The sequence below is a fragment of the endosymbiont of Pachyrhynchus infernalis genome, from assembly GCF_004296515.1.
Classification (GTDB): Bacteria; Pseudomonadota; Gammaproteobacteria; order Enterobacterales; family Enterobacteriaceae; genus Nardonella.
The window spans coordinates 1-57,671 of sequence record NZ_AP018160.1; the positions used below are offsets into that span (position 1 = coordinate 1).

Annotated in this window: 44 protein-coding genes, 5 tRNA genes, 3 rRNA genes, 1 other RNA gene and 1 pseudogene (1 of these 54 running past the window's edge); 30 read left to right on the top strand and 24 right to left on the bottom strand. The window is 17.9% G+C overall.

The genetic code is table 11. The features are described 5' to 3' along the window. Window positions 1-49 precede the first annotated feature (49 nt). Together dnaN and gyrB are read left to right on the top strand one after the other, a co-directional pair. The gene (dnaN, locus tag NARPIN1_RS00005) at window positions 50-1,168 is read left to right on the top strand and encodes a DNA polymerase III subunit beta (protein ID WP_130579014.1); all 1,119 of its coding nucleotides are present in this window, start codon (window positions 50-52) and stop codon (window positions 1,166-1,168) included. A gap of 4 nt (window positions 1,169-1,172) precedes the next feature. Continuing rightward, a complete protein-coding gene (gene gyrB, locus NARPIN1_RS00010; RefSeq protein WP_232021811.1) occupies window positions 1,173-3,572 on the top strand; it encodes a DNA topoisomerase (ATP-hydrolyzing) subunit B in 2,400 nt (799 codons plus the stop codon). Here gyrB and NARPIN1_RS01265 read toward each other — a convergent pair. The 7 genes from NARPIN1_RS01265 to serS all read right to left on the bottom strand — a co-directional run bounded on the left by NARPIN1_RS01265 (window position 3,570) and on the right by serS (window position 11,970). After that, window positions 3,570-3,654: transfer RNA gene (locus NARPIN1_RS01265), tRNA-Ser, on the bottom strand. The two genes, gyrB and NARPIN1_RS01265, sit on opposite strands and share 3 nt — an antisense overlap. Window positions 3,655-3,661: 7 nt before the next feature. Further along, window positions 3,662-5,128 carry a lysine--tRNA ligase gene (gene lysS, locus NARPIN1_RS00015; RefSeq protein ID WP_130579019.1) on the bottom strand — a complete coding sequence of 489 codons (1,467 nt, stop codon included), beginning with the start codon at window positions 5,126-5,128 and terminating at the stop codon, window positions 3,662-3,664. Between the two features lie 17 nt (window positions 5,129-5,145). Then, on the bottom strand, window positions 5,146-5,910 hold the full coding sequence (locus tag NARPIN1_RS00020) for a PCRF domain-containing protein (protein WP_130579021.1): 765 nt from the start codon (window positions 5,908-5,910) through the stop codon (window positions 5,146-5,148). 27 nt (window positions 5,911-5,937) lie between these two features. After that, entirely contained in the window at window positions 5,938-7,680 is a 1,743-nt protein-coding gene (gene recJ / locus NARPIN1_RS00025; protein ID WP_130579023.1) for a single-stranded-DNA-specific exonuclease RecJ, read from the bottom strand. Window positions 7,681-7,702: 22 nt separating this feature from the next. Then, window positions 7,703-9,250, bottom strand: a complete 1,548-nt coding sequence (locus NARPIN1_RS00030; protein ID WP_130579025.1) for a 30S ribosomal protein S1 — start codon at window positions 9,248-9,250, stop codon at window positions 7,703-7,705. Window positions 9,251-9,288: 38 nt separating this feature from the next. After that, on the bottom strand, window positions 9,289-10,578 hold the full coding sequence (aroA, locus tag NARPIN1_RS00035; protein ID WP_130579027.1) for a 3-phosphoshikimate 1-carboxyvinyltransferase: 1,290 nt from the start codon (window positions 10,576-10,578) through the stop codon (window positions 9,289-9,291). A gap of 123 nt (window positions 10,579-10,701) precedes the next feature. Next, window positions 10,702-11,970, bottom strand: a complete 1,269-nt coding sequence (gene serS / locus NARPIN1_RS00040) for a serine--tRNA ligase (RefSeq protein ID WP_130579029.1) — start codon at window positions 11,968-11,970, stop codon at window positions 10,702-10,704. Window positions 11,971-12,109: 139 nt separating this feature from the next. Here serS and infA point away from each other — a divergent pair, with 139 nt between their 5' ends. The 10 genes from infA (at window position 12,110) to NARPIN1_RS00090 (ending at window position 25,005) form a co-directional block, all read left to right on the top strand. Then, complete coding sequence (infA, locus tag NARPIN1_RS00045) at window positions 12,110-12,328, top strand: translation initiation factor IF-1 (RefSeq protein ID WP_130579031.1); 219 nt, start codon at window positions 12,110-12,112, stop codon at window positions 12,326-12,328. 10 nt (window positions 12,329-12,338) lie between these two features. After that, window positions 12,339-13,268: a 16S rRNA (cytosine(1402)-N(4))-methyltransferase RsmH gene (gene rsmH / locus NARPIN1_RS00050; protein WP_232021812.1), complete on the top strand. Its 930-nt coding sequence runs from the start codon at window positions 12,339-12,341 to the stop codon at window positions 13,266-13,268. A 3-nt stretch (window positions 13,269-13,271) separates the two neighbouring features. Further along, entirely contained in the window at window positions 13,272-14,747 is a 1,476-nt protein-coding gene (locus NARPIN1_RS00055; RefSeq protein WP_130579033.1) for a UDP-N-acetylmuramoyl-L-alanyl-D-glutamate--2,6-diaminopimelate ligase, read from the top strand. Next, entirely contained in the window at window positions 14,748-16,121 is a 1,374-nt protein-coding gene (gene murF, locus NARPIN1_RS00060) for a UDP-N-acetylmuramoyl-tripeptide--D-alanyl-D-alanine ligase (protein WP_130579036.1), read from the top strand. Window positions 16,122-16,216: 95 nt separating this feature from the next. After that, on the top strand, window positions 16,217-17,167 hold the full coding sequence (mraY, locus tag NARPIN1_RS00065) for a phospho-N-acetylmuramoyl-pentapeptide-transferase (protein WP_232021815.1): 951 nt from the start codon (window positions 16,217-16,219) through the stop codon (window positions 17,165-17,167). A gap of 3 nt (window positions 17,168-17,170) precedes the next feature. Continuing rightward, complete coding sequence (gene murD, locus NARPIN1_RS00070) at window positions 17,171-18,496, top strand: UDP-N-acetylmuramoyl-L-alanine--D-glutamate ligase (RefSeq protein WP_130579040.1); 1,326 nt, start codon at window positions 17,171-17,173, stop codon at window positions 18,494-18,496. After that, window positions 18,486-19,550, top strand: coding sequence for an undecaprenyldiphospho-muramoylpentapeptide beta-N-acetylglucosaminyltransferase (murG, locus tag NARPIN1_RS00075; protein ID WP_130579042.1), 1,065 nt, complete (start codon window positions 18,486-18,488; stop codon window positions 19,548-19,550). The genes murD and murG overlap by 11 nt, the downstream gene beginning before the upstream one ends. A 5-nt stretch (window positions 19,551-19,555) precedes the next feature. After that, window positions 19,556-20,983 carry a UDP-N-acetylmuramate--L-alanine ligase gene (gene murC, locus NARPIN1_RS00080; RefSeq protein WP_130579044.1) on the top strand — a complete coding sequence of 476 codons (1,428 nt, stop codon included), beginning with the start codon at window positions 19,556-19,558 and terminating at the stop codon, window positions 20,981-20,983. A 17-nt stretch (window positions 20,984-21,000) separates the two neighbouring features. Next, complete coding sequence (gene secA, locus NARPIN1_RS00085) at window positions 21,001-23,514, top strand: preprotein translocase subunit SecA (protein WP_130579047.1); 2,514 nt, start codon at window positions 21,001-21,003, stop codon at window positions 23,512-23,514. Between the two features lie 3 nt (window positions 23,515-23,517). After that, complete coding sequence (locus NARPIN1_RS00090; RefSeq protein WP_130579049.1) at window positions 23,518-25,005, top strand: hypothetical protein; 1,488 nt, start codon at window positions 23,518-23,520, stop codon at window positions 25,003-25,005. Here the strand turns inward: NARPIN1_RS00090 and rho are convergent, their stop codons facing one another. After that, window positions 25,006-26,268, bottom strand: coding sequence for a transcription termination factor Rho (gene rho / locus NARPIN1_RS00095; RefSeq protein ID WP_130579051.1), 1,263 nt, complete (start codon window positions 26,266-26,268; stop codon window positions 25,006-25,008). Between the two features lie 18 nt (window positions 26,269-26,286). On the opposite strand from rho, the gene NARPIN1_RS00100 reads away from it, so the two are divergent. Continuing rightward, the gene (locus NARPIN1_RS00100; RefSeq protein ID WP_130579053.1) at window positions 26,287-26,523 is read left to right on the top strand and encodes a hypothetical protein; all 237 of its coding nucleotides are present in this window, start codon (window positions 26,287-26,289) and stop codon (window positions 26,521-26,523) included. Window positions 26,524-26,527: 4 nt separating this feature from the next. Here NARPIN1_RS00100 and NARPIN1_RS00105 read toward each other — a convergent pair. The 6 genes from NARPIN1_RS00105 to NARPIN1_RS00130 all read right to left on the bottom strand — a co-directional run bounded on the left by NARPIN1_RS00105 (window position 26,528) and on the right by NARPIN1_RS00130 (window position 31,747). Beyond that, window positions 26,528-26,599, bottom strand: a tRNA-Trp gene (locus NARPIN1_RS00105). A gap of 12 nt (window positions 26,600-26,611) precedes the next feature. After that, window positions 26,612-26,726: ribosomal RNA gene (rrf, locus tag NARPIN1_RS00110) — 5S ribosomal RNA — on the bottom strand. A gap of 50 nt (window positions 26,727-26,776) precedes the next feature. After that, window positions 26,777-29,681: ribosomal RNA gene (locus tag NARPIN1_RS00115) — 23S ribosomal RNA — on the bottom strand. A 15-nt stretch (window positions 29,682-29,696) separates the two neighbouring features. Continuing rightward, window positions 29,697-29,768 (bottom strand) — tRNA-Glu (locus tag NARPIN1_RS00120). A gap of 10 nt (window positions 29,769-29,778) precedes the next feature. Next, window positions 29,779-31,419: a chaperonin GroEL gene (gene groL / locus NARPIN1_RS00125; protein ID WP_130579431.1), complete on the bottom strand. Its 1,641-nt coding sequence runs from the start codon at window positions 31,417-31,419 to the stop codon at window positions 29,779-29,781. 37 nt (window positions 31,420-31,456) lie between these two features. Further along, the gene (locus NARPIN1_RS00130) at window positions 31,457-31,747 is read right to left on the bottom strand and encodes a co-chaperone GroES (protein WP_130579055.1); all 291 of its coding nucleotides are present in this window, start codon (window positions 31,745-31,747) and stop codon (window positions 31,457-31,459) included. A 200-nt stretch (window positions 31,748-31,947) separates the two neighbouring features. On the opposite strand from NARPIN1_RS00130, the gene NARPIN1_RS00135 reads away from it, so the two are divergent. The 4 genes and pseudogenes from NARPIN1_RS00135 to tilS form a co-directional block, all read left to right on the top strand. Then, window positions 31,948-32,020, top strand: a tRNA-Phe gene (locus NARPIN1_RS00135). A 25-nt stretch (window positions 32,021-32,045) separates the two neighbouring features. Then, entirely contained in the window at window positions 32,046-33,437 is a 1,392-nt protein-coding gene (dnaB, locus tag NARPIN1_RS00140) for a replicative DNA helicase (protein ID WP_408063757.1), read from the top strand. A 107-nt stretch (window positions 33,438-33,544) separates the two neighbouring features. Then, window positions 33,545-33,964, top strand: coding sequence for a MarR family winged helix-turn-helix transcriptional regulator (locus NARPIN1_RS00145; protein WP_130579059.1), 420 nt, complete (start codon window positions 33,545-33,547; stop codon window positions 33,962-33,964). Window positions 33,965-34,000: 36 nt separating this feature from the next. Further along, window positions 34,001-35,365 (top strand): annotated as a pseudogene (tilS, locus tag NARPIN1_RS01275) (tRNA lysidine(34) synthetase TilS); the annotation flags it as partial. 34 nt (window positions 35,366-35,399) lie between these two features. Here tilS and NARPIN1_RS00155 read toward each other — a convergent pair. After that, window positions 35,400-35,473, bottom strand: a tRNA-Ile gene (locus NARPIN1_RS00155). 44 nt (window positions 35,474-35,517) lie between these two features. Then, window positions 35,518-37,075 (bottom strand): 16S ribosomal RNA (locus NARPIN1_RS00160). Between the two features lie 167 nt (window positions 37,076-37,242). Between NARPIN1_RS00160 and NARPIN1_RS00165 the strand changes: the two genes are divergently transcribed. After that, window positions 37,243-39,183: an ATP-dependent helicase gene (locus tag NARPIN1_RS00165; RefSeq protein ID WP_130579061.1), complete on the top strand. Its 1,941-nt coding sequence runs from the start codon at window positions 37,243-37,245 to the stop codon at window positions 39,181-39,183. Window positions 39,184-39,254: 71 nt separating this feature from the next. Beyond that, on the top strand, window positions 39,255-40,061 hold the full coding sequence (locus NARPIN1_RS00170) for a Cof-type HAD-IIB family hydrolase (protein ID WP_130579063.1): 807 nt from the start codon (window positions 39,255-39,257) through the stop codon (window positions 40,059-40,061). Here the strand turns inward: NARPIN1_RS00170 and metG are convergent. The 4 genes from metG to NARPIN1_RS00190 form a co-directional block, all read right to left on the bottom strand. After that, complete coding sequence (metG, locus tag NARPIN1_RS00175; RefSeq protein WP_130579065.1) at window positions 40,054-41,673, bottom strand: methionine--tRNA ligase; 1,620 nt, start codon at window positions 41,671-41,673, stop codon at window positions 40,054-40,056. The genes NARPIN1_RS00170 and metG overlap by 8 nt on opposite strands. 5 nt (window positions 41,674-41,678) lie before the next feature. Continuing rightward, window positions 41,679-42,036, bottom strand: a transfer-messenger RNA (tmRNA) gene (ssrA, locus tag NARPIN1_RS00180). 6 nt (window positions 42,037-42,042) lie between these two features. After that, window positions 42,043-42,480, bottom strand: coding sequence for an SsrA-binding protein (locus tag NARPIN1_RS00185; RefSeq protein WP_130579067.1), 438 nt, complete (start codon window positions 42,478-42,480; stop codon window positions 42,043-42,045). A gap of 14 nt (window positions 42,481-42,494) precedes the next feature. Beyond that, window positions 42,495-42,812, bottom strand: coding sequence for an outer membrane protein assembly factor BamE (locus NARPIN1_RS00190; protein WP_130579069.1), 318 nt, complete (start codon window positions 42,810-42,812; stop codon window positions 42,495-42,497). A 144-nt stretch (window positions 42,813-42,956) separates the two neighbouring features. On the opposite strand from NARPIN1_RS00190, the gene grpE reads away from it, so the two are divergent. Further along, window positions 42,957-43,574 (top strand): nucleotide exchange factor GrpE, encoded by a 618-nt coding sequence (gene grpE / locus NARPIN1_RS00195; protein ID WP_232021813.1) that lies wholly within the window; start codon window positions 42,957-42,959, stop codon window positions 43,572-43,574. Here grpE and ung read toward each other — a convergent pair. Next, a complete protein-coding gene (ung, locus tag NARPIN1_RS00200; protein WP_130579073.1) occupies window positions 43,566-44,225 on the bottom strand; it encodes a uracil-DNA glycosylase in 660 nt (219 codons plus the stop codon). The genes grpE and ung overlap by 9 nt on opposite strands. A 45-nt stretch (window positions 44,226-44,270) precedes the next feature. On the opposite strand from ung, the gene lepA reads away from it, so the two are divergent. The 10 genes from lepA (at window position 44,271) to der (ending at window position 56,521) form a co-directional block, all read left to right on the top strand. Then, a complete protein-coding gene (gene lepA / locus NARPIN1_RS00205; protein ID WP_130579075.1) occupies window positions 44,271-46,079 on the top strand; it encodes a translation elongation factor 4 in 1,809 nt (602 codons plus the stop codon). A 90-nt stretch (window positions 46,080-46,169) separates the two neighbouring features. Continuing rightward, the gene (gene lepB / locus NARPIN1_RS00210) at window positions 46,170-46,919 is read left to right on the top strand and encodes a signal peptidase I (RefSeq protein ID WP_172597007.1); all 750 of its coding nucleotides are present in this window, start codon (window positions 46,170-46,172) and stop codon (window positions 46,917-46,919) included. Beyond that, on the top strand, window positions 46,916-47,608 hold the full coding sequence (gene rnc, locus NARPIN1_RS00215) for a ribonuclease III (RefSeq protein ID WP_130579079.1): 693 nt from the start codon (window positions 46,916-46,918) through the stop codon (window positions 47,606-47,608). The genes lepB and rnc overlap by 4 nt, the downstream gene beginning before the upstream one ends. Further along, window positions 47,605-49,278, top strand: coding sequence for an aspartate--tRNA ligase (gene aspS, locus NARPIN1_RS00220; RefSeq protein ID WP_130579081.1), 1,674 nt, complete (start codon window positions 47,605-47,607; stop codon window positions 49,276-49,278). Before rnc ends, aspS begins: the two co-directional genes overlap by 4 nt. Window positions 49,279-49,283: 5 nt before the next feature. After that, on the top strand, window positions 49,284-49,760 hold the full coding sequence (gene ruvC / locus NARPIN1_RS00225) for a crossover junction endodeoxyribonuclease RuvC (protein WP_130579083.1): 477 nt from the start codon (window positions 49,284-49,286) through the stop codon (window positions 49,758-49,760). 11 nt (window positions 49,761-49,771) lie between these two features. Continuing rightward, entirely contained in the window at window positions 49,772-50,881 is a 1,110-nt protein-coding gene (locus tag NARPIN1_RS00230; RefSeq protein WP_130579085.1) for a peptidoglycan DD-metalloendopeptidase family protein, read from the top strand. 3 nt (window positions 50,882-50,884) lie between these two features. Further along, complete coding sequence (locus NARPIN1_RS00235; protein ID WP_130579087.1) at window positions 50,885-51,763, top strand: glycine--tRNA ligase subunit alpha; 879 nt, start codon at window positions 50,885-50,887, stop codon at window positions 51,761-51,763. Further along, window positions 51,760-53,886: a glycine--tRNA ligase subunit beta gene (locus NARPIN1_RS00240; protein WP_130579089.1), complete on the top strand. Its 2,127-nt coding sequence runs from the start codon at window positions 51,760-51,762 to the stop codon at window positions 53,884-53,886. Before NARPIN1_RS00235 ends, NARPIN1_RS00240 begins: the two co-directional genes overlap by 4 nt. Before the next feature lie 9 nt (window positions 53,887-53,895). Further along, on the top strand, window positions 53,896-55,176 hold the full coding sequence (hisS, locus tag NARPIN1_RS00245) for a histidine--tRNA ligase (protein ID WP_130579091.1): 1,281 nt from the start codon (window positions 53,896-53,898) through the stop codon (window positions 55,174-55,176). Window position 55,177: 1 nt separating this feature from the next. Continuing rightward, window positions 55,178-56,521 (top strand): ribosome biogenesis GTPase Der, encoded by a 1,344-nt coding sequence (gene der / locus NARPIN1_RS00250; RefSeq protein WP_130579093.1) that lies wholly within the window; start codon window positions 55,178-55,180, stop codon window positions 56,519-56,521. Here der and tsaB read toward each other — a convergent pair. The 3 genes from tsaB to dnaE form a co-directional block, all read right to left on the bottom strand. Further along, window positions 56,511-57,170, bottom strand: coding sequence for a tRNA (adenosine(37)-N6)-threonylcarbamoyltransferase complex dimerization subunit type 1 TsaB (tsaB, locus tag NARPIN1_RS00255; protein ID WP_130579095.1), 660 nt, complete (start codon window positions 57,168-57,170; stop codon window positions 56,511-56,513). The genes der and tsaB overlap by 11 nt on opposite strands. Before the next feature lie 45 nt (window positions 57,171-57,215). Next, the gene (gene cspE, locus NARPIN1_RS00260; protein WP_130579097.1) at window positions 57,216-57,428 is read right to left on the bottom strand and encodes a transcription antiterminator/RNA stability regulator CspE; all 213 of its coding nucleotides are present in this window, start codon (window positions 57,426-57,428) and stop codon (window positions 57,216-57,218) included. A gap of 87 nt (window positions 57,429-57,515) precedes the next feature. After that, a protein-coding gene (dnaE, locus tag NARPIN1_RS00265) for a DNA polymerase III subunit alpha (protein WP_130579099.1) crosses the window boundary here: on the bottom strand, window positions 57,516-57,671 show its 3' portion. The gene runs 2,610 nt beyond the window's last position; only the last 156 of its 2,766 coding nucleotides appear in the window; its start codon lies beyond the right edge, outside the window; the stop codon is at window positions 57,516-57,518.

Genomic DNA, 57,671 nt, shown 5'->3' on the forward strand with positions numbered 1-57,671 from the left:
ATTATAATCAAATTATTTAACCAATAAAATTAATAAAATATAAAATATTATGAAATTTTCTATATTATGTAATACATTTATAAAAATGTTAAAAAAAACAAATATAGTATTTAATAATAATTCATTACAAATTTTTAAGAATATTTTAATATTAATAAATAATAAAGAAATAAAAATAATAAGTATGAATTCATTAACAAAAATAATAACAAAAGATAATTTAATAGAATCTAATATAAATAAAATTATTAAAATAAATATATCTGCAAAAAAAATATTTGATATATGTAAAAAAATAGATAAGAATTCAATATTATATTTTAATAAAGAAAACAATTTTTTAATATTAAAATCTAATAAGTCAATATTTTCTATATCAACAATTATAAATTGTAATATTTTAAATGAATTTAATAAACATTATGATAATGATTATAAAATATGCATATCATGTTTATCATTAAAAAACTTAATAAAAAAAACTTATTATTCAATAGGTATAGAAGATACAAGAAAATATTTAAATGGAATGTTATTTGAAATTTATGATAATAAAATAAAAACAATATCTACTGATGGTCATAGATTATCAATATCAGAATTGAAAATTAATTTTGAAATAAAAAATAAAAATAAATATATCTTAACAAAACAAGGAGTTAATGAATTAATTAAATATTTAGATAATATTAATAATAATATATATATAAAATTTGATAATAAAAATATATATATAAAATCAGAAAATTCATTATTTATATCTAGATTATTAAATGAAAATTTTCCAGAATATAATGATATAATATCTAAAGAATTAAAATATTCTATAAAATTAAATAAAAATGTATTAATAGAAGTTATATTAAGAATATCATCTATTTCAAATGATAAATTTTGTTTGATTAGATTAAATTTTAATAATAATAAATTAAATATAAGTTCATTTAATTCAGATCAAGAAAAATCTGAAGAATATATAGATATAGATTATTTATTTGATGATGATATTTTAATTTTATTAAATAGTACTTATTTAATAGAATCTTTATCATCAATAGATGAAGAATTTATATTATTTAAATTTATTAATAATAAATCTTGTATTTGTATAGAAGAATTTAGTAATATAAATAATAAACATATTATTATGCCAATATATTCTTTATAAAATTATGTCAAAATATGATTCTTCAAGTATAAAAGTATTAAAAGGATTAGATGCTGTAAAAAAACGTCCTGGAATGTATATAGGAAATACTGATGATGGTACTGGATTTCATCATATGTTATTTGAAGTTATAGATAACTCTATAGATGAATATTTAGCTGGATACTGTAATAAAATAAGTGTATGTATATATAAAGATAATTCTATATCAGTAGAAGATAATGGTAGAGGAATACCTATTGATATCCATAAAGAAGAAAATATATCAGCAGCAGAACTAATAATGACTACATTACATGCCGGAGGTAAATTTGATAATTTATCATATGAAATATCTGGAGGACTTCATGGTGTAGGAATTTCAGTTGTTAATGCATTATCAGAAAAATTACAATTAATTATATATAGAAATGGATATATATATGAACAAATTTATAGTTATGGATTACCTAAAGATAAAATAAAAATAATAGGTAAATCAAATAATAATGGAACTTTTATAAGATTTTGGCCTGATTTAAATATATTTACAAATAATACTAATTTTCAATTTAATTTAATATTAAGCAGATTAAAAGAAATATCATATTTAAATTCTAATATATCTATCCAATTAGAAGACTTAAGAAAGGATAATTCTAAAAAAATAATAGAAAATAATGATGGTATTAAATCTTTTATAAAAGATTTAATAAAAGATAAAGATGTTATACATAATAATATTTTTTATATGAATTCAAATAAAAATAATATTAATGTAGAAATAGCTTTACAATGGATTAATTCATTTCAAGATATAGTTTATTGTTTTACAAATAATATAAAACAAAAGGATGGAGGTACTCATTTATCTGGATTTAGATCATCTATAACAAAAACTATAAATAATTATATAGAAAAAGAAGAAATATATAAGAGAAGTAAATTAAACATAATAGGAGAAGATACAAGAGAAGGATTAGTATCAGTAATATCTATAAAATATTCTAGTCCTAAATTTTCATCTCAAACAAAAGACAAATTAATTTCTCCAGAAATTAAAAATGTAGTAGAATCTTTGCTAAGTGATTATTTAATGGATTTTTTATTAGAAAATCAAAATGATTCTAAATTAATAATTAATAAAATCATACAATCATCAAAATCTAGAGAAGCTGCTAAAAAAGCAAAAGAAACAATAAGAAAGAAAAATAATGATATATTTAATTTATTAGGTAAATTGTCTGATTGTCAAGAAAATAATCCTGATTTATCAGAATTATATCTTGTAGAAGGTGATTCAGCTGGTGGATCTGCAAAACAAGGAAGAAATAGAAAAAATCAAGCTATTTTACCATTAAAAGGAAAAATAATTAATGTAGAAAAATCAAAAATAGATAAAATATTATCTTCACAAGAAATTGTTTCGTTAATAACTGCTTTAGGATGTGGAATAGAAAATCATAATTTTAATATAGATAAAATAAGATATAAAAAAATAATAATAATGACAGATGCAGATATAGATGGTTCTCATATAAGAACATTATTATTAACATTCTTTTATAGATATATACCTGAAATAATTAATAATGGATATTTATTTATTGCTCAACCGCCATTATATAAAATAAAATTTAATAAAAATGAAATATTTATCAAAACACACAATGAATTAATAGATTTCAAAATTAAATTATTTACTAAAAATATAACCTTATTCTATGATAATAAATCCATTTCTTCTATAGAATTAGAAGAAATATTGAGATTATATATAGATGTAAATAATTTAATAATTAAATTAAAAAACATATATCCTTATATATTACTAAATGAAATTTTAAATAGTGAATATACTATAAATAAAAATGATTTATATAATTTTAATAAAATAAATAAATGGTCTGAAGATATTTGTTTAAATATAAATAAACAATTCAAGTTTGAAAAATGTACTTTTAATATATTCAATAATAATAATATTTTTGAACCAATATTTATTATTAATGATTATTTATGTAATGAATATAAAATAGACAATTGTTTTTTAGAAAGTAATGAATATAAAAAAATATTAAATTTTATTAAAATTAAAAATAAAATAATATTTGATAATAAATCATATATTAAATATAATAATTTAGTAAAAGAAGTTAATTCTTTTAAAGATTTTATAAATTATATAATAAATGATTCAAGAATTAATATAGATATACAAAGATATAAAGGATTAGGAGAAATGAATCCTGATCAATTATGGTACTCAACAATGGATCCTAATAATAGAACTTTATTGAAAGTATTAGTAGAAAATAATAATAAATCAGATAATTTATTTTCTATATTAATGGGTGATAATGTTGAATCTAGAAAAAAATTTATAGAAGAAAATTCATTAAATGTTAATAATCTTGATATATAGAGAGAAGGGGATTCGAACCCCTGAAGAAAAAATTCTTTTCAATTTTCGAAATTGATCCGTTAATCCTCTCCGGCATCTCTCTTATATTATTAATTATCTTTATATCTTATATTTGGAAAAAGTATAATATCTTTTATATTATTACTATTTGTTAAAATCATTATTAATCTATCTATTCCTATTCCTACTCCAGAACTTATTGGTAAACCATATTTCATTGAATCTATATACTCTTTATCAATAATAGAATTATTATTTTCTAATTTTTGATTAGTAAATCTATTTTTTTGATCTTCTGGATCATTTAATTCTGAAAATCCATTTCCTATTTCTAATCCGCAAATAAATAATTCAAATCTATCAGCTATATTGCTATTAATAACATTTCTTTTTGATAAAGGAGAAACATCTATAGGATATTCTGTTATAAAAGTTGGATATTTAATATTTTTTTCTACAGTTTTTTTAAAAATTTCAAATTGAATTCTGCCTAAACTCCATTCTTTTTCTATTAAAATATTATTTATTTTAGATATTAAAATACAATCATTTATATTATTTATATTTATATTTTTTTCTATATTATTAAAATAGTAAATAGAATCTTTCATACTAATAATATTAAATTTTTTATTAAAATCTATATTACAATTTTTAAAATTTATACTAGTTTTATTAAGAACTTTAATACATATATATTTAATCATTTTTTCTACTAATTTAATTAAATATTTAAAATCTACATAAGTAACATATATTTCCATTGTTGTAAATTCTGGATTATGATAAATAGATAATCCTTCATTACGAAAATTTTTTCCTATTTCAAATATTTTATTAAAACCACCAATTAATAATTGTTTTAAATATAATTCTGGAGCAATTCTTAAATATAACTTTTTATTTTTTAAATAATTATATTTTGTTATAAATGGATTAGCATCAGCACCTCCAGGAATATTTTGTATTATTGGAGTTTCTACTTCTATAAAATTTCTTTTATGTAAAAAATTTCTTATTTCTTTTATAAATTTAGATCTAAGTATAAAATTATTACAGGATTTTCTATTAGAAATTAAATCTAAATATCTTTTTTTTGACTTTATTTTATCATCTAATAATCCTAAATACTTATTAGCTAATGGATATAAACATTTAACTAGTAAATATATATATTTACAATTTATAGATAATTCATTAGTTTTTGTTATAAATATAAATCCTTCTACTCCAATTATATCTCCTATATCAATAAATTTATTTTGATATAAATATATTTTTTTAGAAATAAAATTCATATCTAAATATATTTGAATATAATTATCTACATCTTGTATTTTTAAAAATGTTAATTTACCAAATACTCTTTTATTTATAACTCTTCCAGCTATTTTTATATTTTTATTTAATAATTTATGATTTAATTTATTATTATTAAATATATAACGTATATTTTTTATACTATAATTTATATTAAATTTTTCTCTAAATATTAAATTATCGTTTTTAATAGTTTCTAATTTTTTAACTCTTACTATATATTCTTTATTATTCATAATAATTAATATATTAATTATTTATATAATTTATTTTTTAAACATTTTTCTATAAAAATACTTAAATTTCCATTTAATACTTCTTTTATATTATTTGTTTCTAATCCTGTTAAATTATCTTTTATTATTGAATCATCTAATATATATGATCTTATTTGTCTACCCCAACTTATATCTGATTTTAAATCTTCTATTTTTTTATTATTTTTAATTTTATTATTTAATTTTATATTATATATTTTATTTTTTAATCTTTTTAAAGCATTTTTTTTATTTATGTTCTGATATTTACTATCATTAGATTTTACATTTATACCAGTAGGAATATGAAAAACTCTAACAGCTGAATTTGTTTTATTTATATGTTGACCTCCATTTCCAGAAGATTTACAAAAACTAAATTTTATATCATTATTATTTAAATTAACATCTAAATTTTCATCTATATTTTTTTTAATATAAACTGAACTAAAAGATGTATGTCTCTTACCAGAATCAAAAGGACTTTTTCTAACTAACCTATGTATTCCATTTTCTGTTTTAAGCCAACCGTATGCATATTTTCCTTCTACATAAATTAATACAGATTTTTTTCTTTTTATAAAAAACTTATCTTCAGATAATATTTTATATTTTAAATTTTTTATTTTTATCCATTTTATATACATTCTAAATAAAATATTTACCCAATCTTGAGATTCTATACCACCAGATCCAGAAATTATACTAATAAAACATGAAATATCATCAGAATTTGTAAAGAAATCATTATATTTATTCATAAAAAATTTAAATTAAATTTTATTAAATTAAAATAATTCATATGCGTATTCAACTAAAATTTGTATTTTATTATCATTAAAGTATTTAGAATAATATAATTTATATGCTAAAACTAATTTATTAGATTTTAAATTATTCCAAAAATCAATATCTACATTAAATAATATTCCATTTATTATTAATCCATTAAAAGTTTTAACAATAATTTTTAAAATATTTTTATTAAAAAATTCTTTATGTATTAAATAAAATTTACCATCAAATATAGGATATGGAAAACCATTACCCCATGGACCATTATTATTTATATGTTTAACATTACTTAATGTAAATTCACTATCTAATAACTCTCCATCAGACCATATTATTTTATAATTATTATTATCTAAATTATTTTTATTAATATAATTACTTATTTGAATATTAAAAATATTTTTAAAATATTCAAAATTTTTTATATTTAAAGATAAACCTATAGCAAAATTATGTCCTCCAAACTTTAAAATTAAATCAGGATATAAATTATTAATAGAATTTATAATTTCATAAATATTAATATTTTCTATAGATCTACCGGAACCTATTAATATATCATTATTTAATTTAGAAAAAACTATTGTAGGTTTATTAAATTTATCTTTTAATCTAGAAGAAACTATACCTAATATTCCATTATGAAAATCTAAATTATATATTATCAATGAATATTTTTTATCAGATTCATACAAATTATCTAAAATATTTAAACATTTCAACTCCATATCTTTAGATATTTTTTTTCTTATAGAATTTAATATATTTAATTCTTTAGATATATATAATGCTTCATGTTTATCTTCAGTTAATAATAACTTTATACTTATAGACATATCTTTTAATCTACCAGCAGAATTTATACGTGGTACTATATAAAAATTTATATCTAATGTAGATAAATTTTCTATATCTATATTTAAATATTCAATTAAAGTAATTATTCCTAATCTACAATTTTTAGATTTTATTATATTAATACCTTCTTTAATTAAAATTCTATTATTTGTATCAAGATATGACATATCTGCTATTGTACCTATTGCAACTAAATCTAATAAATTATTTATATTTGGTATAGAAATACTATTATTTTTAAACCAATTTAAATTAATTAATTTATTATTTAATGCTTTCATTAAATAATATGAAATTCCAACACCAGATATATATTTAGATGGAAATTTACAATCATTTAAATTAGGATTTATTATAACATTAGCTTTAGGTAATATTTTTTTAGGAATATGATGATCAGTTATTATAGTTAATATATTATTTTTTTTAGCTAAATTAATTTCATCAAAAGATGAAATACCATTATCTACTGTTAAGATAAGTTTACCATTAATAGAAATTATTTTTTCTATTATATTTATACTTAACCCATGTCCATCTTTAAATCTGTTTGGTATTATAAAATCTACATTATTAAATCCCATTTTTTTTAAAGCTATAAAACATAAAGCAGTACTAGTAACACCATCTGTATCAAAATCTCCAACTATAACAATTTTTTCATTATTGAATAAAAAATTTATTAATATATTTATAGCTTTATTTATATTTTTAAATAATTTATAATTAAAAATATTATCTATATTTAAATTTATATCATTAATAGATGTAATTCCTCTATTAGAATAAATTTTTTTTATTATTTCAGGTATATTAAAATTATTTAAATTATTATTTATTTCTTTAGATCTTCTGTTTAATTTAATAAAATCTTTCATTAATTATTAATTTTATAATATTTTATATAATACAAATTATTATTCTATTTTTTATATCAAAATCATGTATTTTAAAATTTAATATATTACCTATATATATATCATCTTTATTTTTAATAGTATTTAAATCTAAATTATAATTTCCTAAAACATAATCATTTATATATATTATTAAATTATTATTATTTATATCAATAATTTTCCCAGGTATTATATCTCCTATTGATTTTATATTTATAAAATCTTCAAATGGATCTTTGAATAATTGTTTTATCCCTAATGAAATTCTATTTTTATCTGTATCTATATTTAAAATAATAGATTTTATTTCATCTCCTTTAGAATATTTATTAATATCATTATTTTTATCTATAAGCCATGAAATATCTGTGATATGTACTAATCCATCTACATTTTCATTATTTAATTCAATAAAAATCCCAAAATTAGTAATAGATTTAATATTGCCTATTACTATATCACCAATTTTATATTTTTTATAAAAATCATTCCAAGGATTTTTCTTACATTGTTTTATTCCTAAAGAAATTCTTCTTTTAGATATATCTATATTTAATATCATAACTTTTATAACTTCATTTAAGTTAACAATTTCATATGGATTTATATTTTTATTTCTCCAATCCATTTCAGATATATGAACTAATCCTTCTATTCCATTTTCTATTTCAACAAAACAACCATAATCTGTTAAATTTGTAACTTTACCTGATATAATTAATCCTTTTGGATACTTTTTAATAATACAATACCATGGATCATCAACTAATTGTTTTAATCCTAAATAAACTCTAAATTTATCATAATCAAATTTTATTATTTTAACATTTATTTCATCTCCAATTTTAACAATTTCAGATGGATGTTTTATTCTTTTCCATGTTATATCAGTTATATGTAATAATCCATCTATACCTCCTAAATCTAAAAATACACCGTAATTTGTTATATTTTTAACAATTCCTTTAACAATATCATCTTTTTTTAAATTATTTATTAAATTTTTTTTTTCATAATTATCTTCAGATTCTATTACAGCTTTTCTAGAAACAACTATATTATTAGTTTTTTTATCTATTTTAACTACCTTAAATTCTAATTTTTTACCTTCCAAATTATATGAATCACTTATAGATTTAAAATCAACAAGTGATCCTGGTAAAAATGCTCTTACATTATTTATTTCTACAGAAAAACCACCTTTTATTCTTTCTATAACATATCCATATATAGATTTATCACATTTATAATATTCTTCTAATTCATTCCAATATTCATATTGTTTAGCTTTATCTCTAGATATTATTGTCTCTCCATAATTATTATCAATTGATTCTAATATAAAATCAATTTCATCTCCTATTTTTATATTTAATTTATCATTATCAATAAATTCATTTATAGGAACATATGATTCAGATTTTAAATTTACATCTACTAAAATAAAATCCTTAAATATATTTATTACTTTTCCTTTTAATATTTCTCCAGGTTGTACATTTATGTTCTCTACTGATTTTTTAAAAAAATTAGAAAAATTTTTTATCATATTTATTAAATGTAATTTATTAAAATTATTTATTTATTTTAAATAATTATTTTTTTAAATGTATCAAAATAATCAGGAAAAGTTTTATTGACACATTTATAATTATTTATTGTTATATTAACTCCTGACAAAGGAATTAAAGAAAAACACATTGCTATTCTATGATCATTATATGTATTTATATATGCACTTTTAAATTTAATAGGAGGAATTATTGATATATAATCTTTACCTTCTATAATTTCAGCACCTATTTTTTTCAATTCATTTGACATTGCATTTAATCTATCAGATTCTTTTACTCTCCAATTATATATATTTCTTATTATAGATTTATTTTTATTATTTACAAATAGAGATACTATTGCTATAGTCATTGCTACATCTGGTATATCATTTGCATCTATATCTATTGAAAATAGTTTATTACTACTACTTTCTATAAAATTATCTCCCCATATTATGTTTGCTCCCATATTTTCTAAAATGTTAGCAAATTTTATATCTCCTTGAATACTATTTTTATTTATACCTATTACTTTTACTGGACCATTTTTTATAGCACCTGCTGCTAAAAAATATGATGCAGATGATGCATCTCCTTCTATATAAATTTCTTTAGGTGATATATATTTTCTATTACCTTCTATGTAGAAAAATTTATAATTGTTGTTATATATTTTTATACCAAATTTTTTCATAATATTTAAAGTAATATCAATATATGGTTTAGATACTAAATTATCTTCTATAATAATAGAAGTATTTTTTTTAGCTAAAGGAGCCATCATTAATATAGAACTTAAAAACTGACTAGATATATTTCCATTTAATGTTATATTTCCACCTATATATCCTCCAAATAATTCTACTGGAGGATATTTATCTTTAATTATATATTTTATTTTTGCTCCTCCACTTCTTAATGCATCAACTAAATGATTTATGGGTCTTTCTTTCATTCTATCATCACCTATTAATTTTATGTTACTTTTAACTAAAGATAACATAGATAATAAAGGTCTTATTACTGTACCAGCATTTCCTATGAATAATTCTATTTTTTTATTATTTAATAAATTTATATTAAATCCTTCTATTTCATAAGAATTTAATTTATTTTTAATTTTATTTATTTTTATTCCTAATGATTTTAAAGAAATTATCATATAATTAACATCATCACATTTTGGTATATTATGTAATATAATCTTACCCATAGAAAAAGAAGATAATAATAAAACTCTATTTGATATACTTTTAGATCCAGGAATGACAACTTCACCTTTAACACTATTTATTGAATTTATATTGATATTATCTTTCATAAAGTTCCTTAAATTAATTTATTTAATACTTAAATTTATAAATTTTAATATATTATATATTTAATATTATCATTAAATTAATTAATTTAATATAAAAATATTTTAATGTAAATTAATTTATTATTATAATCTATCTTTCATATATGGAAGTAATATTTTTGGTATTTTTATATTCATATCTTTTTCTTGATAATTTTCTATTAATGCAGCCATTGTTCTTCCAATAGCTAAACCTGATCCATTTAATATATGAATTAAATTAATTTTATTATCTAATGTTTTATATCTAGCTAATATTCTTCTTGATTGAAAATCACTTGTATTAGAACATGATGATACTTCTATATATTTATTTTCATATGGAAACCAAACTTCTAAATCATATGTTTTACATGAACTAAATGATGTATTATTAGCAGATAATAATACTTTTCTATAGTGTAAATTTAATAATTGTAATATATATTCAGCATTATTAGTTAAAGATTCTAAACTATTAAATGAATCATTTGGTTTTACAAATTGAACCATTTCTACTTTATCAAATTGGTGTAATCTTATTAATCCTTTAGAATTACTTCCATATGAACCAACTTCTGATCTAAAACAAGAACTATTAGAAACAAATTTTATAGGTAATTTATTTTCATTTAAAATAGTATTTCTCATAATATTAACTAATGGAACTTCAGATGTTGGAATAAGAGCATGTGTTAATTTATTATTATTAAAATTATTTAAATAAAATAAATCTTTTTTAAATTTAGGTAATTGTCCTGATCCATATAATGATTCATTATTTACTATTAAAGGAACATATATTTCTTCATAACCATGATTTTTAATATGTATATCTAACATAAATTGAGATAATGCTCTATATATTCTTGAAAAATTATTTTTCATAATTATAAATTTTTTTCCAGATATTTTAGATGAAGAATTAAAATCTATATAATTATTTAATTTTCCTATAGTTATATAACTTTTTATGTTAAAATTAAATTTTCTTTTTTCTCCCCAATAATATACATCTATATTTTTAGAATTTTTACCAGATGGAACATCATTAGATAATATGTTAGGTATTTCATATAAAATATTATTTATTTCGTAATTTAAATTTTTTATTTTTTCTTTTAATAAATTAATTTTAATATTTATATTATTTATATTTTTATATAAATTATTTATATTACTATTATTTTTATATAAATATAATAATTTTGATAATTTATTTTTATTAAAAATAGAATTATTTAATTTAAATTTTAATTTTTTTCTTTCATCATCTATTTTACTTAAATATTTTATATTTATATTACATCCTCTATTTTTAAATTTATTTATATATAAATAAATATTTTTTTTTATTAGTTTTAAATCTATCATATTTATAAATTAGATTTAATATATTTATTAATGTATTATATATTATAAATAATATTTATTATTATAAATATATTAATTTAATATATTTATTATTATTATATTATTTTGTATTAATTTAATAAAATACTAAAATTAAATTATGAATAAAAAAAATATTTCAGAATTTTATGGTGTAGTTATAAATACATTACCTAATACAATGTTTAAAGTAAAATTAAATAACGGAAATATAATTATTGCTTATATATCTGGAAAAATAAGAAAAAATTATATAAAAATATTAAATGGAGATAAAGTTATTGTAGAATTAACTCCATATGATTTAAAAAAAGGTAGAATAATTTTTAGAAGTAAATAAATTATATAAAATGATAAATCATATTCCTGTAATGTTAGATGAAGTAATAGAAAATTTAAATATAATAAAAGATGGAATATATATAGATTGTACATTTGGTTGTGGTGGTCATTCTATGGGTATACTTAAAAAATTAGGTAAAAATGGTAAATTAATATCTATAGATAAAGATATAGAATCTAAAACGTTTTCAAATAAAATAACTGATAATAGATTTATATTTATAAATGATAATTTTTCAAATATTAATAAATATTTATTAAATTTTAATCTTGTTGGAAAAATAAATGGAATTTTATTAGATTTAGGTTTATCCAGAAATCAAATATCTGATTCTACTAGAGGATTTTCATTTTTAAATAATGGACCACTAGACATGAGAATGAATAAAACTAAAGGATTAAAAGCGTATGATTTTATAAATAATGAATCTGAACAAGTAATATATAATGTTTTAAAAAAATTTGGAGAAGATAAAAATAGTAAAAAAATAGCTAGAAATATAATTATAAATAGAAATAAAAAAAAAATATTAAAAACATTTGATTTAAAAAAAATAATTTTAAATTCATCTAATAATATAAAATCATTAGCTAGATGTTTTCAAGCAATAAGAATTTATATAAATAATGAAATTAAAGAGCTTAATTGTATATTAAATTTAGTACCAAATATTTTATGTTTTAATGGAATATTATCTATAATAACATTTCATTCTATAGAAGATAAAATTGTTAAAAATTTCTTTAAAATATCTAATGAAGAACATATTTTTTTAAATAAAATTCCTATTACAAATATAGAATATATAAATATTAAAAATAAATTAATAAAAATGATAGAAATTAATAAGATTAAACCTTCTTTAAATGAAATTAAAAATAATAATTCTTCTAGAAGTGCAATATTAAGAGTATTCAAAAAAATAAATAAATTTTAAAATATGATTTTAAATTATTTATTAAAGCCTTGGATAACTAAAAATGTACCTAATATAAATATATTAAATTTAACATTAAATAGCAAAAATATTAAAAATAATAGTTTATTTTTTTCTATAAATGGATATTTAGAAAAAGGAAGTAAATATATACAAGAATCAATAAATAATGGATCTATAGCTATAATAATTGAAACAGAAAATATATATGAACATGGAAAAATAATTAATAATAAAATTCCTATAATATTTTTTTATAAATTAAAAATATTTATTTCAGAAATATCAGGAAGATTTTATAATAATCCATCTAATAAATTAAATCTTATTGGAATAACAGGAACTAATGGTAAAACTACAGTATCATATATTTCTTCTCAATTAATTAATTTAATAAATAAATACAATAAAAGTGCTATTATTGGAACTTTAGGTAATGGTATAATACCAAATTTAATAGAAACTAAAAATACTACAGATTCTCCTATTGATTTACAAGAAACTTTGTATAAATTTTATAAAAATAATATTGATACAGTATTTTTAGAAGTATCTTCTCATAGTATATTACAAAATAGAATAAAAAATTTAAAATTTAAATATACAGTATTTACAAATATATCACATGAACATCTAGATTTTCATAAAAATATGTTTTCTTATAAAAAATCTAAATATAAACTATTTAATGAATATAAAGTTATTAATTCCATAATAAATGTAGATAATAAATTTGGAAAGAAAATATCTAATAAAATAAAATGTACATCAGTGTCTTTATTTAAGAAAATATATATTAAATGTAGATCTATATATGTAAATATAAAAAAAATAAAATTCATTAAATATAAAAGTTACTTAGAAATTATAATAAATAATATAAAATATAATATATTATTAAATTTTATAGGATATTTTAATGTAAATAATTTTATTATATCTTTAGTAACACTTATTGAATTAGGATATAAAGTTAATGATATAATTAAAGTTAGTTCATTAATAAATTTACCGCCAGGAAGAATGGAAATAATAAAATTTAATAAAATAGATATAATTATAGATTATGCTCATACTCCTGATGCAATAATTAATATATTATTAACAATAAGAAAAATATGTATTGGAAAAATATGGTGTATATTTGGATGTGGTGGTAATAAAGATAAACTTAAAAGACCAATAATGGGTAAATTGGCTTATAAATATTCAGATTATGTAATATTAACAAGTGATAATACAAAAAACGAAAATATAAATGATATTATAAATGATATTATTAAGTATATTAATTATAAAAATAATATAAATATTATTATTGATAGAGAAAAAGCTATAAAATTTTCAATATGTAATTCTAATAAATATGATATAATATTAATTTTAGGAAAAGGTCATGAAAAATTTCAAATTATAGGTAATGATTTATTTAATTTTTCTGATAAGGAAATAGTTTTAAAATTAATAAATAAATTATAAATGATTAATTGTACATTAAAAGAAATAAGTAATATTGTAAATGGTAAATTAATAGGAAAAAATAAAATAATAAATTTTATATCTATAAATTCAAAAAATATAAAAAATAAATGTTTATTTATAGCATTTAAAGGTATCAATTTTGATTCTCATATTTTTGTTGAAGATTCTATAAAAAATGGAGCTATAGCAATATTAGTGTCAAAATATTTTGTTAATATATCTATTCCTCAAATAATAGTAAATAACGTTAATAATTCTTTTTTTTCTATAGCAAAATTTATAAGAAAAAAATCTAATTCTTATATTATAGCTATAACTGGTTCATGTGGTAAAACTTCTATTAAAGAAATGACATTTTGTATATTAAAAAATATAAGAAAAAGTTATTTAACTAATAAAAATGAAAATAATATAATTGGTATAAGTTTAACATTATGTAATATAGAATATTATAATATGTTTGTTATATTAGAAGTAGGAACAGATGGATTAAATCAAATAAATAATTTAATTGACATAATAGAACCAAATATAGTTTTAATAAGTAATTTATTTATATCTCATTTTTCAAAATTAAATAATTATTATAATTTAATACGTGCAAAAGGAGAAATATTAGAAAAATTATCTTTATGTAATAGAGTTATTTTAAATTTCGATAGTAATAATTGGAATTATTGGAAATTTATATCTTTTAATAAAATACCTTTATTTTTTTCTTTAAATAAATTAAATAATGTTGATTTTTATTCAGAAAATATAATTACATATAATTTTAAATCTAGTTTTATATTAAATAGTCCAATAGGTAAAATAAAAATAAATTTAAATGTACCTGGAATTAATAATATATATAATTCAATTGCGGCTTCTGCTATATCTATATTATTAGGTTCAAATCTTAATAATATACAAAAATCTTTATTTAAATTTAAATCAATAAATAATAGATTAAAACCTATATTTATAAGTAAAAATAAAATAATATTAGATGATACATATAATGCAAATTTAGGATCATTTATATCTTCATCTAATTTATTATCTAATATTAATGGATATAAAGTTATTATTATAGCTGATATCCTAGAATTAGGAAATGCAGAAGTTTTTTTACATAAAAGAATGGGTAAAATTATAAATAATTTAAATATAGATAAAGTATTAAGTATTGGTAAATTATCATATTATATTACTTTAAATTGTAAAGGTGAACATTTTTATAATATAAATAATTTAATTGAAAGAATAGTTTTTCTAATAAAAAAATATAATAATATTGTAATTTTAATTAAAGGATCTAGAAAAAATAGACTTGATGAATTAATAAAAATATTAATAAATAAAAAAAATGATAACATTATTAATTAAAGAATTTAATTTTAAATTTTTTAATATTTTATTAAAATCTATATTTAGTTTTTTTACATCTTTTCTTTTTTTTTTTTATTATTTATTATAAATGTATATACTTATTTAAAAAATTTAATTTAAAACAAAAGAATAGATTAAATTCATTTCATGTTGAAAAATGTAATACATTTACAATGGGTGGATTAATTATATTATTATCTAGTTTATTATCAATAATACTTTGGTCAGATATATATAATATATATACATTATATTTTATAATATTTTTAATTTCTTATGGAATTATAGGATTTATTGATGATTATATAAAAATATATAATAAATATTATTGTGGTTTTAAAATACTAGAAAAATATTTTATACAATCAATATTAACATTAATATTAATACTTTTTTTATATAAAACAGAAAACATTTTATTTATAGATAGAATATTTATTCCTTTTTTAAAAAAAAAAAATATTTATATAAATAAATTTATTTATTTTTTATTAAGATATTTTACATTAATGGGTGCTATAAATTCTGTTAATATAACTGATGGATTAGATGGATTAGCTATTATATCTATTATTTTATCTTTATCAACATCAATAATTATTTCCATTATTTATAGTAATGAAATTTTATCTAATATTTTTAATACACTTTATATTAAAAATGCATATGAAATTATTAATTTATCTTCGGCAATTATAGGATCTTCATTAGGATTTTTATGGTTTAATTCATATCCATCTTATATATTTATGGGAGATACAGGATCATTATCATTAGGTGGAATATTAGGATTAATTTTTATATTATTAAATAGTGAATTATTATTAATATTATCAGGTGGAATATTTGTTATAGAATTATTATCAATAATATTACAAATAATTAGTTATAAAATTTTTAAAAAAAGAATATATTTAATGGCTCCTATACACCATCATTATGAAATAAAAGGAGTTCATGAATCAAAAATTGTTTTTAGATTTTCTATAATATCATTTATATTTAACTTATTATGTTTATTAATTATTTTTATTAGAAAGTAAATTATGTTTAAAAATAAAAATATATTTATAATAGGATCTGGAATAACAGGAATTTCTTGTATTAATTATTTATTAAAAAAGGAATGTAATTTAACATTAATAGATACTAGATTAAATCCTCCTAATTTAAATTTAATTCCTGATAATATAAACACATTTTTTGGTAAAAATGTAAATTTTAATATGTTATTAAAATCAGATTTAGTTGTAATAAGTCCTGGATTTGATTATAAATTAATAAATAATAATATATTAAATAAAATCAATATAACTAGTGATATAGAATTATTTTGTAAAGAAAAACCTAAATCTAAAATAATTGCTATAACCGGAACTAATGGCAAAAGTACTGTATCTACTTTAATATTTAAAATTTTAAAAAATAATAATTATTTAGTTTACTTGGGTGGTAATATAGGTAATCCTGTACTAAATTCTTTAAATATAGATTATGATTTTTATGTATTTGAATTATCTAGTTTTCAACTTGAAATTTTAAATAACTTAAAATCTTTCTCATCATCTATATTAAATATAGGTTTTGATCATTTAGATAGACATATAAATATTAAAAATTATATAAATAGTAAATTAAAAATATTTAATAATTCTTATTATTGTGTAATTAATATTGATGATAATTTATCATATCCTAATAAAATTAATTTGAATTCTAAATATGAATTTTTTGGAATAAATAGTGGAAATTATCATTTAAAATTTATTAAAGATAAAATATATTTGATGTATAAAAATGATTTAATTATTGATAGTTCTAAATTAAAAATATTTGGAATACATAATTATATTAATGTATTATCTTCATTATCTTGTATAAAATATATAAATTTAAATTTTAATAAAGTAATAAATACTATAAAAAAGTTTAAACCATTAAATCATAGATTAAATTTAATATTAAATATAAATAATATAACTTGGATAAATGATTCAAAATCTACAAATATATCAAGTACTATTTCTGCTATAAATAGTATAAAATTTTATAGTACTATACATTTAATAATTGGTGGATATAGAAAAAATATAGATTTTAATTTATTAAAATCTTTTTTAAAAAATAAAAATATAAAAATTTATTGTTTTGGAATAGATGGTAAATATATAAGTAATTTATTTAATAAAAAATCTATTTATTATTATGATTTAGAATCTATTGTATATGAAATATATAATAAAGTAAAAATTAATGATGTAGTTCTTTTTTCTCCAGCTTGTTCTAGTATTGATAATTATAATAATTATATTGATAGAGGAAATCATTTTATTAAAATTGTAAATAAATTATATAAAATAAATGATAACTAAAAAAAATATAATTATTGCTACTGGTGGAACAGGGGGGCATGTAATATCTGGAATATGTATATCAAATTATTTAATTTATTTAAAAAATAATGTAACTTGGGTTGGTTCTAAAAATAGAATGGAATCATATTTAATTTCAGATAATAATATAAATATAGATTATATAAGCATATTAAATATTAATACTAAATCTTTTTTTGATAAAATTAAATTTTATTATTCTTTATTAAAATCTATTTATGAATCTTGTAAAATAATATCTTATAGAAAACCAGATATTATTATAGGAATGGGTGGGTATATATCTATACCTGTATGTATAGCAGGATGGATAAAAAACATACCTATAATAATACATGAACAAAATTGTAAAATTGGATTATCAAATAAAATTTTATACTTTATATCAAAAAAATTTTTATCTGGATTTAATTTAAAAAATAAAAATTATATATATGTCGGAAATCCTGTAAGAAAAAATATTATTAATATATCTAAACCAGAAATAAGATTAAAAAATAGAAAAGGTCCTATAAGAATATTGATACTGGGTGGAAGTCAAGGATCATATTTTATAAATAAAAATATTCCATTAGTAATTAAAAAATTAAATAATGTTTTAATTTGGCACATATGTGGAAAAAATAATTATAATTTTGTGTTTGATATATACAATAAATTATTATGTTATAATAAAGTTTATTTAATTAATGATTTTATTTTAGATATATATAAAGCATATTATTGGTCTGATTTAATAATTTGTAGGTCAGGTGCTTTAACTATTAGTGAAATATTATGTGTAGGTTTACCATCTATAATTATTCCATTTATTGGAAAAGATAAACATCAGTATTATAATTCTTTATTTTTAGATAAAATTGGTGTTACTAAAATTTTTAATGAAAATGAATTTGATATAGATTTAATTTATAATTATATTTCTAATTTAGATAGAAATAAATTATTAGAATTATCTATAAGATGTAGAAAATATTATAATTTTAATTCTATAGAAAATATAATAAAAGAAATTTATAATTTATTTATTTAATAAAAATGAATAATAAAAATATTTTGGATTTAAATAATATAAAAAAAATACATTTTATAGGAATTGGTGGAATATGTATTAGTGGTATAGCAAAAATATTTTTAAAAAAAGGATATATTATAACTGGATCTGATATTATTAAAAATAATATTATAAAAGATTTAGATAATATTGGTATTAAAATATATATTGGACATAATAAAAATAATATTTATAATTCTGATATTATTATATTTTCTAGTGCAATAAAACCTGATAATGTAGAAATTTTAGAGGCTATTAATTTAAATATACCTATATTAAGTAGAGGTGAAATTTTAAATAAATTAACTAAAAATTATTATTCTATATGTATAGCAGGTAGTCATGGAAAAACTACTATTACATCTATAATATCTTTTATATTTATTAATTCTGGATATAATATAACTTTTTTATCTGGAGGGATATTAAAAAATTTTAATAGTAATTATAATTTAGGAAATAGTAAATATTTTGTAATAGAATCTGATGAAAGTGATTCCACTTTTTTAAAACTAAATCCTTCTGTATCAATAATATCTAATATAGATAATGATCATTTAATTTTTTATAATAATGATTTTAATAATTTAAAAAACTCTTTTATTAAATTTATAAATAATGTTCCTAAAAATGGATTATCGATTATATGTATAGATAATAAAATTTTAAAAGATATATTATATAATAATAATTTTGTTTGTAAAATAATAACATATGGATTTGATGATAGTGCTGATGTAGTTATTACTGAGTATTTTCAATATAATTTTTTTAGTAAATTTCTATTAAAAAGTAATAAATATAAAGATTTTAATTTTTCTATTAAAATTAATTATTTACCAGGAAAATATAATGCTTTAAATATAACAGCGTCTGTAATATTAACAATATTAGAAGGAATAGATCATAAATTAGTTATTAAATCCTTGTTAGATTTTAAAGGTATAAATAGAAGGTTTGAAATTTTAAAATATAAATTTATTAATAAAAATTTATATAATAAAAAAATATTTTTAATAAGTGATTATGGACATCATCCATCAGAAATAAATTCTGTAATACAAAATATAAGATTAGGATGGAGTGATTATAAAATTATTATGATATTTCAACCTCATAGATATACTAGAACAAATAGTTTACTATTTGATTTTATAAAAATTTTAATAAAAGTTGATTATTTAATATTATTAGATATATTCTCAGCAGGAGAAGATAATTTATATAATATAAGTAGTAAAAATATATTTTTAAAGATTAAACTATATAAAAAAAATAATATTTTTTACCTTAAAAATATAAATAATATTTCAAATATATTAAATAAATTAATTACATATAAAAATATTATTTTAATACAAGGAGCTGGAAATATAAATGATATAATATTAAATAATTTAAATCTTTAATTATATAAATTAATTTCATGTTTAATTATTTTTCTAAATATATAAATAAATATAAAAATCAGCATATATTAAATTCAATAAAAAAAAAAGTAGAAATTATTAATTTTATTAGTAAAGATATAGAAAAATTAAGTGATAAAGAGTTATCAAATAAAACTAATGAATTTATATTTAGATTAAATAAAGGAAAGGATATAGATTCTATATTATTTGAATCTTTTGCTGTTGTAAAAGAATCTATAAATAGAATATTTGGAATTAAATTATTTGATGTTCAAATAATAGGTGGAATTGTATTACATAATAAATGTATAGCTGAAATGTCTACTGGTGAAGGTAAAACTTTAACTTCTACATTGCCAGCTTATTTTAATTCATTATATAAAAAAGGAGTTCATATAGTTACTATGAATGATTATTTAGCTAAAAGAGATGCAGAAAATAATATTCCTTTATTTAAATTTTTAGGAATTACTGTTGGTATTAATTTGAGTAATTCATCTTTTGAAGAAAAAAAAAAATCTTATTTATGTGATATAACATATGGAACAAATAATGAATATTGTTTTGATTATTTAAGAGATAATTTAGTCATGAATTATAATGATAAGATTCAAAGATCTTTAAATTATGCAATAATAGATGAAATAGATTCTATATTAATAGATGAAGCAAGAACTCCATTAATAATATCAGATCAAAATAAAAATAATTCTTCTTTATATTTAAAAATTAATTCATTAATAAAATATTTAATAAATAATGATATATATTTTGAAAAAGATAAATATTTTATTTTAGATTTAAAATTTAAACAAATAACTTTAACAGAAAATGGTTTTAAATTAATAGAAAAATTAATGATTAATTTAAATTATATTAAAAATGAAAATTTATTATATCTTCCAGAAAATATTATATTAGTACATCATTTTATAATATCATTAAAAGCTCATTTATTATTTAAAATTAATATAGATTATATTATAAAAGATAATAAAGTTATTATTGTTGATGAGAATACTGGTAGGGCAATAGAAAAAAGAAGATGGTCTGATGGATTACATCAAGCAATAGAGGCTAAAGAGAATTTAGAAATACAAAATGAAAGTTATAATTTAACATCAATAACATTTCAAAGTTATTTTAAATTATATAATAAATTATCTGGAATGACTGGAACCGCTTATTCTGAAAAAGAAGAATTTAAATATATATATAATCTTGATACTATAGTAATACCAACTAATAAATTAATTATAAGAAAAGATTTTCCAGATTTAATATTCTTAACAGAAAAAGATAAAATAAAAGCAATTATAAATGATATAATAAAATGTCATAATAAAAATCAACCTGTATTAGTTGGTACAATATCTATAGAAAAATCTGAATTTATATCTAATGAATTAAAGAAAATAGGTATAAAACATAATATATTAAATGCAAAATATAATGAAGCAGAAGCAGAAATAATATCTCAAGCTGGAAAACCTGGTTCTATTACAATAGCAACAAATATGGCTGGTAGAGGTACAGATATTATTTTAGGTGGAAATTTTAATAATGAAATAAAAAATTTAAAAAATAAAGATATTTCTATAATTAATAAAATTAAAAATAATTGGAAATTAAATAATAATATTGTAATAAAATCTGGAGGATTACATATAATAGGAACCGAAAGACATGAATCTAGAAGAATAGATAATCAACTTATAGGAAGATCTGGAAGACAAGGTGATCCTGGTTCTTCTAAATTTTATTTATCTATGGAAGATCAACTTATTAAAATGTTTATTTCAGATAAAATGTTGGATTTAATAAGTAAGTTAGATTTTTCTAAATTAGAACATCCTTGGATAGATATTTTAATAAGAAATTCTCAAAAAAAAATAGAAAATAGAAATTTTAATATTAGAAAACAATTAATAATGTATGATGATATATATAATAATCAAAGAAATATTATATATAAAATAAGAGATTATTTTTTAAGTATTGATGATATTTATAATATTGTGAAATTATTTATAGATGAAATTATAAATAATATTTTATTAAAATTTATTCCAATAAATTCTAATAAAAAAAAGTGGGATATTGAAAAATTAAATAATTTTTTAATTAAAGATTTTAATTTTTTAGATTTATTATTAAATAATATAGATATTTATAAAATTAATAATGATTGTTTAATTAGAGATTTAATATATAAAAAAATAATAGAAAATTATAATAATTTTTTAAAATATAAAAATATATTAAGTACTATAAAAAGTAGTATTTTTATAAAAAAATTAGATTTATTATGGAGAGAACATTTAAATAATTTAGATAATTTACATAAAGGTATATATTTAAGAAGTTATGCTCAGAAAAATCCTAGACAAGAATTTAAATTAGAATCTTTTAATTTATTTAATAATATGTTATTTTCATGGAAATTTGAAAGTTTAGTTGTATTAAATAAATTTATTTTTAATAATAAATCTTCTTTGGATGAAAATTTGATAAATAATATTTATTAATTTATGAAGATAAATATTTTAAATAAATTAAGATTATCTTATAAAAAAATAATAAATAATAATTCAGAATATATATTTAATACAAATAAAAAAAAAAATAATTTTTCTATTACATTTAACAAAAATATACTAATAGATTTTTCTAAAAATATTATTAATAACAATATAATAAATTTATTAGTTAAATTATTTAATAAATTTAATTTTTTAAATTTAAAAAATAATAATTATTTAAGTTATAAAGAAATATTTTATTTAGATACTATTTTAATAAATAAAATAAATTTTTTATATAATAAACTTATTTATAACTCTTTTAATATTATAGAAAATATAGTAAATATAGGTCATTTAAAATATAAATATGAATTTGATTTTATATCTAATGTATTAAAAGAATATAAAGTAAATAATTATAAATTTTATTATTTATCTTATTTAAATTCAGATATTATAAATATAATAAAAAATTTTAATTTAAAAAAAACTATTTTTATAATTTCATATGATACATATGAAGATTATAAATTAATAGAAATTATTAATTTTATAATAAATAGAATTAATCTAGAAATAGATAATATTAATAATTATATAAATACTAATATTATTATATTAACATCTTTAAATTTAAAAAATAGAATATTTAATATAAATACTAATAATATTATATATATAAATACTAATATAAATATTAATACTAATTCTATATATTATATAAGTATGATTTTGTTAATATATTTAGGTAATTTAAATTTTAATAATTTTATTAAAGGTATTAAAAATATAAATAATAATTTTTTATATGAAAAAAAAATATATAATAATATATCAGTTTTATTATCTTTAATAGATATTTGGTATTTAATATTTTTTAAATTTAGAATTAATTTAATGTTTTTAGATTATTATTTAAACAATTTTATAAATTATTATATAAATTTACATTTATTTTATAAAAATATTAGTTTTTATAAAAATATAATATTAGGATCTTCAGATATATATATTCAAAATTTTTTATATAAAACATTACTTAATAATAAAAATTTAAATTGTGAATTTATTTTTTTTTGTAAAAATAATAATTTTTTATTTGAATATAATCATAATAATTTTATTTCTGAATCATTTTATAGATCTAGATCTATGTTTTTTATAAATAATAATATAAATAATATAAAAAATTTTTTATTTAATAAAAAAAGAAAAAATTATGAATTTAATAATAATATAAATATTATTCCAAATAATTTTATTCTTTTAAATAAGTTAAATCCTAATAATTTAGGTATTTTAATTTATATTTATAAATATAGAATTTTTTTAAAAAATATTTTAATAAGCAATATTAAAAATGAAAAATTAAATTTTAATTATTTAGATAATATAATAGATATTTTAGATATAAAATTAGAAAATCAAGAAACTAATTACGATACTTCAACTAATGAATTAATAAATTTTTATAAAAAAAATAGGTATATATAATTATATTTTTTTCATCATTTCAAAAAATTCATTATTTGTTTTAGTGATTGATAATTTATTTATTAAAAACTCTATTACTTCTACTTCATTCATTGAGTTAAGTATTTTTCTTAATATCCACATTTTTTTTAATTCATTAGAGTCTATAAGCAATTCTTCTTTTCTAGTTCCAGATCTATTATAATCTATTGCTGGAAATATTCTTTTTTCTGATATTTTTCTAGATAAATGTAATTCCATATTTCCAGTTCCTTTAAATTCTTCATATATTACTTCATCCATTTTAGAACCTGTATCTATTAATGCAGTAGCTATTATAGTTAAACTTCCGCCTTCATACATATTTCTAGCAGCTCCAAAAAATTTTTTTGGTCTATTTAATGCATTTACATCTATACCACCTGTTAATACTCTTCCAGAAGATGGGATTATAGAATTGTATGCTCTTGTTAATCTTGTTATAGAATCTAACAAAATTATAACATCTTTTTTATGTTCTACTAATCTTTTAGCTCTTTCTATAACCATTTCAGATACTTGTACATGTCTTGAATATGGTTCATCAAATGTTGATGAAATAACATTATTATTACCTATTATTTTTTGCATTTCTGTTACTTCTTCTGGTCTTTCGTCTATTAATAATACTATTAATATACAATCATTATGATTTAATAATATACTATTAGCTATATTTTGTAATAAAATTGTTTTTCCAGCTTTAGGTGGTGCAACTATTAATCCTCTTTGTCCTTTACCTATAGGAGCTGATAAATCTAATATTCTTGTTGTTATATCTTCTATGGAATTATTACCTTTTTCCATTTTTAATCTTGAATTTGCATGTAATGGAGTTAAATTTTCAAATAGTATTTTATTATAATAATTTTCTGGTTTATCAAAATTTATTTCATCTATTTTTAATAATGCAAAATATTTTTCTCCATCTTTTGGAGGTCTTATTTTTCCAGATATAGTATCTCCTGTTTTTAGATTAAATTTTTTTATTTGACTAGGAGAAATATATATATCATCAGGACCAGCTAAATATGAACTATTTACTGAACGTAAAAATCCAAATCCATCTTGCATAATTTCTAAAATTCCATCTCCAAATATATCTTCTCCATTTTTAGAATGTTGTTTTAATATATTAAATATAATATCTTGTTTATGCATTTTAGATAAATTTTCTAATTCTATTTTTTCTCCAATATTTATTAATTCAGATATTGATTTATTTTTTAGTTTAGTTAAATTCATAATAATAATTTTAATATTTTGTTAAATAATATAAATGAAATTAAATTTCTAATTTCTAAAAGACATATAGATATTTTAAAAAAATCATTTAATATTTTAAATATTGATGAAAATAAATTTGATATATCAATATTATCGGATAATATTTCACTTTCTCAAAAAGAATTATTAAGTTTAATAAATATAAATAAAAATACACATAATTCAGAAAAAATATTATCAGAAATATTTTCAAAATTTTGTATAGGTAAATAATAAACAGGGATGGAGAGATTTGAACTCCCATCATCCAGTTTTGGAGACTGGCGATCTTCCATTGATCTACATCCCTATTTATTTATATAAATGATATTTTCCTACTCTAACATAGAATAATCTATACTACCATCGGCACTATGATATTTCACTTCTGAATTCGGAATGGGATCAGGTGTTTCCATCACGTTATGAATATCAAATATATATATTTATAAATTTTATATTATAAAATTATACTTTTCAATACTTATAAAATAAGACTCACGGGATATTAGTATCAGTTAGCTCAACATTTCGCAATGCTTATACATCTGACCTATCAACGTCATAGTCTTTAACGTCCCTTTAGGTAATATTTTAATATTACTGGGAAGATTAATCTTAAGGTAAGTTTCCCACTTATATGCTTTCAGTAGTTATCTTTTCCATACGTAGCTACCGGGCAATGCCATTGGCATGACAACCCGAACACAATAGGTATGTCCACTCCGGTCCTCTCGTACTAGGAGCAGCTCCTTTCAATCTTCCAAACGCCTACGGCAGATAGGGACCGAACTGTCTCACGACGTTCTAAACCCAGCTCGCGTACCACTTTAAATGGCGAACAGCCATACCCTTGGGACCTTCTTCAGCCCCAGGATGTGATGAGCCGACATCGAGGTGCCAAACACCGCCGTCGATATGAACTCTTGGGCGATATTAGCCTGTTATCCCCGGAGTACCTTTTATCCGTTGAGCGATGGCCATACCATAAAGAACCATCGGATCACTAAGACCTGCTTTCGCATCTGTTCGAACTGTCATTCTTACAGTTAAGCTAGCTTATGCCTTTGTACTAACCTTACGATTTCCAACCGTAATTAGCTAACCTTTGTACTCCTCCGTTACTTTTTAGGAGGAGACCGCCCCAGTCAAACTACCCACCAGACATTGTCCTAAATCCGGATAACGGATTAAAGTTAGTTTATTTAAAAATAAAGAGTGGTATTTCACTGATGAATAAAACATACTTTTGGTAAATAATATTCTCCCACTTATTCTACACATTAGATTTAAATAAACAATATCAAGCTATAGTAAAGGTTCACGGGGTCTTTCCGTCTTGCCGCAGGTATACTGCATCTTCACAGCAATTTCAATTTCACTGAGTCTCGGGTAGAGACAGTCTGGCCATCATTACGCCATTCGTGCAGGTCGGAACTTACCCGACAAGGAATTTCGCTACCTTAGGACCGTTATAGTTACGGCCGCCGTTTACCGGGGCTTCTATCAAAAGCTTTTTTTAAATAAAATAACTTAATCAATTAACCTTCCGGCACCGGGCAGGCGTCACACTGTATACATCCATTTTCATGTTAGCACAGTGCTGTGTTTTTAATAAACAGTTGCAGCCAGCCGTTATCTTAGACTAATTTAAACTACTAAAAAGTTATAAAATATAATTTTTTTCATTCATAATTAGTATGTCTTATCCCGAAGTTACGACATTATTTTGCCTAGTTCCTTTACCCGAGTTCTCTCAAACGCCTTAGTATTCTCTACCTAACCACCTGTGTCGGTTTATGGTACGATTAATTAAATTTTATGATTTAAAAATTTTTTCTAGGAAGTTTAGCGTCAATTTTTTAATTATTATAAATAATTAATCATCATGCCTTAATATAATTTTAATTATATCCACACACTTAAACTAAGATAACCATCACTTAGCAAATCTAGCTTCCTTCGTTTTTTTAAATAAAATTTAATTAGTACAGGAATATTAACCTGTTATCCATCGACTACGCCTTTCGACCTCATCTTAGGATCGACTTACCCTACCTCGATTAACGTTGGATAGGAACCCTTAGTTTTTCGGCGAACGAGTTTTTCACTCGTTTTATCGTTACTCATGTCAGCATTCGCACTTCTGATATCTCCAACATATTTCACAATATATCTTCACAGACTTACAGAACGCTCCTCTACCCAATTAATTACAAATAATTAATTGCCGAAGCTTCGGTATATGATTTTAGCCCCGTAAATCTTCCGCGCAAAATAACTAGACTAGTGAGCTATTACGCTTTCTTTAAATGATGGCTGCTTCTAAGCCAACATCCTAGTTGTTTAAGAAATTTTACTTCGTTCACCACTTAATCATAATTTTGGGACCTTAGCTTTCGGTCTGGGTTGTTTCCCTTTCCACAACGAACATTATCGCTCGTAGTGTGTCTCCCATAATAAATTTTATGGTATTCGTAGTTTGCATCAAATTGGTAACTAAAAGTCCCTAATTGAAACAGTGCTCTACCCCCAAAAAATAATTTATGAGGCGCTACCTAAATAGCTTTCGAGGAGAACCAGCTATCTCCCGGTTTGATTGGCCTTTCACCCCTAACCACAGATCATCCGCTAATTTTTCAACATTAGTCAGTTCGGTCCTCCAATTAGTATTACCTAATCTTCAACCTGTCCATAGTTAGATCACCGGGTTTCGGGTCTATACCTTGCAACTAAAACGCCCTTTTAAGACTCGGTTTCCCTACGGCTTCCTATTAAAGTTAACCTTGCTACAAAATATAAGTCGCTGACCCATTATACAAAAGGTACGCAGTCACACAATTTTACTTCATGCTCCTACTGCTTGTACGTATACAGTTTCAGGATCTATTTCACTCCCCTATCCGGGGTTCTTTTCACCTTTCCCTCACGGTACTAGTTCACTATCGGTCAATCAGTAGTATTTAGTCTTAGAGGATGGTTCCCCTATATTCAATCAAGATAACATTTCTCGATCTACTTATAGATTATTAATAAAATACTTTAAAATACAGGGCTATCACCTTGTTTCGCTGATTTTTCCAATATCATTCTTATAATATTTTATTAATTCTAAAATCTATTGACTAATCCCTTTTCGCTCACCACTACTAAGGGAATCTCTATTTGATTTCTTTTCCTCAAGATACTAAGATGTTTCAGTTTTCTTGGTTAGCTTTATTAAGCTATTTTATTCACTTAATAATAAATAATATTACTATTATTTAGGTTACCCCATTCGGATATTACCGGTTACGTTTCTTATCAACTAGCCGATACTTTTCGCAGATTAGCACGTCCTTCATAGCCTCTGATTGCCAAGGCATCCACTATATACGTTAATTTACTTATTTATAAGTATAAAATATTGTCTCTTAGGGGATTCGAACCCCTATTATTGCCTTGAAAGGGCAATGTCCTAACCTTTAGACGAAAGAGACGATAAATTTATTACATCATATTTCCACCAATATTATTCATATTTGATGAATTAATATCTTGTTTATTATCATCTTTTAATAATTCTGTTATCATACATTCTGTAGTTATCATCAATCCAGCTATTGAAGCTGCATATTGTAAAGCAGAACGTGTAACTTTTGTTGGATCTAATATACCCATATCAATCATATCTCCATATTTTTCTGTAGAAGCATTATATCCATAATTACCAGATTTTAATTTTACATTATTTGCTATTACAGAAGATTCTTCTCCAGCATTAGAAACAATTTGTTTTAATGGAGTTTCCATAGATTTTATAGCAACTTTTATTCCAACATTTTGATCTTCATTATCACCTTTTAAATTTTTTATACTATTTGCAACTCTTATTAAAGCTACACCACCTCCAGCAACAACACCTTCTTCAACTGCTGCTCTAGTAGCATTTAAAGCATCTTCAACTCTAGATTTTTTTTCTTTCATTTCTATTTCAGTAGCAGCTCCAACTTTAATAACAGCTACACCTCCAGCTAATTTAGCTATTCTTTCTTGTAATTTTTCTTTATCATAATCAGAAGTAGAATCTTCTTTTTGTTTACTTATTTGAGATACTCTTTTTTCTATAGAAATTTTACTTCCAATACCATCTATTATAGTAGTTGTATCTTTATTAACTATTATTTTTTTTGCTTGTCCCATATCATTTATTTTTGTTTTTTCTAATTCTAATCCTATATCTTCAGAAATAACAGATCCTGATGTTAATATTGCTATATCTTCTAACATAGCTTTTCTTCTATCACCAAATCCTGGTGCTTTAACAGCAACAGCTTTAACTATTCCTCTCATTGTATTAACAACTAAGGTTGCTAAAGCTTCCCCTTCTATATCTTCAGCTATTATTAAAATAGGTTTATTAGATTTAGCAACATTTTCTAATATAGGTAATAATTCTCTTATATTAGATATTTTTTTATCTACTAATAATATAAAAGGATTTTCTAATTCAACTACTCCAGATTCAGGTTTATTTATAAAATAAGGAGATAAATAACCTCTATCAAATTGCATTCCTTCTACCACATCTAATTCATCTTCTAATCCCGATCCTTCTTCAACAGTTATAACACCTTCTTTACCAACTTTTTCCATAGCTTCTGCTATTAATTTACCAACTTTTTCATCAGAATTAGCAGATATTGTACCAACTTGTTCTATAGATTTGGAATCAGAACATGCTACAGATATACTTTTTAAAACATTTACGGCTTGAATAACTGCTTTATCTATTCCTCTTTTTATATCCATAGGATTCATTCCAGCAGCAACTGCTTTTAATCCTTCATTAATTATAGACTGTGCTAATAATGTAGCTGTAGTAGTTCCATCTCCTGCTGAATCATTAGCTTTTGAAGCCACTTCTTTAACCATTTGAGCTCCCATATTTTCAAATTTATCTTCTAATTCTATTTCTCTAGCTACAGAAACTCCATCCTTAGTTATAATTGGAGCTCCAAAAGATTTATCTAAAACAACATTTCTTCCTTTTGGGCCAAGAGTAACTTTTACAGCATCAGCTAAAATATTAACACCTTTTAACATTTTTGTTCTAGCATCGTTACCAAATTTAACATCTTTAGCTGTCATTTTTTTATACCTCTTAAAATTAAAATTTTTTAAATATTTATTCAATGATTGCAAGAATATCACTTTCAGAAAGTATTAAAATTTCTTCTCCATCTATTTTTTCACTTTTTATACCATATCCATCATTAAATATAACTAAATCATTAACTTTAACATCTAGAGATTTTATCTCTCCATTTTCTAAAACTCTTCCACTACCAATAGCTAAAACCTTACCTCTATTAGATTTATTAGCAGCAGAACCAGTTAAAACTATACCTCCAGAAGATTTAGATTCTATATCTAATCTTTTTAATACAACTTTATCATATAATGGACGAATTTTCATATTTATCCTCAAATATTATTAAATAAATTTATTAATAAAATTATTTTAATATAAATATTATCATATTATTAAATAAATAATAATTAATAAAAATTTATATGAAATATATATAAAATACAAGTATAATATTAAATATTAGATTTTAATATATATAATATATATTATATTATATTTTATAAAAAGTTATTTTAAAAATAGTTGCCCAAATAGCTCAGTTGGTAGAGCAATGGACTGAAGATCCATGTGTCGATGGTTCAATTCCATCTTTGGGCATAATTATTTTATAACATTAATATAAATTATTTATTTTATGAAAAAAAACATTTCTAATTTTAAAAATTTTGAAAATATAAATACAAAAGAATTAAAAATTTTACCTCATTCTATAGAATCAGAACAATCAGTTTTAGGAGGTTTAATGTTAAATAATAATAAATGGGACGAAATTATAGAATATATAAATGAAAATGATTTTTTTAATAATAAAAATAAAATAATTTTTAATGAAATGAAATATTTAATAGATATAAAACAACCTATTGATTTAATAACAATATCAGAATCATTAGAAAAAAAAAATTTATTAAATTTAATTGGAGGATTTTCTTATTTAGCAGAATTATCAAAAAATATACCTAGTATAAAAAATATAGTTTCATATTTAGAAATAATAAAAGAAAAATCAATAATAAGAGAAATTATATTAATTTCTTATGAAATAATAAATTTATGTTATAATCCTCAAAAAAAATATAGTAAAGAAATATTAGATATAGTAGAATCAAAAATATTTAAATTATCTGAGAAAAGAAATATTAAATTTAATAATCCTAAGAATATATCATTAATATTAAATAATACTATAAATAAAATAAAAGAATATTCTAGTAATAATAATAAAATAACTGGAATATCTACAGGATATCATGATTTAGATGAAAAAACTTTAGGATTTCAAAATTCAGACTTAATAATAATAGCTGCTAGACCATCAATGGGTAAAACAACATTTGCAATAAATTTATGTGAAAATATTATTTTAAATAATAATAAACCAGTTTTAATATTCAGTTTAGAGATGTCAGAAGAACAAATAATAATGAAAATATTATCATCTATGTCTAGAATAAATCAAATTAATATTAGAACAGGACAATTAAATATTGATAATTGGAATAAAATAAATAATATTGTTAATATTTTATTAAATAAAAAAAATTTATATATAGATGATTCATCAACAATTACACCCACAGAATTAAAATCTAAATCTAGAAAAATATATAAAGAAAATGATGGATTAAGTTTAATAATGATAGATTATTTACAATTAATAAAAGTATCATCTTCATTTGAAAATAGAACTTTAGAAATAGCTGAAATATCTAGATCTTTAAAATCTTTAGCAAAAGAATTAAACATACCAATAATAGCATTATCACAACTTAATAGAAGTTTAGAACAAAGATACGATAAAAGACCTATAAATTCTGATTTAAGAGAATCTGGTTCTATAGAACAAGATGCAGATTTAATAATGTTTATATACAGAGATGAAATTTACAATGAAAACAGTAATTTAAAAGGAATAGCAGAAATAATAATAAGTAAACAAAGAAATGGACCTATAGGTTCTATTAAATTATTGTTTAATAGTAAAATTTCTAAATTTGATAACTATTATATTTAATATTTATTAAATATTTTAAATCTATATAAATAATTATTTAATTAAATTTATATATAATAATATATAATATAAATTTAATTTAAAACTTTAATAAAAAAAATATAATTATGGAAAAAATAATAGATATATTAAATATAGTTGATTCTATATCTAGAATATATAATAAAACAAAAAAAGAAATAAACAAAAAATTAATATATGAAGGATTATCTATATCAAAAATGAAAATATTAAAATTAATAAACAATAAAAAGATAAGTGCTACAGACATAAAAAATTATATGGGATTTTCATCAAGAACTATAGTTACAGTTTTAGATTCTTTAGAAAGAGATGGTTTATTAAATAGAAAACAAAGTAATCAGGATAGAAGAATTAAATATGTATGTATTACTGATAAGGGAATAGTAAAATTAAAAATAGCTGAAGAAAAAAATAAATCTATTTTAAATGAATTGTTTTCTTCTTTTAGTAATAATGAGTTAGAAAAATTTAGTGAAATATGTAGTTATATAGAAAAAAAATAAATATATTAATTTATAATTTTTAACATGACTTAACTTATGAATGAATCTATTATTATAAATAATATAAAAATAATTAAACTTATTAATAATAAAATTATTAATTTATTAAATTATATATATAATAAATATAAAATAAAATCATATGTTATATCATTTAGTGGTGGTATAGATTCTACTGTTTTATTGAATATAATGAAAAATATAATTAATAAAATAGATTTTAAAATAAATATAAGAGCTATACATATAAATCATAATTTAAGTATTAAATCTAATGATTGGGAAAAACATTGTATAAAAGAATGTAATAAAATAAATATAAAATTAATAGTAAGAAAAATAAAAATAAGTAGCAATTATATTAAAAAATATGGAATTGAATGCTCTGCTAGAAAATTAAGATTTAATGAAATTAATAGTATTCTAAATAAAAATGAAATTGTTATGATTGCTCATAATAAAAATGATAATTTAGAAACATTATTTTTATCTTTAAAAAGAAATTTTTTAGGATCAATAAAATTTTATAATAATGTATATGGAATGAAAATATTAAGACCATTATTAAATTATTCTCGTAAATATATAATAATTTATGCTAAATATTTTAATTTAAATTGGATAGAAGATGATACAAATAATAATTTAAAAATTGATAGAAATTTTATAAGAAAAATAATAATATCAAAGTTAGAAGAAAGATGGCCTAATTTTATTGAATCGTCTAGTAAAGCTATAAAAACTTTAAATAAAAAAAATAATATTATAAATTATTTTATAAATAAAAATATAGATAAAAATATAAATTCAGATTTGTCTTTAAACATAAATAATTTATTTAAAGAAGATGAATTTTATATATTTAATATTATAAAAAATTGGATTAAAAAAAATAATATTAAAATTCCATCATTTAATATAATAAAAAAAATATCTAATGAAATTAAATATAAAAAATTAAATTATATAAATATAAATATATATAATTCTATTTATATAAGAAAATATAAAAATAACTTATTTTGTATAAAAGATAAATATATAATAAATTCATATATAAAAGTATGGGAAAATTTATTAAATAAATTTTATCTTCCTTATGAATTAGGAATATTAATAATAAATAATATAAATAAATATGATTATTTAATTAAAAATAATAAATACATAATTCATAATATAAGAAAAAACAACGAAAATGAAGTAATTTCAATAAGAATAAATACTTTATCAAAAAATACAAAAATAAAATTTAAAAACTGCAAAAATAATAAATGTTTAAAAAATATATTTCAAAATAATAATATTCCATTTTGGAATAGAAATAAAATCCCCATGTTATTTTATAATAATAAATTAATATGTTTAATAGGAATTGATGTTACAGAAGAAGGATTTCCAAGTAATAATAATAATATTTCTTTAATTTATAAAATAGGTTTGAATGGATTTGAACCATTGACCTCACCCTTATCAGGGGTGTGCTCTTCCTAACTGAGCTACAAACCTAATTTTTTATATATTTAATCAATTAATTTCACACCTTTTTATAAAAAGGAGGTAATCCAACCACAGGTTCCCCTACAGTTACCTTGTTACGACTTCACCCCAGTTATGGATCACAAGGTAATAAGAGTTCCCCTTATAAAAGGTTAAACTTTCTTATTTCTTTTGCAATTCACTTCCATGGTGTGACGGGCGGTGTGTACAAGGCCCGAGAACGTATTCACCGTGACATGCTGATTCACGATTACTAGCGATTCCTGCTTCATGAAGTCGAGTTGCAGACTTCAATCCGAACTTAGATATACTTTATGAGATTTGCTTATTCTTACGAAATAGCTTCTCTTTGTATATATCATTGTAGCACGTGTGTAGCCCTGCTCATAAGGGCCATGATGACTTGACGTCGTCCTCTCCTTCCTCCAATTTATCACTGGCAGTTTTCTTTGAGTTCCCGACATTACTCGATGGCAACAAAGAATAAGGGTTGCGCTCGTTGCGGGACTTAACCCAACATTTCACAACACGAGCTGACGACAGCCATGCAGCACCTGTCTCAAAGCTTCTTTTTTTAAAAGACACTAAAATATTTCTATTTTATTCTTTGGATGTCAAGAGCAGGTAAGGTTTTTCGCTTTGTATCGAATTAAACCACATGCTCCACCGCTTGTGCGGGCCCCCGTCAATTCATTTGAGTTTTAATCTTGCGATCGTACTTCCCAGGCGGTCGATTTAACACGTTAGCTACGAAAATTATAAATAATTACAATCTTCAAATCGACATAGTTTACAGCAATGGACTACCAGGGTATCTAATCCTGTTTGCTACCCATGCTTTCGTGATTCAGTGTCAGTATCTATCCAGGGAGTCGCCTTCGCCACTGATATTCCTCTAGATATCTACGCATTTCACCGCTACACCTAGAATTCTACTCCCCTCTATAGCACTCTAGTTAAATAGTTTCAAATGCAGTTTCTAAGTTAAGCTTAGAGATTTCACATTTGACTTATAAAACCACCTACTCACCCTTTACGCCCAATAATTCCGATTAACGCTTGCACCCCCCGTATTACCGCGGCTGCTGGCACGGAGTTAGCCGGTGCTTCTTTTGTAGGTAATGTCACTTAATATTATTATTAGTAATATTAATTTCTTCCCTTACTGAAAGTGTTTTACAACCCTAAGGCCTTCTTCACACACGCGGCATAGCTGCATCAGGGTTTCCCCCATTGTGCAATATTCCCCACTGCTGCCTCCCTTAGGAGTCTGGACCGTGTCTCAGTTCCAGTGTGGCTGATCATCCTCTCAGACCAGCTAGAGATCATTGCCTAGGTAAGCCATTACCCTACCTACTAGCTAATCTCGTCTGGGCTCATCTTATAACATAAGGTTTAATTCTAAAATTAAATCCCCTACTTTGGTTAAATTAATAACATTATTAAGCATTAGCTATCGTTTCCAATAGTTATTCTTATTTATAAGGCAGATTCCCAGATATTACTCACCCGTTCGCCGCTCGTTGTAAAAAAATTACATTACCGCTCGACTTGCATGTGTTAAGCTTGCCGCCAGCGTTCAATCTGAGCCATGATCAAACTCTTATTTTTAAATAAATATTAAAAATTTTAAAAAAAAAAAATAATAATATTTATTCTTTATATTAAATTAATTAAATTAAATATAAAATACATAGAAATTAGTATATACTATTTAATTAAAAAAATGAATTAATTATATTAAATTAAATAATATATTAATAATTTATTAAAATAAAATGAATAATAATTTTCTAAAATTTCTTAATGAGAATCAAAAAAAAGCAGTTTGTTCAAATTCAAAAAATATATTAGTATTAGCTGGTGCAGGTAGTGGTAAAACAATGGTTATTATTTATAGAATAATATGGTTCATTTTAAATAAAAATATAAATCCTAATTCTATATTAACAATAACATTTACAAATAAAGCTTCAGATGAAATAAATAATAGAATAAAAAAATTTACTAATAACAATTCTATAAATAGTGGAACATTTCATAGTATTTCATATAAAATATTAAAAATATATCATAAATATGCTAATTTATCTAATGACTTTCAAATAATAAATAATTATGATCAATTAAAAATAATAAAAAATATTATTAGTTTATTAAAATTGAATGAAAAAAATTATAATTGTTCTTATATTTTAAAATATATAAATAGTAATAAAGAAAATATTATAAGAGAAAATAATATAATATGTAAAAATAATAATGACTATATTCTATTAGAAATATATAAAAAATATCAAAAATTATGTAATAAATTAAATTTAGTAGATTTTTCTGAATTATTAATAAGATCATATGAACTTTTATTAAATAATAAAGATATTTTAAATAAATGTATAAATAAATTTAATAATATATTAATAGATGAATTTCAAGATATTAATAAAATTCAATATTTTTTGTCAAAAATTTTAATAAATAATGATATTTGTAATTCTTCTACAATAGTTGGAGATAATAATCAATCTATATATGGATGGAGAGGATCTAATATAAATAATATGAATAATCTATTAAAAGATTTTTCAAATGTAGAAATTATATATTTAAATCAAAATTATAGATCTACTAAAAATATAATAAAAGTAGCTAATTCAATTATATCAAATAATAGTAGTAGTGTAATATATAATAAAAAATTATGGACAAATAATAATTATGGTAATTTAATAAATATATATAAAGCAAATAATGAAATAGAAGAATCTAAATTTATATCTAATTTTATAAATAAAGATTTTAAATCTAATTTAGGTAATAAAAATTATGCTATTTTATATAGAAATAATTATAAATCAAGAATAATAGAAGAATACTTAATTTATAATAATTTATCATATAAAATATATGGAGGATTAAAATTTTTAGATAGACAAGAGATAAAAAATTCTATTTCTTATATAAGATTGATTGACAATACAAATGATAATATAGCATATGAAAAAATTGTAAATTTTCCACCAAGAAGAATTGGTAATAAAACTTTAGAATTAATAAAAAATGTATCTAAAGAAAATAATATTTCATATTGGGATTCTACAATTTATATCATAAATAATAATAAAAATTTTAAAAAAGTATGTATTAATTCGTTAATAAATTTTGTAAATTTGATTAAATTTATAAAAAAAGATATTATAGATTATGATTTACCAGATCAAATATATAAAATAATAAATTATTCAGGAATATATAATTTTTATAAACTTAATGAATATAATAATAATTTATTATTTAAAACAGATAATATAAATGAATTAATAAATTCATCTAAACAATTTTTTGATAAAAACAAAAATTTTAATATAAAACCAAATATTAAAGAATTTTTATCACACTTATTATTAAAATTAGATTATATAGAAAATAATAATAATAATAATATTCAACTTATGACAATACATTCATCTAAAGGTTTAGAATTTGATACTGTTTTTATATCAGGAATGGAAAACGGAATATTTCCATCACAAGAATCATTAATAGATAATTTTATTTTAGAAGAAGAAAGAAGATTATTTTATGTTGCATTAACTAGAGCTATAAAAAATATAATAATAACATATTCAGAATATAAATATATATATGGTAAAGTTGTTTTTTTTGAACCATCAAAATTTTTAAAAGAAATACCAAATAAATTTATAAAAATCATTTAATTTTATATTAAATAGTTATTACATATTTAATATAAAATTAAATTAAATAATTAAAATTTAAAGGTTTATATATGTATAAAGCAATAATTTCAGATTTAGATGGTACATTATTAAATTCTAATGGATTAATATCTGATTATACTAATAATATAATAAAATTATTAAATAATACTAATATTAAATTAATAATTGCTACTGGTAGACATTATATAGATGTATCTAATTTAATTAATAAGAATAGTATTTCTGCATTTTATATAACAGCTAATGGATCTGTTATACATGATTATAATAATAATTTGATTTATTATGCTAAATTAGATTCTAATGTATTATTAGAAATTATAAATAATATTTATTTAAATGATGATGAAATATATACTAATATATTTTGTAATGATATATGGATAACAAATCCTGAATCAAAATTAAATCGTTTTTATGTAAAAAAATACGATATTAACGATATTATAAAAAATAATTATATATTAAATAATTCATGTAAAATTCATTTTAATAGTGATAATATAAATGCTTTATCAAATTTAAAAGAATTTTTAAATAAAAATTGGAAAGATTATATAGAAGTAAATTTTTCATTACCATTTTGTTTAGAAGTTAATCCTAAGAATGTTTCTAAAGGAAATACATTAAAGTTTTTATTAAACAAATTAAATATAGAATTAAATAATTGTATCTCATTTGGAGATGGTATGAATGATTACGATATGTTATCTATTACAGGTAAATCATGTTTAATGAAAAATTCATCAAATGATCTTAAAAATAAATTATGTAATTTAGAAATTATAGATTCTAATGATAATGATGGTGTAGCAAAATATATAGAAAAAAATATTTTAAATATGATTAGTTAAATATTTTATTTACATAATTTATATTTATTTTTTTAAATTTTAAAATAAATTTATTTATTCTATGAAATGATTTAATTGGTTTATCTAAATTATATAAATTTAATTTTATTCCTAATAATTCTTCTGAGTAACTTGATATTTTTGGTATTATTGGTTTTAAATAAGTAATTATTATTTTAAATAAATTTAATCCTGTTGAGCATATTATGTGAGATTTTTTTTTTTTATTAATAATAAAATCCCATGGTTTATTATCTGATATATATTTATTAGCTAAATTAGATAGTTTAATTATATTATTTATTATTTTATTAAATTCAAATTTTTCATATAAATTAAATATAATATTAGATTTACTTATAAAATAATTATATATATTATCATCTATTTTATTAGAAAGAACTGAATTAAAATTAGTTTCTAATATTTTAAAATTTCTAGAAGCAAGATTTAATATTTTGTTTATAATATCACTATTTATTTTATTTACAAAATTTGTAATATCAAAATTTATATCTTCTATATTATTAGATAATTTTGATGAAAAATAATATCTTAATAAATCAGAATCTAAATATTCTAGATATTTTTCTACTGATATAAAATTATTATTAGATTTAGACATTTTATTTCCATTAATTTTTAAATGACCATGAACTATTATTTTATCTGGTTTTTTAAAATTTATTCCTTCTAATATAGAAGGCCATAATAATAAATGAAAATATATTATATCTTTTCCTATAAATTGATAAATTTTAGAATTTGAATTTATACTCCAATAATTTTCAATTATATTATTATTAAATTTATATAAGTTATTGAATGTACTTATATATCCAACTAATGCATCTATCCATACATAAAAAAATTTATTATTATAATTAGGTATTTTAAATCCAAAATAAGGATAATCTCTTGATATATCCCACATATTTAATCCTAAATCAATACAATTATGTATTTTATTTAATACTGATTTTTGTAAATTAATACTATTTATCCAAAATATTAAATTATTTTTAAATACAGGTAAATTAAAAAATAAGTGATTTGTTTCTTTTATTATTAAATTAGAATTAGATATTATAGATTTAGGATTTATTAAATCTATACAATTATATTTATATCCACAATATTCACATAAATCTCCATATTGATTTTTTGTTAAACATTTAGGACAACTACCAATTATAAATCTATCAGGTAAAAATATTTTATTATTATCGTCAAATAATTGATTTATTTTTTTTTCAATTATTAGATTTTTATTTTTTAATATATTAAAAATGTTAGATATTACTCTCTTATTTTCTGAACTATGAGTTAAATAATAATTATCATGATCTATAGAAAATTTTTTAAAATTATTTTTATGATTAAAATACATTTTTTTTATATAATATAATGTATTTATTTTTAATTTTTTTGATTTTAGCATTATAGGGGTTCCATGAGAATCATCAGAACATATAAAATATATATTTTCCTTATTCATTTTTTTATATCTTACCCAAATATCAGCTTGTATATTTTCTAATATATGTCCAAGATGTATAGGCCCATTAGAGTATGGAAAAGCAGATGTAACTAAAAATTTATTATTATTCATATATGTTGTGGAGCTGGTGGGATTTGAACCCACGTCCAAAAGCTCATAAATTATATTATCTACATATTTAGTTTTTCTAAAAAAATATTTTATTATTAAAAGAAAAACATTTAATAATAAATAATTAAGAATATTAAAAATATATAAATCTCTTAATTAATTTATATATTTACTCTATATTAATATGACTTCTATATATAAATTATATAGAGAGAATTTATACAAGAAGGAATTTATATTGCAGATGCAAAATAAGATTCATTTGTTTTTAAATTTGCACTTTTTTTTTAAGATTTTTACAAGTTCTTAAACTTGATATGCAAATATAATTTAAGTAATACTCTGTCAAAACCTTTCAGCCCCTAAATTTTAAGATTTATATTTATTTATATTAAAATTAGAATTTTTATTTTTTATATATAATCTTTTGTCTATTTTTTTTATTTTTTTTGATATTCCAACTTTAATTTTTATATATAAAGTTTTACTTAAAAAAATTGATATTGGTTTTATTATAAAGTTTTTTGAATTTATTTTATTTAATAAAATTAATATTTCTTTTTTATTTAATAAAAGTTTTATTTTTCTATTATAACTATTTATATTTTTATCTTTTATTGTAAATATTGAACCTAATAAAAAAAATTCATTTTTTATTATATTTATATAACTTTTATCAAAATTAGCTTTATTATTTTTTATACATTTAACTTCATATCCTTTTAATACTAATCCAATATCCATTTTATCTTCTATATTATATTTATAAAATGAATTTTTATTATTATTTATATGAATTATATTCATTTTGAAATATTTTATTAATTAGAATTATTATTATCTATTTTTATAAGAATATCTTCTTCATTAAAATGTAATACTATTTTATTTAAATCTACTATTTTATTATTTTTAACTTTATAATTTATATAAAACCAAATTTTATTAGTAAATGGATCTATTATAGATGGATTACCTAATATTTCAATTATTTTTTCTTTATTATCTAATCCTATTTTTAATTTATTTAATTGAGAATTAATTATTATATATCCATAAGAATTATTATTTGAATAAATATTTTTATATTTTAAAAATTCAAATATTATTAAAGAAATATATAAAATATTATTTTTCATAAGTCTTTTTTAAAATATTTATTATATTATAATTATAATATAATTATAATAATAATTTAATTTTTAATCAAATTAGTTTATACTATATTTATTCATATTTTAATTTAAATATTAAATAAATATAAATTTTATAGGATAAATATTATGAATGATAATAAAGATATATTAGAAGAAGAAATAGATATTAATAAAAAAGATGATAAAAATTTAGATAATTTAATAAACGAATATATTAATAATATAAATAATTTAAATAATGTAATTGAAAACTATAAAATTGAATTAGATAATTTGAAGAAAGAAAAAATTGATAATGAATTAAGATATCAAGCTGAATTAAGTAATATAGATAAAAGAAATAAAATAGAAATTGAAAAAATATATAAATTTTCTTTAGAAAATTTTATGAGTGAATTAATTATAGTTATTGATAATTTAGAAAGAGCAATAAATGTTAATGTTGATAAAATTAACGATGATATAATTGAAGGATTAAATTTAACCTTAAAATCTTTAGTAAAAATTACCAATAAATTTGGTTTATCATCTATAGATAGTATAAATGTTCCTTTTGATCCATCTATACATCAAGCAATACTTACTACATTTAATAAAAAATATGAACCCAATTATGTTATAGATATTATTCAAAAAGGATATATATTAAATGAAAGATTAATTAGACCTGCAATGGTTCAAGTATCTTGTAATTCAGAAAATAATATAGAAAAAAATATGAATATAGATAATAAATTAGAATAAATTCCAATCTATTATTTTTTTGTTTTGATTTTTTAAAATATTATTAATTTTTATAAAATGTTTACATCCAAAAAATCCTTTATTAGCAGATAAAGGAGATGGATGTGATGCTTTTAATATAAAATGTTTTTTTTTATCTATTAAATATTCTATTTTTTTTGAGTAATTACCCCATAATACAAATATTATTCCATTTTTATTATTATTAATTATTTTTAATATATTTTCTGTAAATATTTCCCATCCTATATTTGAATGAGATAATGGTTTATTTTTTTCTACTGTTAATATTCTATTTAATAATAATATTCCTTGATTAGACCAATATTTTAAATATCCATGTTTTGGATATTTAAAATTATTTATATTATTTTTTATTTCTATAAATATATTATTTAATGATTTTGGTATTTTTGAATTTAAATTAACAGAAAAAGATAATCCATTCGCTTGATTTATATTTGGATAAGGATCTTGACCTATAATTACTATTTTAGTAATATCAAAAGGTGTTAATTTAAATGAATTAAATATATTATTTATTTTAGGATATATAATTTTATTATTTTTAATTTCTTTATATATAAAATTATTCATTTTAATAAAATAATTTTTATTTTTTTCTTTATTTATTATATCTTTCCAATTCATATAATTATATTTTTAATTTTATATAAAATATATAGTATCATTTTTATGAATAAAAATAAATTGAATTTTAATATTAGAAATTTTTGTATAATTGCCCATATAAATCATGGTAAATCTACTCTTTCTAATAAAATAATAGAATATTGTAATAATAATTTTTATAAAAAAAATATAAAAAGTAATGAACCATTAGATAATTTGGAAATAGAAAAAAAAAGAGGAATAACTATAAAATCTAAAAATATTACTTTAAATTTTAATTATAAAAATAATTTATATAAATTTAATTTAATTGATACTCCTGGGCATGCAGATTTTTATTCAGAAATAATTAAAATAATTAATGTATGTAATGGAGCTTTATTAGTTATAGATTCTACTAAAGGAATACAATCACAAACTATATTTAATTATAATTTAGCTAAAGATAATAATTTAAATTTAATATTTGTAATAAATAAAGTAGATTTAAAGTTATCTAATACTAATAAAATAATAGATGATATTAAAAATTATTTTAATTTAAATGAATTTAATTATGTATTATGTTCTTCAAAAACTGGATATGGTATAGATAATTTAGTAGAAAAAATAATCAAATTTATTTCTAAACCTAATATTTTATTAACAAATAATTTAGAAATAATTATTTTAGATGTAAAATTTAATAATTATTTAGGAATTATATTAACAGTATATATTAAAAGTGGATATTTAATTAAAGGATCTAAAATTTTTAATAAAAATAATAATATATTTTTGATAATAAAATTATTAGGTATTTTTAATATTAATAATGATTATATAGATATATTAAATTCTGGGGATATTGGATGGATATCATTTACTTATAAAAAAATTATGAATTTTTATATAGGAGATACTATTTATAATTATGTTAATAAGTATGAAAAAAATAATAATATTAGTAATAATATTGAATCTAATATATATTGTAGCTTATTTACTAAAGAATATAATGAATTTAATAAATTTGAAAAATCTATAGTTATTTTTTCATTAAGTGATTGTTCATTTAAATATAATAAAGAATATTCTAATTTATTTGGATTTGGATTTAAATGTGGATTTATAAGTTTATTACATATGGAAGTTGTTATAGAAAGATTAGAAAAAGAATTTAATTTAAAATTAATATATACATTTCCTAATATAGAGTATAAAATATATACTAAAAATAATAAAATTATAAATATAAAAAATCCTAGTGATATATATAAATATAATATAAAATATATAAGTGAACCTATATCTATTTGTGAAATAATAACTCCAAATAAATATATGAATAATATTGTAAAATTATGTTTAGATAAAAGAGGAGTAAAAATAAATATTTTAAATTATAATAATGATAATTATAAATTAATATATTATATTCCTATATCTGAAATAATAAACAATTTTTTTGATGATATAAAATCAATATCAAATGGATATGCATATTTTAATTATAAATTTAGTCATTTTGAAAAAACTAAATTATTTATAATTGAAATTGAAATAAATAATTATATAATAAATCAATTAACATGTTTTGTAAGTGAAAATAATATAAAAAGTAAAATTTTATATATAAATAATAAATTGTCTGAATTAATACATCGTAAACAATTTGATATTGTTATAAAGATTTTATTAAATAAAAAAGTTGTCTCTAAAAAAATTATAAAACAATTTAGGAAAGATGTTATAAGTAAATGTTATGGTGGAGATATAAGTAGGAAAAAGAAACTATTAGATAAACAAAAAAAAGGAAAAAAAAAGATAAAAAAAAATAATACATTAAATGTAAAATTAGATGAAATTAAATCTATATTTTATATTAATTAAATAACTTATCAAACAATAATTATGTGTAAATTTTTATTTTTAATTTTTTTTATTGGTTTAATTTTTATGTTTAAATTTTTCAGAGAAAATATGAGTAATTTTTATTTAAAAATTAAAAATTTATTTTCATATTTTAAATTAACAATTTATATATTGTTTATATCGTTTATTTTTAGATTTTTTTTATATGAAACATTTTATATTTCTTCTTCATCTATGTTTCCTAATTTATTAATTGGTGATTTTATTATAACTAAAAAATACACTTTTAATATAATAAATTCATTATTAAAAAATAGATTTTCTAATAATTTAAATATAAAAAGAGGTGATATAATTTTATTTAAGTTTCCATTAAATAAAAAAATGTTTTTTATAAAGAGAGTTATTGGTATTCCTGGTGATGAAATTGAATATGATTTTTTAAATAAAAAAATTAAATTATATAATAAAAAACTTAATTTATTAGATTATAAATTAAATTATTTAAATTTATTAAATAGTAATAAATTTTTAAATTTATATAATGAATATAATGTTTTTATAGATAAAACAGAAAATATTAATAATAAATCATATTCCATTTTTATAAATAATTTAGATAAAAATGAAATGAATTGTTTATTATTAAATAATAAAGATAATGTAATTAGATGGATTGTTCCCAATAATTGCTATTTTGTAATCGGAGATAATAGAAATAATAGTTTTGATAGTAGATATTGGGGATTTTTAGATAAAAAATATATATTAGGAAAATTTATATTTAAAGTATTTAATTTTAATATAAATAAGATTTTAATCTTTTTAAAAAGTAAAAATTTTATTAAACTAATATGAAATTTGTAGAATTAGAAGATAAATTAAATTATTATTTTAAAAATAAAGATTTATTATTTCAATCATTATCTCATAAAAGTATTGGATCTTTTAATAATGAAAAATTAGAATTTTTAGGAGATTCAGTACTTAATTTTATAATTACAACTAATATATATAATATATTTAATGATTTAAATGAAGGAGATATGAGTTATATAAGATCAAATTTAATTCAATCTAAAAATTTAATTAAAATAGCTAAAAAATTAAATATAAAAAATTATATACAATTTTCTTCTGTAAACGATAAAATAGATTATTTTATAAATTACTTATTAGCTAATTCTTTAGAAGCAATAATAGGTGCTATTTTTTTAGATGGTGGAATTGAATCTGTAAAAAAATTTATATTTAGTCAGTTTAATGAAAATTTAAATAAATTAAAAAATAATAGAGATTTAAATAAAGATTTTAAAACTTTATTACAAGAATTACTACAAAAATTACATTTTTCATTACCAATATATGATACAGTTAAAATTAAAAATTATAAATATAATTTAAAAAAGTTTTATATTTTATGTAAAATTAGCAATCCAAAATATATTGAAACCAATGGTATTGGATTAAATAAAAAACAGGCTGAACAAATAGCTGCAAAAAAAATGTTAAAATTATTAAATTATAATTTTAATAAAAATATATGAAAAGTTACTATTGTAAAGATATAAATAATTTATTTATAAATAAAAAAATAATTTTAAATGGATGGATATATAATAAAAAAATATTAAAAAATATTATATTTATTAATTTAAGAGATAGTTCTGGTGAAATACAATTAGTATGTTATAAAAATAATATAAATTTTGATAAAATATCAAAATTAAAATGTGAGAGTTGTATTAAAGTTTGTGGATTTGTAAAACATAAAAAATTACTCTTTATAAATAAAAATATATATAATAATTTTGAAATTGAAATTAAATATATAAATTTATTATGTGATTCTAATTCATTACCAATTGATTTTAATAGTAATTTATCTGAATATCAAAAATTAAAATTTCGTTATTTATATTTAAGAAATAAAAAACCTTCAAATTTAATTAAAATAAAGTCTGAAATAAATTGGTATGTTCATAAATTTATGAGAAAAAATAATTTTTTAAATATAGAAACTCCTATTTTATCAAAAAGATTTATACATGAAGGATCTAAAAATTATATAGTTTCTAGTAGAAAATATAATAATAAATATTATTCTTTATCTCAATCACCTCAATTATTTAAGCAAATATTAATGATTTCTGGATTTGATAAATATTATCAAATTGCAAAATGTTTTAGAGATGAAGATTTAAGATCTGATAGACAACCAGAATTTACACAAATAGATTTTGAAGTTTCATTTAAATATGAAAATTATATATATAATATTACTGAAAAATTGATAAAATATATTTTTAAACAAATTTTAAATATTAATATAGATAATAAATTTAAAAAAATAACTTTTAAAGAATCTATTAATAAGTTTGGTACAGATAAACCTGATTTAAGAAGTTTACTAGAAATAATACATATAAATAATTTATTAAATGTAGATAATTTATCATATATGTTTGATATAATACATATACCTAATGGTATTTATATTAAAAATATAAATAATTATATAATTAATTTTAATTTAAATAATAATTTATTTATATTAAATTTTAATAAATTTAAATATTTTTTAAATTATTTAAATTTAAATATTAATAATATATTATATGAAAAAATAATATTTTATTTAAATAAAAATACTATTAATATTAATAATGATTTAATATTAATATATATAATAGATAAAAATTTATATTCTATTGAAATTATTAGCAAAATAAGAACATATATTGGAATACAATTATCTGTAGAAAAATTTTCTTTTATCTGGATTACTGATTTTCCTATGTTTAAATTAAATAATGGTAATATAGAATCAATGCATCATCCATTTAGTTCTCCTAAAAAAAATAATATTAATAAAATTAATAAACTTTATATTAATAAAAATATAAATTCTTTATTATCTAGATCTTATGATTTAGTTATTAATGGATACGAAGTTGCAAGTGGTTCTGTTAGAATAAATAATAGAAAAACACAAGAATTAATTTTTGATTTATTAAATATTTCTAAAATAGATCAAAAAAAATATTTTGGTTTTTTTTTAGATGCTCTTAGCTATGGTGCACCTCCACATTCTGGAATAGCTATTGGTTTAGATAGATTAACTATGTTAATAACTAATATAAATAATATAAAAGATATTATAGCTTTTCCTAAAACATCATCAGCTTATGATTTATTAATGGATTTTCCTAATTAATAAATATGAAAATTATATTAGGAGTTGATCCTGGTTCTAAAATAACTGGATATGGTTTTTTAGAATTATATAAAAATGAAATTAATTACTTATTTAGTGGATATATTTTTTTAAAAGATAAGAATTTTTTTAAAAGATTAAATATTATATATAAAGAAATGAAATTAATAATTAAAAAATATAATCCTAATTATTTTGCTATAGAAAAAATATTTGTTGGAAAAAATATGGATTCCGCCATAAAATTAAGTCACGCTAGAAGTGCTGCTATTTTAGCATTAAATAATTTTAATATTCCTATCTATGAATATACATTTAGTCAAGTAAAAAAATGTTTATTAAAAATAGATAATAATAATACTAATATAAAAAATATCATTTTGAATAGATTAAAGATAAATAATAATAATTTTAAAGAAGATGTATTTGATGCTTTAGCAATAGCTATAACTAATTTTTATGATATAAAAAATTTTATATAAATAAATTAAATATGCAACGGATATTAAAAAATAATATATCTTTTTTTATAAAGAAAATATATTTATTATTAGATTTTATTAATAAATATTTATTTTTTATAGTTAATATAATAATTATATTAAACTTATTTATATTTAGTAATATATATATGAATAAATTTAATATTAAATTAAAATTTAATTATTTTAAAATAAATAAAATAAATTTAAATAATCTTTTTAATAAAAAATTTAATTTATATTTAAAAAGTAAGAATAAATTTAATAAAATTAAATTTGAATTTATTGATTTAAATAAAAATATATATTATTTAAAAAATAAGAATAAATTCAATAACAAAAAAACATATTTCTTAATAACTTATATAAAAATAAATAATAATTTTATTAAAAATTTAATGAATTTAGGTTTAAAAAAAAATGATATTAATAATATTAAAAATATAGTTAATAAATTTATTAATATTAAAAATTTAACTAAAGATAGTAAATTTATTATTTTTAGTATATTTAACGAATCAAATAAATTTAAAATTGATATTAATAAATTAATATGTATAAAAGTAATAAATAAAAATAAAAAAATATATATATATAAAAAATTAAATGATAAGTATTATATATTTAATATTAATAATAAATTTATGAAATTTCCTACTAAAAAAAGATTTAAAATTACATCAAAATTTAATTTAAATAGACTAAATCCTATAACTAATAAAATATATCCTCATAAAGGTATAGATATAGCTATGCCCATTGGAACACCTATATTATCTGTTAGTAATGGAATTATAAAGGATATTTCTAAAGATAACATTTCTGGAAATTATATAGTAATAAAACATAATAATAGATGTATAACAAAATATATGCATTTAAAAAAATGTATAGTTAAAAAAGGACAAAAAATAAATTTAGGACAATGTATTGGATATTCAGGTAATAGTGGTAGATCAACAGGACCTCATTTACATTTTGAAATATGGATAAATTCTAATGCAGTAAATCCATTAACTATAGAATTAAATAAAAAATACTATAATATGTTATATATAAATGATATAAGAAAATTAATATATAATATAGAATTAAATATTTCAAAAAATATATTAATTTAATTTATGAAAAAAAATATTATAACTTTTCAGGAAATTATTACAAAATTACAAAATTTTTGGATAAATAATGGTTGTAATATTATACAACCATTTGATATAGAAATAGGAGCAGCTACTTTACATCCAATAACTTATTTATTTGGTTTAAAAAAAAAAGAATTTTATTTTGTTTATACTCAATCATGTAGAAGACCATTTGATTCTAGATATAATATAAATAATTTTAAGATAAGTAAATATTTTCAATTACAAATTATTATGAGACCTAAAATAAATAATATACAAAAAATTTATTTAGAATCTCTTTGTAATATAGGAATTAACTTTTTAGAAAATGATATAAAATTTATAGAAGATAACTGGGAAAATACAACGTTAGGATCATGGGGTATAGGATGTGAAGTTCAATTAAATGGTATTGAAATAACTCAAATTACATATTTTAAACAAATTTGTGGTATAGATTGTAATCCTGTTATATTAGAAATAACTTATGGTTTAGAAAGATTATCTATGATATTGCAAAAAACTAATAATATATATAATTTAATATGGTCTATAAATAAAAATAATAAAGTATTAAAATATAAAGATATTAATTGTTATGATGAATTAGAATATTCTTTATATAATACTAAATATGCTAATAAAAAATTTTTATTTATTAAATTTAATCAGTATGAATTAGAAATTAAATATTTATTATCTTTAAAAAAACCATTATTAATACCTGCTTATGAGTGTTTATTAAAAGTAATACATAATTTTAATTTATTAGAATCTAGAAATTCTATATCTATATATGAAAGACAATCTTATATATTAAGAATACAATCTTTATCAAAAAAAATATCTAAAATATATTATGAATTAAATCAATGATTTTTAAATTTTTTAAAAATAAGTATTCTTTATTTATTATAGAAATAGGAATAGAAGATTTACCATATAGTAAATCTAAATATATATGTGATTTTCTTTTAGAAAAATATAAAAATAATTTATACAAAAATAATTTATTTTTTAAAAAAATTAACATATATTATTCTAGTAGAAGAATATCTATTATATCAAAAAAATTATATAGAATTAATAATAATATATATGAAATAATTAGAGGTCCTTCATTAAAGAATTTGTCATATAATAATATATTTTTAAAATTTAATAATTGGATTAAAAAGTATAATTTAAATTTAAATAATATTAAATATTTAATAAAAGATAATAATATATTTTTTATTAATTTTTTAAAAATTAATAAAAAATACAATATAAAAAAGATATTATTTAGTGTAGTAAATAATTCAATAATTGAATTATTAAATAATAATTTAAATTTGATATTAAGCAAAGATATAAAATTTATAAAACCTATAATATCAATTTCTCTAATAATAGATAATGATTTTATTTTAGGTAAAATATTAGAAATAAAACTAAATAATTTTTTTTATGGAAATATAAATAATATATATAAAAAAATTTATATTAATAATTCAAAAGAATATATTAATAGTTTAAAAAAATATGGAAATATAATTATAAATAATTATAGTAGAAAAAAAATTATATTAAAAAAAATTAATATTATTTTAAAAAAATATAATTTATATATAGATAATAATTTAATTGAAAAAAATATAGACATATATATTCATTTAAATGAATATCCATCAGTATTATCTATAGAATTTAATATTAATTATATAAAAAATTTACCAAAATCGATTATTGAATATATAATAATTTATCATAAATTTATTCCAACATACTTTAGTTATAATAATGAATTAACTAATAAGTTTATATTAATATCTAATATAATATCTAAAAAATATAAAAATTTAATATATTGGAGTATTTGTAATATACATAATTCATTAAATGAATTATGTATATTTTTTAATATAGATATTAAAAATGATATTATTTTATTAAAAGAAAAATTAAATGAAATATTATTTAGAAAAAAATTAGGATCTATGTATGAAAAAATATATAGATTTAAAATATTTTCTTTATATTTAATTAAAAAAACACATAAATATTATTTATATAAATATATAAATGATATTTCAGATTTTTATAAATTAGATCTAGTAACTAATTTAGGTATTTTTTATCCAAAACTACAAGGAATTATATCTTCTATATATTATAAAATAAAAAAAAATAATAATATAAATAATATAGTTTTAAATTCTATAAAAAATCAATATTTTAATGAAAATGATTATATTAAAAATAATAAGTTAAATTATTTAACATATATTATATCTTTATCTGATAAATTAGATACTTTAATTGGAAATTTTATATTACACAAATATAATGAATACAAAATAACCGGAAATAATGACCCTTTATATATTAAAAAATATTCTATATATATAATTAAAATTTTAATAAATATTGATTTAGATATAAAAATATCATTTTTAATAAAAAAAACTTTATTAATTTATAATCAAAAAAAAAATTATGATTATCTATTTATAAAAATAAAAAAATTTTTTATTAATAGAATTATAAATTTTTATTTAAATAAAAATTATTCTATTAATATTATTAATTCAGTAATATCTTGTCAAGATGATTCTTTATTTGATATTAATTTAAGAATAAAATCTATTACATTATTTATTAATGAAGATTTTAATAAATTTATAAATATAATTAATACTTATAAAAGAATAAATAATTTAATAATTAATAATATAGATTATAATAATAATATAAATATTAAAAAAATATATATACATAATAAATTATTAACAGAAATAAAATCAATAGAAAATTATTTATCTGTAAATATAAATAATAGAAAATATTTAAAATCATTATATATATTAAATATATTATGTAAAAAAATTAATATATATTTAGATAATAATTTAATATTAACATCTAATATTTTTATTAAAAATTATAAATTAAAATATCTTTTTAGTATTATTAATAATTTTTATAATATTGTTAACTTTAATATATTAAAGTTTTAAATTAAATATATGAAAATATATTCCTTAAAAGGAATGAAAGATTATAATATAGAAAAATCTTATATTTGGAGTTACTTATTTGATAAAATTAAATCAATATTAGTATCTTACGGATTTGAGTTTATTAATTTTCCTATATTAGAAAATACATTACTATTTAATAAAAGTTTAAATAATAATATTTTAATAAATCAGATATATTCATTTTTAGATAAAAATTCAAGAAATATATCTTTAAGGCCTGAAGGAACATCATGTTGTTTAAGATTTGCTATAGAAAATGGATTATTAAGAGGACAAAAAAAGAAATTATGGTACTTTGGTCCTATGTTTAGATATGAAAATCCTCAATTATATAGATATCGTGAATTTTATCAATTAGGAATAGAAGCATTTGGATTTAATGATATTAATATAGAATTAGAAATTTTATTATTAATGAATAATTTTTTTAAAGATATAGATTTATTAAAAAAGTTAGTATTAGAAATAAATTTTTTAGGTTCTATTGAAATTAAAAATAAATATTCAAAATATTTATTAAATTTTTTTAAAGAAAATATATCTATTTTTAATAAAATTTATTCTTTAAAAGAAATAGAAAATAATCCATTTAAAATATTAGAAATAAAAAATGAATATATATTAGATTTTATGATTAATAATATGTATAAAATAGATAGTTTTTTAACAATTAAAGATAAAGAATATTTTAATAAAATTTTAAATTTATTATTTTTTTTTAAGATACCTTATAAGGTAAATTATTTTTTAATTAGAGGCATAAATTATTATGATGGAATAATTTTTGAATGGAAATATTATGAATTAAAATCTAAATTATCTGTATGTTCTGGAGGAAGATATAATAATTTATCTAAAAAATTAGGTGGTATTTTAACATCAGGAATAGGATTAGCAATAGGATGGGATAGACTAATAGAATTTTTTATAATTGAAAAAGGATATAAAAATATTAAAAATAATATAAAAAATAAAATATTAGTAATAGTAAATAATATTAAATATATAAAATATGCATTTTTGTTATCTGAAAATATAAGAAATTTATCTATTAAATTAATAATTAATATTGATTATTCTATTTCATCATTGAATAAAAAAATAAATTATGCAATAAAAAATAATTTTTCTTATATATTTATAATATATAAAATATATGAAAATAAAAGTATTATTTTAATTAAAGATATAAATAATTTTAACCAAAAATATGTTTATTCTATTGATGAAGTTATTGATTTTATAAAAAAAAATATGAAAATTTAATATGAAATATGATGCTATAGTTTCTATAATTGGTAGATCTAACGTTGGCAAATCATTGTTATTTAATAGATTATTAAAATTTAATTACTCATTAATATCTGATGATCCTGGTACAACTGTAGATATAAAATATAATTTTATTAATTTTAAAAGTAAAAATATAGGATTTATTGATACAGCTGCTATATTAGATTTTCCAAATAAAAAAATATATAAAAAAGTATTTAATCAAATTATATATTCTATAAATAATTCAAATATAATATTATTTATAGTTGATTCATCTAATTCTAATTTTTATAAAGATGTAAATTTATTTAAATTTTTACTTACATTTAAGAAAAAAATATTTTTAATTATTAATAAAATTGATTTATTAAATAACATAAAAAATGAATTTAATTTTATTAATAAAGAAGATATTATATATATATCATCTTTATATAATAAAGGAATAAGATCATTAATTAATAAAATATTTAGTAATACAAATAATTTTATTATAAATGATAAATATAAGTTTATAGATTTAGATAATAATAAATATATAAAATTATCTGTTATAGGAAAACAAAATGTTGGAAAATCAACTTTAATAAATTCTATTTCAAATGAAAAATTATTAATTACTTCTAGTCAACCTGGTACTACTAAAGATAGTACAAATACAATTATAAAATTAAAAAATATTAATTTAATATTTACAGATACAGCAGGAATAATTAATATAGATTTTTTATCAAAAATAAAAAATTCATCTAGTTATATAAATAAAATAAATTATATTTTAATAAAAAATATAAATAAATCAAATATCATAATATTTATAATAGATATTACATTAGAAATAACAAATAAAGATTTAATATTAATAAATCATTTAATAAAATTAGGAAAACCTATAATTTTATTAATAAATAAATGTGATTTATTAAATAAAAAAATTTTTAAAATAAAAAAAAATGAAATTTTAAAGAAATTAAATTTTATAAAATTTATAAATATAATTTTTATATCAGCATTATATAAAAAAAATATAAAACATATTTTTAATAATATAAATATTATAGATAAATTTTTATTTAAAAAACTTAAAACAAATTATTTAAATAAAATATTATATGAATCTATTAAAAATTTAAATCATAAATATATAAATGATAAACAACCTAAACTTAAATTTTGTAATATTTATAGTACCAATCCAATAAAAATAATAATTTTTGGTAAAAGAACTTACTTATTAAGTAATTCTTATAAAAAATATATATCTAATTGTTTTTATAAAAATTTAAATTATAAAAATATTCCAATAAGTATAATTTATAAAGAAATTAGTAAATAGGTAATACTTTTTTAAAATTAGAAAATTTATTTAAACTTATTAATTTTAATGATAAAGATATAACATCTTCTATTTTCTGTACTTTTATTTTAGAAAACAATATATTTTTATTATCTAAAAATTTATTTATATGATTTGTATAAGCATTACCAGAAATTATATATTCATTATCAAATTTATTTATATATTTTATAATATCACATAAATATGTAAATTTAATTACTTTAAACTTTGATATACAAATATTTTTTCTAGATATATAAAATTCAGACCAATATATTAATTTAGAATATCCATTAATCATAGATATAATATTATTTTTTTTATTAAAATAAAGATATGAACTATATGCTAAAATTTCTAAAGAATTTATTTTTATGATTGGAATATCTATTCCAAAAGATAATCCATGACATATACAAATTCCTATTTTAGTACTAGTAAAATCACCTGGACCACATATACATACTATAATATTTATATTTTTAATAGATATATTATTTTTAAATAAAAAATAATCTATATCATATAAAATTTTATCTAAATAATTAAAATTGTATTTTCTAGAAAATTTAAATAAATTATTATTATAATATAAACCTATATAACAAATATTAGTAGTTGTATCAATAGATAATATGTTATACATAAATAAACCAGTAACAATATTAATTATTACTGGTATAAAATTTTTCTATATTATATTAACATTAATAGCTGATGGTCCTTTTTGACTTTCTTGTATTTCAAACTCAACATTTTGTCCTTCAGTTAATGTTTTAAATCCACTTCCTTGAATAGAAGAAAAATGAACAAAAACATCTTTTCCACCATCACTAGGTGTAATAAATCCAAATCCTTTAGATTCATTAAACCATTTAACTTGACCTTTTATTTTATTTGACATAAATAATCCTATTATTTTTTTAAATAAATATTACTATATAATAACTTATTTTTTATTAAATTAAAACAATTTATTTAAATTAAATATTTATTCAAACATATCAATTTGTTTATTTAAAATATTATTATTTAATTTATTAGATTTTTTTATATATACATCCAAATTATTGATTTCTTTATTTTTATCTATTTTTAATGAATTAAATAATCCATTCTCTATTAATATTTCTATAGATTTTTTATT

Excerpts from the sequence above, each read along its gene's own strand:
- dnaN (WP_130579014.1), top strand. The coding sequence starts at position 50 with ATGAAATTTTCTATATTATGTAATACATTTATAAAAATGTTAAAAAAA.
- gyrB (WP_232021811.1), top strand. The coding sequence starts at position 1,173 with ATGTCAAAATATGATTCTTCAAGTATAAAAGTATTAAAAGGATTAGAT.
- lysS (WP_130579019.1), bottom strand. The coding sequence starts at position 5,128 with ATGAATAATAAAGAATATATAGTAAGAGTTAAAAAATTAGAAACTATT.
- NARPIN1_RS00020 (WP_130579021.1), bottom strand. The coding sequence starts at position 5,910 with ATGAATAAATATAATGATTTCTTTACAAATTCTGATGATATTTCATGT.
- recJ (WP_130579023.1), bottom strand. The coding sequence starts at position 7,680 with ATGAAAGATTTTATTAAATTAAACAGAAGATCTAAAGAAATAAATAAT.
- NARPIN1_RS00030 (WP_130579025.1), bottom strand. The coding sequence starts at position 9,250 with ATGATAAAAAATTTTTCTAATTTTTTTAAAAAATCAGTAGAGAACATA.
- aroA (WP_130579027.1), bottom strand. The coding sequence starts at position 10,578 with ATGAAAGATAATATCAATATAAATTCAATAAATAGTGTTAAAGGTGAA.
- serS (WP_130579029.1), bottom strand. The coding sequence starts at position 11,970 with ATGATAGATTTAAAACTAATAAAAAAAAATATTTATTTATATATAAAT.
- infA (WP_130579031.1), top strand. The coding sequence starts at position 12,110 with ATGAATAAAAAAAATATTTCAGAATTTTATGGTGTAGTTATAAATACA.
- rsmH (WP_232021812.1), top strand. The coding sequence starts at position 12,339 with ATGATAAATCATATTCCTGTAATGTTAGATGAAGTAATAGAAAATTTA.
- NARPIN1_RS00055 (WP_130579033.1), top strand. The coding sequence starts at position 13,272 with ATGATTTTAAATTATTTATTAAAGCCTTGGATAACTAAAAATGTACCT.
- murF (WP_130579036.1), top strand. The coding sequence starts at position 14,748 with ATGATTAATTGTACATTAAAAGAAATAAGTAATATTGTAAATGGTAAA.
- murD (WP_130579040.1), top strand. The coding sequence starts at position 17,171 with ATGTTTAAAAATAAAAATATATTTATAATAGGATCTGGAATAACAGGA.
- murG (WP_130579042.1), top strand. The coding sequence starts at position 18,486 with ATGATAACTAAAAAAAATATAATTATTGCTACTGGTGGAACAGGGGGG.
- murC (WP_130579044.1), top strand. The coding sequence starts at position 19,556 with ATGAATAATAAAAATATTTTGGATTTAAATAATATAAAAAAAATACAT.
- secA (WP_130579047.1), top strand. The coding sequence starts at position 21,001 with ATGTTTAATTATTTTTCTAAATATATAAATAAATATAAAAATCAGCAT.
- NARPIN1_RS00090 (WP_130579049.1), top strand. The coding sequence starts at position 23,518 with ATGAAGATAAATATTTTAAATAAATTAAGATTATCTTATAAAAAAATA.
- rho (WP_130579051.1), bottom strand. The coding sequence starts at position 26,268 with ATGAATTTAACTAAACTAAAAAATAAATCAATATCTGAATTAATAAAT.
- groL (WP_130579431.1), bottom strand. The coding sequence starts at position 31,419 with ATGACAGCTAAAGATGTTAAATTTGGTAACGATGCTAGAACAAAAATG.
- NARPIN1_RS00130 (WP_130579055.1), bottom strand. The coding sequence starts at position 31,747 with ATGAAAATTCGTCCATTATATGATAAAGTTGTATTAAAAAGATTAGAT.
- NARPIN1_RS00145 (WP_130579059.1), top strand. The coding sequence starts at position 33,545 with ATGGAAAAAATAATAGATATATTAAATATAGTTGATTCTATATCTAGA.
- NARPIN1_RS00165 (WP_130579061.1), top strand. The coding sequence starts at position 37,243 with ATGAATAATAATTTTCTAAAATTTCTTAATGAGAATCAAAAAAAAGCA.
- NARPIN1_RS00170 (WP_130579063.1), top strand. The coding sequence starts at position 39,255 with ATGTATAAAGCAATAATTTCAGATTTAGATGGTACATTATTAAATTCT.
- metG (WP_130579065.1), bottom strand. The coding sequence starts at position 41,673 with ATGAATAATAATAAATTTTTAGTTACATCTGCTTTTCCATACTCTAAT.
- NARPIN1_RS00185 (WP_130579067.1), bottom strand. The coding sequence starts at position 42,480 with ATGAATATAATTCATATAAATAATAATAAAAATTCATTTTATAAATAT.
- NARPIN1_RS00190 (WP_130579069.1), bottom strand. The coding sequence starts at position 42,812 with ATGAAAAATAATATTTTATATATTTCTTTAATAATATTTGAATTTTTA.
- grpE (WP_232021813.1), top strand. The coding sequence starts at position 42,957 with ATGAATGATAATAAAGATATATTAGAAGAAGAAATAGATATTAATAAA.
- ung (WP_130579073.1), bottom strand. The coding sequence starts at position 44,225 with ATGAATTGGAAAGATATAATAAATAAAGAAAAAAATAAAAATTATTTT.
- lepA (WP_130579075.1), top strand. The coding sequence starts at position 44,271 with ATGAATAAAAATAAATTGAATTTTAATATTAGAAATTTTTGTATAATT.
- lepB (WP_172597007.1), top strand. The coding sequence starts at position 46,170 with ATGAGTAATTTTTATTTAAAAATTAAAAATTTATTTTCATATTTTAAA.
- rnc (WP_130579079.1), top strand. The coding sequence starts at position 46,916 with ATGAAATTTGTAGAATTAGAAGATAAATTAAATTATTATTTTAAAAAT.
- aspS (WP_130579081.1), top strand. The coding sequence starts at position 47,605 with ATGAAAAGTTACTATTGTAAAGATATAAATAATTTATTTATAAATAAA.
- ruvC (WP_130579083.1), top strand. The coding sequence starts at position 49,284 with ATGAAAATTATATTAGGAGTTGATCCTGGTTCTAAAATAACTGGATAT.
- NARPIN1_RS00230 (WP_130579085.1), top strand. The coding sequence starts at position 49,772 with ATGCAACGGATATTAAAAAATAATATATCTTTTTTTATAAAGAAAATA.
- NARPIN1_RS00235 (WP_130579087.1), top strand. The coding sequence starts at position 50,885 with ATGAAAAAAAATATTATAACTTTTCAGGAAATTATTACAAAATTACAA.
- NARPIN1_RS00240 (WP_130579089.1), top strand. The coding sequence starts at position 51,760 with ATGATTTTTAAATTTTTTAAAAATAAGTATTCTTTATTTATTATAGAA.
- hisS (WP_130579091.1), top strand. The coding sequence starts at position 53,896 with ATGAAAATATATTCCTTAAAAGGAATGAAAGATTATAATATAGAAAAA.
- der (WP_130579093.1), top strand. The coding sequence starts at position 55,178 with ATGAAATATGATGCTATAGTTTCTATAATTGGTAGATCTAACGTTGGC.
- tsaB (WP_130579095.1), bottom strand. The coding sequence starts at position 57,170 with ATGTATAACATATTATCTATTGATACAACTACTAATATTTGTTATATA.
- cspE (WP_130579097.1), bottom strand. The coding sequence starts at position 57,428 with ATGTCAAATAAAATAAAAGGTCAAGTTAAATGGTTTAATGAATCTAAA.